Source organism: Paraburkholderia sprentiae WSM5005 (genome assembly GCF_001865575.2).
In the GTDB taxonomy this organism is placed as follows: Bacteria; Pseudomonadota; Gammaproteobacteria; order Burkholderiales; family Burkholderiaceae; genus Paraburkholderia; species Paraburkholderia sprentiae.
The window spans coordinates 3,397,564-3,453,524 of the sequence record NZ_CP017561.2; the positions used below are offsets into that span (position 1 = coordinate 3,397,564).

56 protein-coding genes and 1 riboswitch (1 of these 57 running past the window's edge) are annotated in these 55,961 nt (G+C 65.3%); of the genes, 23 read left to right on the forward strand and 33 right to left on the reverse strand.

Annotated elements, in window-relative coordinates:
* Positions 1-43: 43 nt before the first annotated feature.
* Positions 44-1,339: a cytochrome-c peroxidase gene (locus BJG93_RS15580; protein WP_272945796.1), complete on the reverse strand. Its 1,296-nt coding sequence runs from the start codon at positions 1,337-1,339 to the stop codon at positions 44-46.
* A gap of 8 nt (positions 1,340-1,347) precedes the next feature.
* On the reverse strand, positions 1,348-2,583 hold the full coding sequence (locus tag BJG93_RS15585) for an alkaline phosphatase family protein (protein ID WP_027199128.1): 1,236 nt from the start codon (positions 2,581-2,583) through the stop codon (positions 1,348-1,350).
* Positions 2,584-2,860: 277 nt separating this feature from the next.
* Between BJG93_RS15585 and BJG93_RS15590 the strand changes: the two genes are divergently transcribed.
* Positions 2,861-3,121, forward strand: a complete 261-nt coding sequence (locus BJG93_RS15590) for a DUF6723 family protein (protein WP_027199129.1) — start codon at positions 2,861-2,863, stop codon at positions 3,119-3,121.
* A 49-nt stretch (positions 3,122-3,170) separates the two neighbouring features.
* Here BJG93_RS15590 and BJG93_RS15595 read toward each other — a convergent pair whose 3' ends face one another.
* From BJG93_RS15595 to BJG93_RS15625, 7 genes are all read right to left on the reverse strand, one after another.
* Complete coding sequence (locus BJG93_RS15595) at positions 3,171-3,770, reverse strand: rhomboid family intramembrane serine protease (protein ID WP_027199130.1); 600 nt, start codon at positions 3,768-3,770, stop codon at positions 3,171-3,173.
* Positions 3,771-3,834: 64 nt separating this feature from the next.
* Positions 3,835-5,007: an AAA family ATPase gene (locus BJG93_RS15600; protein WP_027199131.1), complete on the reverse strand. Its 1,173-nt coding sequence runs from the start codon at positions 5,005-5,007 to the stop codon at positions 3,835-3,837.
* Between the two features lie 235 nt (positions 5,008-5,242).
* The gene (gene glmS, locus BJG93_RS15605) at positions 5,243-7,060 is read right to left on the reverse strand and encodes a glutamine--fructose-6-phosphate transaminase (isomerizing) (protein ID WP_027199132.1); all 1,818 of its coding nucleotides are present in this window, start codon (positions 7,058-7,060) and stop codon (positions 5,243-5,245) included.
* Between the two features lie 59 nt (positions 7,061-7,119).
* Entirely contained in the window at positions 7,120-8,481 is a 1,362-nt protein-coding gene (gene glmU / locus BJG93_RS15610) for a bifunctional UDP-N-acetylglucosamine diphosphorylase/glucosamine-1-phosphate N-acetyltransferase GlmU (RefSeq protein WP_027199133.1), read from the reverse strand.
* A gap of 142 nt (positions 8,482-8,623) precedes the next feature.
* The gene (ttcA, locus tag BJG93_RS15615) at positions 8,624-9,622 is read right to left on the reverse strand and encodes a tRNA 2-thiocytidine(32) synthetase TtcA (protein ID WP_027199134.1); all 999 of its coding nucleotides are present in this window, start codon (positions 9,620-9,622) and stop codon (positions 8,624-8,626) included.
* Between the two features lie 3 nt (positions 9,623-9,625).
* Positions 9,626-10,021, reverse strand: a complete 396-nt coding sequence (locus BJG93_RS15620; protein ID WP_027199135.1) for a dihydroneopterin aldolase — start codon at positions 10,019-10,021, stop codon at positions 9,626-9,628.
* A 92-nt stretch (positions 10,022-10,113) separates the two neighbouring features.
* The gene (locus tag BJG93_RS15625; RefSeq protein WP_027199136.1) at positions 10,114-10,941 is read right to left on the reverse strand and encodes an SDR family oxidoreductase; all 828 of its coding nucleotides are present in this window, start codon (positions 10,939-10,941) and stop codon (positions 10,114-10,116) included.
* A gap of 13 nt (positions 10,942-10,954) precedes the next feature.
* On the opposite strand from BJG93_RS15625, the gene BJG93_RS15630 reads away from it, so the two are divergent.
* Together BJG93_RS15630 and BJG93_RS15635 are read left to right on the forward strand one after the other, a co-directional pair.
* Positions 10,955-12,157 (forward strand): class I SAM-dependent methyltransferase, encoded by a 1,203-nt coding sequence (locus BJG93_RS15630; RefSeq protein WP_027199137.1) that lies wholly within the window; start codon positions 10,955-10,957, stop codon positions 12,155-12,157.
* A gap of 31 nt (positions 12,158-12,188) precedes the next feature.
* The gene (locus BJG93_RS15635; RefSeq protein ID WP_027199138.1) at positions 12,189-12,383 is read left to right on the forward strand and encodes a DUF2905 domain-containing protein; all 195 of its coding nucleotides are present in this window, start codon (positions 12,189-12,191) and stop codon (positions 12,381-12,383) included.
* Positions 12,384-12,414: 31 nt separating this feature from the next.
* Here BJG93_RS15635 and BJG93_RS15640 read toward each other — a convergent pair whose 3' ends face one another.
* The 4 genes from BJG93_RS15640 to BJG93_RS15655 form a co-directional block, all read right to left on the reverse strand.
* Positions 12,415-13,647 carry a multifunctional CCA addition/repair protein gene (locus BJG93_RS15640; protein WP_027199139.1) on the reverse strand — a complete coding sequence of 411 codons (1,233 nt, stop codon included), beginning with the start codon at positions 13,645-13,647 and terminating at the stop codon, positions 12,415-12,417.
* Positions 13,644-14,297, reverse strand: coding sequence for a glutathione S-transferase family protein (locus BJG93_RS15645; RefSeq protein WP_027199140.1), 654 nt, complete (start codon positions 14,295-14,297; stop codon positions 13,644-13,646). Before BJG93_RS15645 ends, BJG93_RS15640 begins: the two co-directional genes overlap by 4 nt.
* 28 nt (positions 14,298-14,325) lie before the next feature.
* On the reverse strand, positions 14,326-15,279 hold the full coding sequence (locus BJG93_RS15650) for a complex I NDUFA9 subunit family protein (RefSeq protein WP_027199141.1): 954 nt from the start codon (positions 15,277-15,279) through the stop codon (positions 14,326-14,328).
* 81 nt (positions 15,280-15,360) lie between these two features.
* Entirely contained in the window at positions 15,361-17,328 is a 1,968-nt protein-coding gene (locus tag BJG93_RS15655; RefSeq protein ID WP_027199142.1) for a lytic transglycosylase domain-containing protein, read from the reverse strand.
* Positions 17,329-17,405: 77 nt separating this feature from the next.
* On the opposite strand from BJG93_RS15655, the gene BJG93_RS15660 reads away from it, so the two are divergent.
* On the forward strand, positions 17,406-17,948 hold the full coding sequence (locus BJG93_RS15660; RefSeq protein ID WP_027199143.1) for a 5-formyltetrahydrofolate cyclo-ligase: 543 nt from the start codon (positions 17,406-17,408) through the stop codon (positions 17,946-17,948).
* 28 nt (positions 17,949-17,976) lie between these two features.
* Here BJG93_RS15660 and BJG93_RS15665 read toward each other — a convergent pair whose 3' ends face one another.
* Complete coding sequence (locus tag BJG93_RS15665) at positions 17,977-18,489, reverse strand: winged helix DNA-binding protein (RefSeq protein ID WP_027199144.1); 513 nt, start codon at positions 18,487-18,489, stop codon at positions 17,977-17,979.
* 211 nt (positions 18,490-18,700) lie between these two features.
* On the opposite strand from BJG93_RS15665, the gene pxpB reads away from it, so the two are divergent.
* From pxpB to pxpA, 3 genes are read left to right on the forward strand one after another with little or no spacing between them, the layout of a single operon-like run.
* On the forward strand, positions 18,701-19,354 hold the full coding sequence (gene pxpB, locus BJG93_RS15670) for a 5-oxoprolinase subunit PxpB (protein WP_027199145.1): 654 nt from the start codon (positions 18,701-18,703) through the stop codon (positions 19,352-19,354).
* Complete coding sequence (locus tag BJG93_RS15675) at positions 19,351-20,403, forward strand: 5-oxoprolinase subunit C family protein (RefSeq protein WP_027199146.1); 1,053 nt, start codon at positions 19,351-19,353, stop codon at positions 20,401-20,403. Before pxpB ends, BJG93_RS15675 begins: the two co-directional genes overlap by 4 nt.
* A gap of 19 nt (positions 20,404-20,422) precedes the next feature.
* A complete protein-coding gene (pxpA, locus tag BJG93_RS15680) occupies positions 20,423-21,175 on the forward strand; it encodes a 5-oxoprolinase subunit PxpA (RefSeq protein ID WP_027199147.1) in 753 nt (250 codons plus the stop codon).
* Between the two features lie 100 nt (positions 21,176-21,275).
* Here the strand turns inward: pxpA and BJG93_RS15685 are convergent, their stop codons facing one another.
* The 12 genes from BJG93_RS15685 to ahcY form a co-directional block, all read right to left on the reverse strand.
* A complete protein-coding gene (locus BJG93_RS15685; protein WP_027199148.1) occupies positions 21,276-21,554 on the reverse strand; it encodes a hypothetical protein in 279 nt (92 codons plus the stop codon).
* On the reverse strand, positions 21,551-21,859 hold the full coding sequence (locus BJG93_RS15690) for a tlde1 domain-containing protein (protein WP_051374445.1): 309 nt from the start codon (positions 21,857-21,859) through the stop codon (positions 21,551-21,553). The genes BJG93_RS15685 and BJG93_RS15690 overlap by 4 nt, the downstream gene beginning before the upstream one ends.
* 214 nt (positions 21,860-22,073) lie before the next feature.
* Positions 22,074-23,300 carry a TraB/GumN family protein gene (locus BJG93_RS15695; RefSeq protein WP_027199149.1) on the reverse strand — a complete coding sequence of 409 codons (1,227 nt, stop codon included), beginning with the start codon at positions 23,298-23,300 and terminating at the stop codon, positions 22,074-22,076.
* Positions 23,293-24,312 carry a peptide ABC transporter ATP-binding protein gene (locus BJG93_RS15700; RefSeq protein ID WP_027199150.1) on the reverse strand — a complete coding sequence of 340 codons (1,020 nt, stop codon included), beginning with the start codon at positions 24,310-24,312 and terminating at the stop codon, positions 23,293-23,295. The genes BJG93_RS15695 and BJG93_RS15700 overlap by 8 nt, the downstream gene beginning before the upstream one ends.
* Positions 24,309-25,313: an ABC transporter ATP-binding protein gene (locus BJG93_RS15705; RefSeq protein WP_027199151.1), complete on the reverse strand. Its 1,005-nt coding sequence runs from the start codon at positions 25,311-25,313 to the stop codon at positions 24,309-24,311. The genes BJG93_RS15700 and BJG93_RS15705 overlap by 4 nt, the downstream gene beginning before the upstream one ends.
* Before the next feature lie 2 nt (positions 25,314-25,315).
* Complete coding sequence (locus BJG93_RS15710; protein WP_027199152.1) at positions 25,316-26,233, reverse strand: ABC transporter permease subunit; 918 nt, start codon at positions 26,231-26,233, stop codon at positions 25,316-25,318.
* A 6-nt stretch (positions 26,234-26,239) separates the two neighbouring features.
* On the reverse strand, positions 26,240-27,250 hold the full coding sequence (locus tag BJG93_RS15715; RefSeq protein WP_027199153.1) for an ABC transporter permease subunit: 1,011 nt from the start codon (positions 27,248-27,250) through the stop codon (positions 26,240-26,242).
* A gap of 140 nt (positions 27,251-27,390) precedes the next feature.
* A complete protein-coding gene (locus tag BJG93_RS15720; RefSeq protein ID WP_027199154.1) occupies positions 27,391-29,022 on the reverse strand; it encodes an ABC transporter substrate-binding protein in 1,632 nt (543 codons plus the stop codon).
* 204 nt (positions 29,023-29,226) lie between these two features.
* Positions 29,227-30,885: an ABC transporter substrate-binding protein gene (locus BJG93_RS15725; RefSeq protein ID WP_027199155.1), complete on the reverse strand. Its 1,659-nt coding sequence runs from the start codon at positions 30,883-30,885 to the stop codon at positions 29,227-29,229.
* A 157-nt stretch (positions 30,886-31,042) separates the two neighbouring features.
* Entirely contained in the window at positions 31,043-31,873 is an 831-nt protein-coding gene (gene metF, locus BJG93_RS15730; protein WP_027199156.1) for a methylenetetrahydrofolate reductase [NAD(P)H], read from the reverse strand.
* Between the two features lie 11 nt (positions 31,874-31,884).
* Positions 31,885-32,238 carry a phage holin family protein gene (locus tag BJG93_RS15735; protein WP_027199157.1) on the reverse strand — a complete coding sequence of 118 codons (354 nt, stop codon included), beginning with the start codon at positions 32,236-32,238 and terminating at the stop codon, positions 31,885-31,887.
* Between the two features lie 173 nt (positions 32,239-32,411).
* On the reverse strand, positions 32,412-33,830 hold the full coding sequence (ahcY, locus tag BJG93_RS15740; protein ID WP_027199158.1) for an adenosylhomocysteinase: 1,419 nt from the start codon (positions 33,828-33,830) through the stop codon (positions 32,412-32,414).
* A gap of 33 nt (positions 33,831-33,863) precedes the next feature.
* Positions 33,864-33,996, reverse strand: a riboswitch (S-adenosyl-L-homocysteine riboswitch).
* 24 nt (positions 33,997-34,020) lie between these two features.
* Between ahcY and BJG93_RS15745 the strand changes: the two genes are divergently transcribed.
* From BJG93_RS15745 to BJG93_RS15755, 3 genes are all read left to right on the forward strand, one after another.
* Entirely contained in the window at positions 34,021-34,161 is a 141-nt protein-coding gene (locus BJG93_RS15745) for a hypothetical protein (RefSeq protein ID WP_231337408.1), read from the forward strand.
* A gap of 299 nt (positions 34,162-34,460) precedes the next feature.
* Positions 34,461-36,149 (forward strand): isovaleryl-CoA dehydrogenase, encoded by a 1,689-nt coding sequence (locus BJG93_RS15750; RefSeq protein WP_027199159.1) that lies wholly within the window; start codon positions 34,461-34,463, stop codon positions 36,147-36,149.
* Positions 36,150-36,255: 106 nt separating this feature from the next.
* Positions 36,256-37,674, forward strand: a complete 1,419-nt coding sequence (locus tag BJG93_RS15755) for a coniferyl aldehyde dehydrogenase (protein WP_027199160.1) — start codon at positions 36,256-36,258, stop codon at positions 37,672-37,674.
* 605 nt (positions 37,675-38,279) lie between these two features.
* On the opposite strand, the gene BJG93_RS15760 is transcribed toward BJG93_RS15755, so the two are convergent.
* From BJG93_RS15760 to fliE, 5 genes are all read right to left on the reverse strand, one after another.
* Complete coding sequence (locus BJG93_RS15760) at positions 38,280-38,639, reverse strand: EscU/YscU/HrcU family type III secretion system export apparatus switch protein (RefSeq protein WP_071336575.1); 360 nt, start codon at positions 38,637-38,639, stop codon at positions 38,280-38,282.
* Positions 38,639-40,054, reverse strand: coding sequence for a flagellar hook-length control protein FliK (gene fliK, locus BJG93_RS15765; protein WP_071336574.1), 1,416 nt, complete (start codon positions 40,052-40,054; stop codon positions 38,639-38,641). Before fliK ends, BJG93_RS15760 begins: the two co-directional genes overlap by 1 nt.
* Before the next feature lie 106 nt (positions 40,055-40,160).
* The gene (locus tag BJG93_RS15770; protein ID WP_027199162.1) at positions 40,161-40,487 is read right to left on the reverse strand and encodes a flagellar protein FliT; all 327 of its coding nucleotides are present in this window, start codon (positions 40,485-40,487) and stop codon (positions 40,161-40,163) included.
* Positions 40,484-40,918 carry a flagellar export chaperone FliS gene (gene fliS, locus BJG93_RS15775; protein ID WP_027199163.1) on the reverse strand — a complete coding sequence of 145 codons (435 nt, stop codon included), beginning with the start codon at positions 40,916-40,918 and terminating at the stop codon, positions 40,484-40,486. Before fliS ends, BJG93_RS15770 begins: the two co-directional genes overlap by 4 nt.
* 251 nt (positions 40,919-41,169) lie before the next feature.
* Positions 41,170-41,505 carry a flagellar hook-basal body complex protein FliE gene (fliE, locus tag BJG93_RS15780; protein ID WP_027199164.1) on the reverse strand — a complete coding sequence of 112 codons (336 nt, stop codon included), beginning with the start codon at positions 41,503-41,505 and terminating at the stop codon, positions 41,170-41,172.
* 236 nt (positions 41,506-41,741) lie between these two features.
* Between fliE and fliF the strand changes: the two genes are divergently transcribed.
* From fliF to fliR, 13 genes are all read left to right on the forward strand, one after another.
* Complete coding sequence (gene fliF, locus BJG93_RS15785; RefSeq protein ID WP_027199165.1) at positions 41,742-43,529, forward strand: flagellar basal-body MS-ring/collar protein FliF; 1,788 nt, start codon at positions 41,742-41,744, stop codon at positions 43,527-43,529.
* Entirely contained in the window at positions 43,519-44,514 is a 996-nt protein-coding gene (gene fliG / locus BJG93_RS15790; RefSeq protein WP_027199166.1) for a flagellar motor switch protein FliG, read from the forward strand. Before fliF ends, fliG begins: the two co-directional genes overlap by 11 nt.
* Complete coding sequence (gene fliH, locus BJG93_RS15795; protein WP_027199167.1) at positions 44,507-45,190, forward strand: flagellar assembly protein FliH; 684 nt, start codon at positions 44,507-44,509, stop codon at positions 45,188-45,190. The genes fliG and fliH overlap by 8 nt, the downstream gene beginning before the upstream one ends.
* On the forward strand, positions 45,184-46,827 hold the full coding sequence (gene fliI, locus BJG93_RS15800) for a flagellar protein export ATPase FliI (protein ID WP_027199168.1): 1,644 nt from the start codon (positions 45,184-45,186) through the stop codon (positions 46,825-46,827). The genes fliH and fliI overlap by 7 nt, the downstream gene beginning before the upstream one ends.
* A 23-nt stretch (positions 46,828-46,850) precedes the next feature.
* Positions 46,851-47,300, forward strand: a complete 450-nt coding sequence (fliJ, locus tag BJG93_RS15805) for a flagellar export protein FliJ (RefSeq protein ID WP_027199169.1) — start codon at positions 46,851-46,853, stop codon at positions 47,298-47,300.
* A 61-nt stretch (positions 47,301-47,361) separates the two neighbouring features.
* Complete coding sequence (locus BJG93_RS15810; RefSeq protein ID WP_027199170.1) at positions 47,362-48,879, forward strand: flagellar hook-length control protein FliK; 1,518 nt, start codon at positions 47,362-47,364, stop codon at positions 48,877-48,879.
* A 709-nt stretch (positions 48,880-49,588) separates the two neighbouring features.
* Positions 49,589-50,089, forward strand: coding sequence for a flagellar basal body-associated protein FliL (fliL, locus tag BJG93_RS15815; protein WP_027199171.1), 501 nt, complete (start codon positions 49,589-49,591; stop codon positions 50,087-50,089).
* Between the two features lie 58 nt (positions 50,090-50,147).
* A complete protein-coding gene (gene fliM / locus BJG93_RS15820; RefSeq protein WP_027199172.1) occupies positions 50,148-51,146 on the forward strand; it encodes a flagellar motor switch protein FliM in 999 nt (332 codons plus the stop codon).
* The gene (gene fliN, locus BJG93_RS15825) at positions 51,139-51,603 is read left to right on the forward strand and encodes a flagellar motor switch protein FliN (RefSeq protein ID WP_027199173.1); all 465 of its coding nucleotides are present in this window, start codon (positions 51,139-51,141) and stop codon (positions 51,601-51,603) included. The genes fliM and fliN overlap by 8 nt, the downstream gene beginning before the upstream one ends.
* Positions 51,600-52,169, forward strand: a complete 570-nt coding sequence (gene fliO, locus BJG93_RS15830; protein ID WP_027199174.1) for a flagellar biosynthetic protein FliO — start codon at positions 51,600-51,602, stop codon at positions 52,167-52,169. Before fliN ends, fliO begins: the two co-directional genes overlap by 4 nt.
* On the forward strand, positions 52,169-52,978 hold the full coding sequence (fliP, locus tag BJG93_RS15835; protein WP_027199175.1) for a flagellar type III secretion system pore protein FliP: 810 nt from the start codon (positions 52,169-52,171) through the stop codon (positions 52,976-52,978). Before fliO ends, fliP begins: the two co-directional genes overlap by 1 nt.
* Positions 52,979-53,013: 35 nt before the next feature.
* Positions 53,014-53,283, forward strand: a complete 270-nt coding sequence (fliQ, locus tag BJG93_RS15840) for a flagellar biosynthesis protein FliQ (RefSeq protein ID WP_027199176.1) — start codon at positions 53,014-53,016, stop codon at positions 53,281-53,283.
* Positions 53,284-53,327: 44 nt separating this feature from the next.
* Complete coding sequence (gene fliR, locus BJG93_RS15845) at positions 53,328-54,110, forward strand: flagellar biosynthetic protein FliR (RefSeq protein WP_027199177.1); 783 nt, start codon at positions 53,328-53,330, stop codon at positions 54,108-54,110.
* A 77-nt stretch (positions 54,111-54,187) separates the two neighbouring features.
* Here the strand turns inward: fliR and flgL are convergent, their stop codons facing one another.
* A complete protein-coding gene (gene flgL, locus BJG93_RS15850) occupies positions 54,188-55,414 on the reverse strand; it encodes a flagellar hook-associated protein FlgL (RefSeq protein ID WP_027199178.1) in 1,227 nt (408 codons plus the stop codon).
* Between the two features lie 11 nt (positions 55,415-55,425).
* A protein-coding gene (gene flgK / locus BJG93_RS15855; RefSeq protein WP_027199179.1) for a flagellar hook-associated protein FlgK crosses the window boundary here: on the reverse strand, positions 55,426-55,961 show its 3' end. It continues 1,459 nt past the right edge of the window; 536 of the gene's 1,995 nt are visible here — the last part of the coding sequence; its start codon lies off the right edge, out of view; its stop codon occupies positions 55,426-55,428.

A 55,961-nucleotide genomic window follows, 5' to 3' on the forward strand; every position in this document is an offset into this window, starting at 1 on the left:
CGGCTGGAGGAACCGGCGTTCCCTGCAATTTTTGTCTTTTAAATCAAGGGTGATCGGAACTTTTTCCCGTCTTCCTCTTAAGGTCATAACCGTCGGTCAGCGTCGCTAGGAACGCGGCGACATCGTCGATATCGCGCTCCGACCAGATCGGACGCTCGCCGGCTTTGCGCGTCAGCGGCTCATCGGTCGTGTCGACGTTCACGCGCAGTGCGACCGGCAGATCGTTAAATTTGTCGACTTTGCCCTGCGCATCTTTCGGATACCACTTGTCCGGGTTCGTATCGCGTTGCACGTAGAAACGCAGCGCATCCTTCAGCGTATGGAAGCGGCCGTTATGGAAAAACACCTGACGCGTGGCGGTGTTGCGCAGGGACACCGATTTGAACAGCCCGCAATTGAGCTTGTCGCTCTGATCCTTTCGCAAAGGTCCGCACAAACCCATGTCGAAATACTTCGGGTCGGCGTTGACCTTCAGCTCCGCGTTGCGCGGCACGCCTAGCGCCTGAAAGTTGAAGTCGGTAAAGAGCGGATGAGCGCCGTTCACACCCGGCTGGTCGATGTGACAGGATGCGCAATTGCCGCCAGCGGGGTCCTCGAACAGCTTCTTGCCGTGCAACTCTTGCGGAGTGAGTTGCACTTTGCCATCGAGGTAGTAATCGAACTTGCTCGTATACGGATGGAAGCTCGGGTCTTCGAGCTCGAAGCGCTCGATCGCGTACATCGCCTGCGCGAACGCTTTCGACGGATCGGCAAAGATGTTCTCGCCGAACACTTCCTTGAAGCGTGTCGCATACGGCGCGCGCTGCATCTTCGCGAGCAACGCGGCCGGATCCTTGTTGGCCATCTCATTCGGATCGAACAGCGGGAAGCTTGCCTGCTCGTGCAGATGGTTGAAGCGCCCGTCCCAGCCGAAGCCGCCGACGGGCGCGTTATCGGTTTCGCTGAGCCGCTCCGACAGGCTCGCCGCCTGCGCGTGCGTCCAGATCGGCGTGCGGTTCAGCACATAGCGCAGGCTCGGCACCGCGCGCGTGCCCTGCTGACGCAGATCCGCGCCGCCCAGTTGCGCGGCGAGACCGTTGGGTGGCCCGTAAGCGTGCTCGGGACTGTGACAGCTCGCGCACGACATCTTGCCCGAGCCTGACAGCGCCGGATCGAAGAACATCAGCTTGCCGAGCGCAGCGGCGTCGCTATAGATGGGCTTGGCATCGGTCGATGGCGGTGTCGGACCCGACGTCACAGCGGGCGCTCCGCCGGCGCCTCCCAGCAACGCGCCGCCCATCAGGGCGGCGAGCGCTATCCGACGCGCGCGCGCCGTGAATCGCATGACGGAAGACAGCATCGAGTCTTTTACAGGTTCGTGAAGATGTCGCTGCCGAACCCGACCAGACCTGCCTGTCCCGCGTAACCGAGGTGATCGAGCTGGAAGATGTCCTCGATGCTCTTCAACATCGAATAGTGGTTGTACGGCACCGTGGACACCGTACCCGGCTTGATGAACTTCGAGATCATCACCGCGCCGGTCTGGTCGCCGCCGAAGCTCGTCTTGGTCAGGTTGATGGTGATGCCCTTATACGCGAGCGACGAAGTCTCGGGAAACGACGGCAGATTCGGGCCCGGTTGCTGGCTACAGCAGGTCGTGCCGGCAAATATCAGATCCTCGCCCGACGCGGACTGAGTGACCGTCGCGTAGCTGCTTTCGTCGAAGTTGATGATCAGCAGACCATCCTTCTGGAACGCCGCCGATGCAGTGATGATCGGCACCCACTTCTGCAGGAACGCGTTCGCGCTCGTCAGGCCGCCCGGCTGGCCGTTCACGCAAGGCGCGTCGTGCCCGTCGTCGCACAGGTTCGGCGTAATCAGGTTGAAGTTCGCCGTGGTCGAGACCGATTGCAGGTCGTTCTGCAGGTTATTCAGATTGACGACGTGCGTCCCGCAGTCCGGCGAATCGATGATCGAGTGGAAGTACATGAACGGGTTGTGGCGCGTCGCGTACTGGTCGCCGAGCGGCACGGCCGCGCTCGGTGCTTCGGCCGACTGCGTGAGGTCCGTCGTATTCAGCGTCGGGTGGCCGCAGGTGGCGGCTTCGCGCGACGGGTCGTTGCCCATGTCGCCTTCATAGCCCTTCCACGTATAGCCCGCAGCCGTCAGTTGGTTCGGCAGCGTCTTCACGCTCGCCGGATACACGCAGCCCGAGCCGATCGCCTGGCCATCGGACGTCATGCCGGTGAGTTTGAAGTCCTGGTAGGTGATGCAGTCGTTGTCGGTCTCGTTGGTCGGCGACTGGCCGCTGATCATCGAGATGTAGTTGTCGAGACTGACGTGGCCCGTGCCGTAGTACTGCTGCACGAGCGCGCCTTGCGACACCAGCGTTTGCGCGAGATACGGCGCTTTGGTGTTGGCGCCGAATGTGGTCGAGTAGTTTTCGTTTTCGAGCGTGATGACGAAGACGTGGCGAATCTGCTGCTGTCCGGTCAGTTGCAGGCCGCCGGACGAAGAAGACGAGCCGCAGGCGGCCACGATCAAAGCGATTAAGGCCGCGCAAGCGGCCATGATGAATGCGCGTAACCCGATGCTGCGTGACATGTTGGCTGCCCTTTTGTTGTGACCTTTTTGTTGCCCGGTAGGCGTGCTGTTTTATTCGCGGGGCCGACTTTAGGTTGTGCCCATGACATCGCCGTGAAAGTTGACGTTTGTCACCAATGAGTCCATCGGCGAATCAGCGACCGTGCCGGCATCGCGCATTGCTCGAGGGGCGAAGGGTGGCCCACTGGCTTCGGGCTTCGCGCGGATTTGAGACAATGCACGTCGACCGCGGCGTATCGCTGCGCGTCACTTCGATGAACAACCGATGTTTTCAGCTATGAGCAAGACCGCGTTTATTCCCAGCGTCCCGGGCACCTCGGAGGACGACTTCGAAATTTCGGCGAGTGCGAAGATGGCCGGCTACCGACGCTTCTTCGGCGTATTGAAGGTGGTGCGCACGACCGACGGCCGCGTGCTGTTTCCATTCGATGGCGCGCCCGAACTGGGCCCCCATCCGAGCCGCCTCGAAGCGCTCGCGGCCGCGCAGGTGTATGGAGAACATATCGTTGCGAGCGATCTGTCGCGGCCGGAATGGTAGGCCAACGCAACCTCGAACCGCTTCGGTCCCGATGAGCGGGACGTGTCAATCAGCGCACACGCACCCGGCTCGGCGCACCGGCCCCCGCACGCGCGGCGAGCACACCGCCGAGCACGCCGCCGAGATGGCTCTGCCATGACACATCGGGATAGATCGGCAGCACACCGAACAGCAGGCTCAGACCGTAGCTGCTAACGACGACCAGGGCCACGAGGATCGACATGAGATTGCGCGTGTAGTAGCCGCGTGCGACCAGATAGCCCGCATAGCCGAACACCAGTCCACTCGCGCCGATATGCACTGAATCCGGCGCGCCGAATAGCCACGCGCAAAGACCCGCGCCGAGCATCGCGCCGATGGTTGCGCGCCAGAAGCCGGCGATGTGCGGCCACATACACAGCCACCCTAGTACGATGAGCCCGCCGGTGTTGGCGGCGATGTGCCCCACGCTCGCATGCAGCCACGGCGCGAACAGGATGCCCTGTAAACCGCCCAGCGAACGCGGTACGACGCCGTGTTCGTTCAGACGCAGAAACGGCAACGCGACCGACAGAAAGAACACCGCCCACATCGAACCGACGAACAGCGCGATCAGTACGAATCGCGACTCGAGCTTGGTGATGAGCGTGCTGGGAGATGAGGTCTTCATGGTCACCTTTCGCTAGATGCACCGATGCTTCGAACGCATTTGCATAGGCCGAGCATCGGACCAACTAATTCTTGCCGTCCACCCAAGACCATGCGGGCCGGTCAAGCAGACGTTGGCCCATGAGAGTCGTTTCAGAGAAAACTTTCTCCAGGACGATCGTATTGCAGTGCTCGTCCTCTTCAAGCGCCGCGGCGAGGCGCACCGAATGAGAGACGACCCAGACCTGCGAGCTGCGAGCTGCCCGCCGAATCAAACGGCCCAATGCAGCGGTGAGGTCCGGATGAAGGCTCGACTCCGGCTCGTTAATAACCATCAGCTCCGGTGGCCGCGGAGTCAGAAGCGCTGCGCATAAAAGCAAATATCGGAGCGTGCCGTCGGACAACTCTGCGGCGGCCAGTGGTCGCAGTAGTCCCTCTTGATGAAACCGAAGAGAGAAAAGTCCGCCAGATTGAGTTTCGATTTCGACTTGCGCGCCGGGAAAGGCATCAGCCACCGCCTGATCAAGCGCTTCACCGTCTCCTATCTCTCGAATCGTCTGCCATGCCGCAGCGAGGTCTGCGCCATCATGGTCGAGTACAAGCGTCCTCGTCCCGATTCGCGGTTGGCGAGCGGGCGAGTCGGCATCGACCCGAAAGTGATCGTAGAAACGCCATCTGCGCATCGCCTCGCGAACCGTGAAAACCTCAGGGCTGACCTTGTCGTTGCCGACTTGAGAGAACAGGCTTTCGTACCGAGGGAGGTGTTGCGTTAGCAGGTCCCATCCACTGTCGAGCCGGCGACGCACCACGCTGCCGTCACGGTCGACAAGAAGACTCGCCGGCCGCATGACCGGCCCCGCCCAGATCGACTCTCGTTTGAATTCAGGATCAAGCGCGAAGGACGTTGCCTTTTCTGCGACCAGACCCATACTGACGGCATAGCCGAAGTCCTCGCCTGCAAACCCAAGCTTGATACGCGGCGCTGGTGCCCCGGGTGCCCGGCCCTGCACGGGAATCTCTCCTCGACGCATCCGGCCGGACCGGTCATCCGGACCGGCCCACACCACCGAGCTCAGCCCGCCCTCACGAGCGAGCGGCGCAATGATGCCGTCCTTTGCCGTACTTGCCAGAAGCCGCAACGCTCGATATATGTTCGATTTTCCGCTGCCATTAGGTCCGGTGATGAGATTGAGCCGCGTCAGCGGAATCACAAGCTCTCTGATCGAGCGATAGTTGTTGATTGCAAGCGTTGTCAGCATCGGTGCTCCGGGCGAGGTACCACCACCATGGTAACCCGTCGGCACTTCGCGAACGACTCTGCTGGGCAAAGCATCTTGCCAGTTGGAGTCTTATTGCAGACCACTCGCGGCCTTTGCTCGAAGACCAGGCCGAGGCCCCGAGGGGGCCGCTCAGGCGTCATCCCGCGCGTTGTTCCGGCAGAACGACGACAAGTGAAACTATTAGAAATTGTTACAGCTTGCCGTTATGCCTGCGTCATTCCACCGTCACCGACTTCGCCAGGTTCCGCGGCTTATCCACATCCGTGCCACGCGCACAAGCGGTGTGATATGCGAGCAACTGCAGCGGCACGACGTGCAGAATCGGCGACAGCAAGCCATAGTGCTCCGGCATCCGGATCACATGCAGCCCTTCGTCGTTGACGATCTTCGTATCGGCATCGGCGAACACATAGAGCTCGCCGCCGCGCGCGCGCACTTCCTGGATGTTCGACTTCAGCTTTTCGAGCAGCGCGTCGTTCGGCGCGACCGTCACTACCGGCATCGCCTCGGTCACCAGCGCCAACGGCCCATGCTTGAGCTCTCCGGCCGGATAGGCCTCAGCGTGGATATATGAAATCTCCTTGAGCTTCAGCGCGCCTTCGAGCGCGATCGGATAGTGCATGCCGCGTCCGAGGAACAACGCATGTTCCTTGCGCGAAAACTCCTCCGACCACGCGATGATCTGCGGCTCCAGCGCAAGCACACTGTTGAGCGCGGCCGGCAGGTGGCGCAACTGCTTCAGGTAACCGGCTTCCTGCTCGTCGTTCAGACGTCCGCGCAGCTTCGCGAGCGTTGCCGCCAGCGTGAACAGCGCGACCAGCTGCGTCGTGAATGCCTTGGTCGACGCGACACCGATCTCGCGGCCCGCGTGCGTGAGGAACGACAACTCGGTCTGCCGCACCATCGCGCTCGTGCCGACGTTGCAGATCGCGAGCGTGTGCTGGTGGCCGAGCTCCTGCGCGTGCTTGAGCGCCGCGAGCGTGTCCGCGGTTTCACCCGACTGCGAAATCACCACCACGAGCGATTTCGGATTAGGCACCGACTCGCGATAGCGATACTCGCTCGCGATCTCGACCTGAGTCGGAATCTTCGCGAGCGATTCGAGCCAGTACTTCGCGGTGAGCCCCGAGTAGTAGCTCGTGCCGCACGCGAGAATCAGCAGGCTGTCGATGTCCGCGAACACCTGGCGCGCGCCTTCACCGAAGATCGACGCGTCGAACGCGTCGGCTTGCGGAATCGTGTCGGTGATCGCACGCGGCTGCTCGAAAATTTCCTTCTGCATGAAGTGGCGATACGGGCCGAGCTCGACCGCGCCGCCGTATGCCGCGACCTGACGCACCTCGCGCGGCGCGGCCTCGCCCTGGCGATCGACGATGCGCACGCCATCGAGCGACAGTTCGCAGACGTCGCCTTCCTCGAGGAAGATGAAACGCTCGGTGCTGCCCGCGAGCGCGAGCGCGTCCGACGCAAGGAAGTTCTCGCCGTCGCCGAGTCCGACCACGAGCGGCGAGCCTTGGCGCGCGCCGACCACCGTGTGCGGCTGGTCCCTATGCAGCACCGCGATCGCGTACGCGCCATGCAGTTGCGCGATGGCCTCGCGCACCGCCGCGAACAGGTCCCCGCGATACAGGCTATGGATCAGGTGCGCGATAACCTCCGTGTCGGTCTGCGAGACGAAGTCGTAGCCCTTGCCACGCAGCATTTCGCGCAACACCTCGTAATTCTCGATGATGCCGTTGTGTACCAACGCGAGCGCATCCCGCGAGAAGATCGGGTGAGCGTTGTCGGTGACCGGCGCGCCATGTGTGGCCCAGCGCGTATGCGCGATGCCCGTCACGCCTTCGAGCTGACCGTCGCGCACCTGGCCTTCGAGGTCGGCGACGCGCGCGACGCTGCGCGCGCGGCTCGGCCCGCGAGCGCCGAGCACGGCGACGCCGCACGAATCGTAGCCGCGATATTCGAGGCGTCGCAGTCCTTCGATCAGGACGGAAACGATATTACGTTGCGCAACCGCGCCGACAATGCCGCACATGGTGTATTCCTTTTCAGTGCCGGATTCAGTGAGCGCGCCTCGTGGGCACGCCGTATCGATCAGCTTTTCTTTTTGACCGGGCGCACGTAGCCCGTCTTGCTCGTTTGGGTCTTGTCGTTCAGCACCAGCGCGTCGGCGGCGACGTCTTTCCAGACGGTGGTGCCGGCCGCGATCGTCGCGCCGCGCTGCACGCGCACCGGCGCAACCAGTTGCGTGTCGGAGCCGACGAACACGTCGTCCTCGATCACGGTGCGGAATTTGTTGGCGCCGTCGTAGTTGCAGGTGATCGTGCCCGCGCCGATATTCACCCGGGCGCCGACATCCGCATCGCCGATGTAAGTGAGGTGGTTGGCTTTTGAGCCGTGACCGAGCACCGCGTTCTTGATCTCGACGAAGTTCCCTACATGAGACTCGTCTTGCAGCGCGGCGCCTGTGCGCAAGCGCGCATACGGGCCGAGAACGACCTTCGCGCCGACTTGTGCGCCTTCGATGTGCGTGAACGCGTCGACGCGCGTGCCAGCGCCGATGCTCGCGTTGCGGATCACGCAGTTCGGCCCGATGCTGACGTTATCGGCCAGCGTGACGCGGCCTTCGAACACGCAGTTCACGTCGATCGACACGTCGCGGCCGCATTCGACCGTGCCGCGTACGTCGACACGCGCCGGATCGGCGAGCGTCACGCCCGCGACCAGCAGTACGTCGGCGACATTGCGCTGGTGAATCCGCTCGAGTTCGGCGAGTTGCTGCTTGCTGTTGACGCCGAGCGTTTCCCACTCGTCGTCGGGCTGCGTGGTGACGACTTCGAGGCCGGCGTCGATCGCCATCTCGACCGCGTCGGTCAGATAGAACTCGCCTTGCACGTTGTCGTTTTTGAGCGCCGCCAGCCAGCCGGCGAGGCGCGCGGTCGGCGCGACGATGATGCCGGTGTTGATCTCGGCGATCTTCAGTTGCTCGGGGCTCGCGTCCTTCTGCTCGACGATGCGCTGCACGTTGCCTTGCTGATCGCGCACGATGCGGCCATAGCCGGTCGGGTCTTCGAGCGTGACGGTGAGCACGCCGTAGCCGTCCTGCCCCGCACGTTCGGTCAGCGCGCGCAGCGTTTGCGCGCGCGTGAGCGGCACATCGCCATACAGCACCAGCGTGGGCAACGAAGGGTCGAGCAGCGGCAGCGCCTGCTGCACCGCGTGGCCGGTGCCGAGCTGCTGCTCCTGTACCGCGAATTGGATATCGGGCGCCGCGACGGCTTCACGCACGGCTTCGGCGCCGTGGCCGATCACGACGATCAGGCGCGCGGGCTTCAGCGCGCGAGCGGTGTCGATGACATGAGCGAGGAGCGGCCGGCCGGCCAGAGGATGGAGCACCTTGGGAAGCGCGGACCGCATGCGCTTGCCGGTGCCTGCCGCCAAAATAACGATGTTCATGGCGTCGGCAAATAGACGAGTTTGGAGCGCACGATTCTATCATGCTGCACCTGCAAAAAAGGCCGCTGACGCGGCCTCGGCAGGGCTTGCAAGCCAGCGGAAAACCGCCGGAATGCCGGCCAAAACCGGCACTTTTCGCCAGTTACAGGTCGTCGAACTGGACCAGCGAGATCGTCTTCCCGCTGAGCGGCGCACCGTCGTCGCCGCTCGAGCACGGTTCTTCGTCGAACGCGATATCGCCTTGCGGATCGGCCTCGCCGGTCGCGCGCAGCCCCGCGAACGGAAACAGCTGGTGATCCATCAAATGCGACGGCACCACGTTCGACAACGCGTTGAACATGTTCTCGATGCGGCCCGGGAAGCGCTTCTCCCAGTCGCGGACCAGCGCCTTCATTTCCGCGCGCTTCAGGTTCGGTTGGCTACCGCACAGATTGCATGGAATGATCGGGAATTCGCGCAGCTCCGCGTACTTCTCCAGATCGGTTTCCTTCACGTAGGCGAGCGGCCGGATCACGATGTTTTTGCCGTCGTCCGATTGCAGCTTGGGCGGCATGCCTTTCAGCTTGCCGCCGTAGAACAGGTTCAGCAGCAGCGTCTGCAAGATATCGTCGCGATGATGGCCGAGCGCGATCTTGGTCGCGCCGAGCTCGCCCGCGACGCGGTACAGGATGCCGCGCCGCAGCCGCGAGCACAGCGAGCAGGTGGTCTTGCCCTCCGGCACGAGCCGCTTAACGATGCTGTAGGTGTCCTGGTTCTCGATGTGAAACGGGATGTCGAGCTGCGTCAGATACTCGGGCAGCACGTGCTCGGGAAAGCCCGGCTGCTTCTGATCGAGGTTCACCGCGACGAGGTCGAAATTGATCGGCGCGCGCTCGCGCAGTCGCATCAGGATGTCGAGCATCGCGTAACTGTCTTTGCCGCCCGACAGGCACACCATCACCTTGTCGCCGTCCTCGATCATGTTGTAGTCGCCGATCGCCTGGCCGACCTGGCGCGCGAGGCGCTTGAACAGCTTATTGTTCTCGTACGCTTCCTTCTGCTCGCGGCGCGTGAGCGGCGATTTCGGGGCGCGGGCGGCGCTGGCCGCCGCGCTGGCGTCGGCGGCCTGGTTGCCTGCGTTCAGGCTTTCCGGTGCGTTCATCGTTCAGTCCTCCTTGATGCGGAAGACTTCGACGCCGACCGCATCGCAGTCCGGATACACGTCCGGCTTCTCGGTCGAGACGCGCGCGCCGCGCACCTGCGGATGTTCGAGCATCGCGCGCACGAGGTCGTCGCACAGCGTTTCCTGCAGATGGATATGGCCTTGCGAGACGCGCTGCGCGATCGTCGAGCGCATGAAATCGTAGTCGACGACTTCGTTGAGCTTGTCCTGCACCGGCGTGGACATCGCGAGCGGCACGAACAGTTCGACGTTGATTACGACGCGCTGCTCGCCGCGCTTTTCGAAGTCGTGCACGCCGATATTGATGTGCACTTCGTAATTGCGCAGAAAAAGCCGGCGGCAATCGGCGAGCCGGGGGTGCGAAAGAGCGGCAAACATGTTCGTTCCAGTCAAAAAAGCGTGCGGGGCACGCAAGGGGGCGCTTTGCCACACGCCACGGCCGCCTCGGCGAGGCCAGCCGCACGCGCGTGTCAGGCGCCCGTCAAAAACATCACGTCGCGCGGCAGCGGCACCAGATGCTGCCCGCCGTCGACCACCAGCGTCGTTCCGGTGACGCCGGCTGCATCCGCGAGATACAGCGCGGCGGCGACGATATCCTCGGGCCGCGACGCACGGCCAAGAGGCGTCATGCGGTGAGCGGCCTCGAACCCGTCCTGGGTCTGGTCGCCCGATTGCATGGTCAGGCCGGGCGCGAGCCCGACCACCCGAAGCTTCGGCGCGAGCGCCTGAGCGAGCGCGACCGTCGCGGTCTGCAGCGCCGCCTTCGACAGCGTGTACGACAGATAGTCCGGATTCATGTTGTACAGCTTCTGGTCCAGCACATTGATGACGACACCGCGCTGGCTTTCGTCGCGCAACGCCGCATCGGGCGTCGCGTCGTAAAGCATGCGCGCGAGCACGAGCGGCGCGCCGACGTTCATCGCGGTCAGCTTCAGCAGCAGCTCATAGCCGACGTCGCGCGGCGTGTCTTCCTCGAAGCGCGATGCGTTATTGACGATGCACGAAGGGCGCCCGAGCGCAGCGGTACAGTCCGGCAGCAGCCGCGCGACCTGCGCCTCGTCGCCAAGCTCGGCATGCAGCGCCACCGCGCGGCGGCCCAGCGCGACGATCTGCGCGACCACTTCGTCAGCTTCCTCGCGCGAGGCGCCATAGTGCACGGCCACGTCCCAGCCGCGCGCGGCAAAGCCGAGCGCGAGCGCGCGCCCGATGCGGCGCCCGGCGCCGGTAATCAGCGCGACGCGAGGCGCTTCGGTCGGCGCTTCGGCCGGGCGGGCAGCGATGTCCGGAAAGACGGTCATTTACAATGCGGGGATGAATCCGAAAGCTCACGAACCCGATAGTTTACCTGCTCCCGGCCCGAGCGCGCTCGCGCAGTCCGACGCGCTCGTCGCCGAAATCCGCAAGCAGCTCGACGCAGCCGGCGGCTGGCTGCCGTTCGACCGCTACATGGAGCGCGCGTTGTACGCGCCTGGGCTCGGCTACTACAGCGGCGGTGCACGCAAATTTGGCCTGCGCGCCGACGACGGCAGCGACTTCGTGACCGCGCCCGAACTGTCGCCCCTGTTCGCCGCGACGCTCGCGCGCCCGGTCGCCGAAGCGTTGGAGGCGAGCGGCACGCGCAACGTGATGGAGTTCGGCGCCGGCACCGGCAAGCTCGCCGCCGGGCTGCTCAATGCGCTCGATACGCTCGGCGCCGAATTCGACAGCTATTCGATCGTCGATCTGTCGGGTGAGCTGCGCGAGCGGCAGCGCGAAACGATCGCGGCATCCGCGCCCGCGCTGGTCGGCAAAGTACGTTGGCTCGACGCATTGCCGGCGCGCTTCGAAGGTGTGGTGATCGGCAACGAAGTGCTCGATGCCATGCCGGTTCGGCTCTTCGCGCACAGCGGCGGCGTCTGGCACGAGCGCGGCGTGGTGTCTCGCGATGGCGCATTCGCGTTCGACGACCGACCGGTCGCGGCCGCCGCGGACCTCGCGCTGCTCACGGAAATCGATGCGACCCGAGACCACACGGGCGACGACTACGTGACCGAAACCCACGAGGCCGCGCGCGCTTTCACGCGCACGATCTGCACGATGCTCGCGCGCGGCGCGATCTTGCTGATCGACTACGGCTTTCCGCGCCACGAGTACTATCACGGCCAGCGCGCGCAGGGCACGCTGATGTGCCACTACCGGCATCGCGCGCACGGCGACCCGTTTCTGTATCCCGGTCTGCAGGACATCACCGCGCACGTCGACTTCACCGGCATCGCCGAAGCGGGCGTCGAGACCGGCGCGGACCTGCTCGGCTTCACGTCGCAAGCGCGCTTCCTGCTGAACGCGGGCGTCACCGAGGCGCTCGGCGAACTCGATCCCGCCGACACCGCGCGCTTTCTGCCCGCGGCCAACGCGGTACAGAAGCTGCTGTCCGAGGCGGAGATGGGCGAGCTTTTCAAGGTGATCGCGTTTTCGCGCGGACTCGACGACACGCTGCGCGCCTTTTCGAGCGGCGATCGCTCGCATACGCTGTGATTCCGAATTCGCCCAGGCTCGAGGACGCGCGATGATCCGCTGGCTTTTGACCACCTTCGTTGCCGTCGCGGTGCTTTCGTCGTGCTGGCCTTGGCTGAGGAAGCTCGGCATCGGCCGGATGCCCGGCGACGTGACCTTGCGGCTGTTCGGCCGCGAGTATCCGTTTCCGTTCATGTCGACGCTGGTGCTGTCGATGCTGTTGTCGCTGCTCGCGCGGGCGTTGTAGGCGCCGCGCGCTGCGTCAGGCCACCGCCCCCTCAGGCAAGCGCCGCTTCGACGGCGCGAACCCGCTCCTGATGGACGGCGTCCTTGATGCCGGCCGGCGCATCGGCGAGCCGCTTCGCGACCGCCCCCGCGTCCACGCCTCGCGCGGCTACCAGCGCAACCCTCAGACGCTCGGCCTGGCGGTACTCGCTCATCTCGAAGCCGAGCCGCCCACGCGCATCGGACTCGCAGGCCTGCAGCGCCTCGGCGAAGCGCGCCGGCTTCCTGATAGCGTCGCTGCGCTCGAGCAGCCGCACCAGAGCCGCCGCGCCCATCTCCATCACGCGATGAATATTGCCGTGCTCCCGCGCGACCAGCACCGCGAGATCGCGGCACTCGTTCGGCACGCGCAACCGCTCGCACAGCGGCTTCAGCAAATCGACGCTGCGGCCCTCGTGGCCGATGTGCCGCGGCAGTATGTCTTCGGGCGTGGTCGCCTTGCCGAGGTCGTGCGTCAGCGCTGCGAAGCGCACCGGCAGCGTATAGCCCTGCTGTGCGGCATGGTCGAGCACCATCATCACGTGCACACCGGTATCCACCTCGGGGTGATAGTCGGCGCGCTGCGGCACGCCGAACAGCGCGTCGATCTCCGGCAGAATCCGCGCGAGCGCGCCGCAGTCGCGCAGCACGTCGAACATCCGCGACGGCTTCTTCTCCATCAATCCGCGCGACACCTCCTGCCACACGCGCTCGGCCACCAGCGCATCGGCTTCGCCGTCGGCGACCATCTCGCGCATCAGTGCCGTCGTCTCGGGCGCGACCGTGAAATCGACGAAACGCGCCGCGAACCGCGCGATGCGCAGGATCCGCACCGGATCTTCGAGGAACGCGGCGCTGACATGGCGAAAAAGCCGTGCCTGTAGATCGGCCTGGCCATTGAACGGATCGATGACCGGGCCGGTCAGCTCGCCGTCCGGGCGCACCTCGCGCGCCATCGCGTTGATCGTCAGATCGCGGCGCGCGAGGTCCTCCTCGAGGGTCACGTCGGGTGCGTAGAAAAACTGGAAACCGTGATAGCCGGCCGCCGTCTTGCGCTCGGTGCGCGCGAGCGCGTACTCCTCGTGCGTCTGCGGATGCAGGAATACCGGAAAATCCTTGCCCACCGGCCGATAGCCCTGCGCGACCATCTGCTCGGGCGTCGCCCCCACCACCACGTAGTCGCGGTCCTGCACCGGCACGCCGAGCAGCTCGTCGCGGATCGCACCGCCCACTGCGTAAATATTCATGGGCATTCGTCTTGATAGGCAATCGCGTGCGTTTCGCGGCGCGCGGCGTCGATCCATGCATTGACCGCGGGCAGTGCGGTGAGCCGCGCGACATAGGCGGCTGCGGTGTCCGACAACGCTGGCTTCCACGTGTTAAAGCGCATCGCGACCGGCGCGTACATCGCGTCGGCAATGCAGAACTCACCGAACAGGAACGGGCCGCCGTAGGTTTCGAGGCAGTCGCGCCAGATCGCCTCGATCCGCGAGATATCGGCCAGTGCGCCCGGCGTCGCGTTCTTGCCCGCGAACGACGCGCGGATGTTCATCCACATCGTCGAGCGCAATTCGCCGAAGCCCGCATGCATCTCGGCACTGATGCTGCGCGCATGTGCGCGCGCCGCCGCATCGCGCGGCCACAGCGCATGTTGCGGGAAGCGTTCGGCCAGCGTTTCGGCGATTGCGAGCGACTCCCACACGGCCTGCCCCGTGTCGTCGATCAGGCACGGCACCTTGCCGGGTCCGCGCGGTGCCTGAGCGCGGATCTTCGCATTCGTGTCCGGCTCGTCGAGCCGGATCAGCTCCTCGTCGAACGGAATGCCGAAGTGCGTGAGCAGCAGCCATGGACGCATCGACCAGGACGAATAATTCTTGTCACCAATCAGCAGTTTCATGCTTTTGTCGGGAAGAGAGGAATGGGTTTCAGCGCCCGGCGCTGGCGCGGAACGTGTCGAGTCGGGAGCCCGTGGCCGCGCCGGTCAGATACGTCGGTACGATCGCTTCGATGCTGACCGGTTCGAGTCCGAGTTCGGGCGCGAGCGGGCCGCTCAGAATATTGGCGACCTTCATCGAATCGAGATTGTCGCGCGAAATCACCGGTTCGCCCGGTGCCATTTCGAAGCTCAGCGCCTGCAGGCGCGCGAGCGGCTCCGGCAGACGGATGATGCGAGCGTGCTTGCCGATCACGTCGCCGCAATACGAAACCAGATCTTCGAGGGTATAGACGGTCGGTCCGCCGAGCTCATAGGTGCGGCCGCTCGCGCCGTCGAAATCGAGCACGTTGACGATCGCTTTCGCGACGTCGCCGACATAGACCGGCTGGAACTGCGCGTCCGGCATCGCGAGCGGGATGGCCGGAAACACGCGCTGCAGGAACGCGAACTTGTTCAGAAACGCGTCCTCGGGCCCGAACACGACGGACGGCCGGAAGATCGTCCACGCGACGCTCGCCGCATGCACGGCTTTCTCGCCGTCGCCTTTCGAGCGGGAGTACATGCTCGGGCCGCTCGGGTTAGCGCCGAGCGCGCTCAGATGGATCAGCCGATGCACGCCCTTGCCTTCGCAGGCGGCGACGATGCGCGTCGGCAGCTCGACATGCGCATGCGCGAACTCCCGCCCATAGGGCTTGCCGCGTTTGCCGTTCAGGATGCCGACTAGGTTGATCACGCAATCCGCGCCTTCGACGAAGCGCGCGAGCTGCACCGGATCGAACACGTCGGTTTCGAGCACGTCGATCGGCAGCATGGTCAGATGACGCGCGTTGTAGCGTCGCCGCGTGGCGAGGCGCACGTCCTTGCCCATCTCGACGAGCGCGTTGACGAGATAGCTGCCGATAAACCCCGAGCCGCCGATGATCGCAATGGCTTGATGTCGCATTTTCGACTCCCTGATGGAAGCCGCGGCAACGGCTGGCGAAGCGCGCCGCAACCTCGAAGTGAGATTGCGGCGGCAAGGCGCTTACGGTGCGATGTAACCCAGGCGCGCCTTCAGCGATTGCGGACGGCCTTCAAACAATGCCGCGTAGTAGACCGTGTTGGACAGCACATTCTTCACGTAGTCGCGAGTTTCCTGGAACGGAATCGCCTCGGCGAAGATCGCGCCTTCGACCGGGCGCTGCAACGACTGCCGCCAGTTGCGCGGACGGCCCGGACCTGCGTTGTAGCCAGCGGTGGCCAGCACGGCGGACCCGTCGAACTGATTGTAGATCATCGCCAGGTAGTTCGTGCCGAGCAGGATGTTGGTGTTGATGTCGTTCATCTGCTCGCGCGACACCGGTCCGAGACCGATCTTCTTCGCGACCAGTTGCGCGGTGCCCGGCATCAACTGCATCAGTCCGCCCGCGCCGACTTCCGAGCGCGCGTTGATGATGAAGCGCGACTCCTGGCGGATCAGCCCGTACGCCCACTCGACGTCGAGCCCGCTCGACTGCGCGTCCTGCTCGACGATATCGCGGAACGGCGACAGATAGCGCAGCGAGAAATCGTGCTCGCTTTTCGTGCGGTCCGCGGTGTTGACGGTGCGGTCGTACAGCTGGATGCGGCGCGCGTACTCGGCGGCCGCGAGCAGTTGCCGGTCGGACATGGTGCGCAACGGCCAGTTCCACTCGCGATTGCCTTCGAGCCGCAGGTTCAGCGCATAGAAGCGCCGCGCGAGATCGAAGCCCGGCGTGGCACCGGCTTGCTGCACTTCAGCGTCGGTCACGGTGGTTTTCGGCGGCACGGTGATCTTCTGCCCGAGCTCTTCGAGCGCGAGCTGGCCGTAGAAGTTGAAGTTCGACGCGATCGACTGGAATTCCTGGCTGGCCGTGGCCGTATCGCCGGCCTGCTTCAGCGCGCGCGCGTGCCAGTACACCCACGACGGTTGCTTACGCAGCGACTCGGGCATCTGCTCGATCGACCAGCGCACCATGTTCCAGTCGCCGGCGAGCAGCGCGCTGCGCGTGCGCCATTCATACGCGGGATTGGACAGCGGCGCGTTCGCCGACAGCCGGAACCAGTCGACTGCGCCGGGCATCTGCTTGAGCGCGCCCTGGTAGCCGATCGTGCCCCAGCCGATCGCGCGTTCGGGCGAATTCAGCGACGGCGCGACCGACGCGAACGTGGCCGCGGCCATCGCCGGATCGTTGCGCGCCATACGAGTGATGGCGAGCAGCGCCAGCTGATGTGACTGCGCATCCGGCCCGACGCCGCGCGCGAGCAACAGCGGCGGCGTACTGGTCGCCTGGCCGAACAGCACCGGGTCGGGCGGCTGGTCGCCGAGGGCGTCGACGAGCTTGCTGCCGGTGCTCGTGTAGTTCTGCTCATACGCGAGACGGATCTGCTGCCAGATGTCGTCGGCGCTGAACTGGCGGTTCGAACCGAGCACCGTGATCAGGTCGACGCAGCCGTCGCCGTACCATTTCGGCTCGACGAGCAGCGCTCGCGCCGCGTCCGCGACGTTCTCGCCGCGCGAGGCGCGCGATTCGAGCGCGTAGCACTTCACCTGGGTGTCGTCGTCGAGCACGAACTTCGCGTACTGCTGGTCGAAATTGCGCCAGTCGTGGCGCGTGCCGAGCACGGTCAGGTAGTCGTTGCGCATGCGATCGGCGATCGCCTGGCCGTCGTACTTCTGCAGGAACGCGAGCACGGGCGCGTCCGGCGCGTCGATGCGCGCGTGGCCGCCTGAATCGAACAACTGCGGCTTGATCTGGAAGTACTCGAGATACGACGGCGCCGGATAATCCGGGATCATGCTCGCGAGCTGGGCAGCGCGCGGCGCGTCGTTATTGCGCGCGGCTTCGCGCAGCTGGACGAAAATCTGGTCGTCGTTCGTGAGTTGCGACAGCGGAAGCGGCTTGACGGCCGAGGCGGTGCTGCAGGCAACGAGTGCCGCTGCGGCGAGCGCAATACCGGCCGCGCGATATACTCGAAAAAGGCGTTTTGACATCGTTGTTTCTGGAGCGCGAATTGGACGCAAGCATAGCACGCCCCCCTATCCCGGCAGCGAAAAAGGCGCTGCGCCGAATGTTGCTGGAAAGCCGTCTGCAAGCGGCTTCCGAGCCGGCGAAGAATGCCGCGCTAGCGCGTCGAATGCTCGACGCGCTGAAGCACTACGCGGTGCCGAGCGTGGGATTCTACTGGCCCCTCGCCGGTGAATTCGACGCGCGCGGCGCGATCGCGATCTGGCTGGCGGCGAGCCCGCATCACGAAGCCAGTCTGCCAATCGTTAAAGAACGTGGCATGGCGCTCGAATTCCATGTGTGGACGCCCGCGACGCCGATGAAAATCGGCCATCACAAGATTGCCGAACCCACCTCGGGGCGCGTCGTGCTGCCCGAACTGCTGTTCGTGCCCTGCGTGGGTTTCGACTCGGACGGCTACCGCCTCGGCTATGGCGGCGGCTATTACGACCGCACGCTGGCCGGCTGGCCGGCCGCGCACAAGCCGATCACGGTAGGCATCGCCTATGAAGCCTGCCGCACCGACGCGCTGGAACGCGAGCCGCATGACATTCCTCTCGATCTGATCGTTACCGAAGCGGGGTTTCATCCGGCGCTGCCGGTCTGAACGCGCGAAGCGCGCGGCGCCCGGTGCGTTACAGCGAAGCGGCCGCGCGCGCCGCCGTGTCGTACAGGCCCGACGCATTGCGCATCAACTGCGCGGCTTCGCCAATCTGCTGGTTGGACAGGCCGCTTTCCTTGAGCGTCGAGATCAGGCAGTTTTCGCGCACCTCACGATATTTCAGGCATAGCTCGCGGCCCGCGTCGGTGGCGGAAAAGAACACTTCCTTGCCGGTCTTTTCGCTTTTTACGTACCCTCTAGCTACGAGCTTTTTCAACGCGTAGGTCGCCACGTGCGTGTCCTCGATGTTCAGCACGAAACAGATGTCCGCGAGCTTCTTGCGGCGTTCGCGATGGCTCACGTGGTGCAGCAGCGACACCTCGATCGCGGTCATGTCCTTGTCGCCGGCCGCCGACATGCAGCGCACCATCCAGCGGTTGAACGCATTGCCCGCCATGATCAGCGCGTATTCGAGCTCGGACAGCTCGGCACTGCTTTCGGAGACGAGATGTTCCGACGAAACGATCTTGGTGGGATGACGCGTCATACGGGGTTCCCGGGACGGAAATGGGCTGGAAAAGTGTCGCAAGTGTACGACGATGCCCCGCCGCCGACGAGCCCTGCACAAACGCTTATTGGTAAATCGTCGATATTTTATTGATAATGTACACTCCGAACGTCGCTGACTCCGCTCCGGGTATGCGCCAACGCGCCGCGCCGTCCGTCCCATGTTCCGACTCGTTGCGGGCCGCCCAGTCATGAACCAACCACGAATTTTTCCCTTGGGCGATGCCGCGCTCGTCTGCGAAGCGCCGCCACCCGCTACGCTGGAGTGCCAGCAGCGCGTCTGGGCCGCAGCCACGGCCGCGCGCGACTGGCCGCAGGTGCTCGAAGTCGTGCCTGGCATGAACAATCTGACGCTCGTGTTCGACCCGCTCGAGACCGACGCCGACGCGCTCGGCGAGCAGTTGCTCACGGCTTGGAACACGGTGGCCGAAGCCGCCGCGCCGGGGCGCGACGTCGAGATTCCGGTGCAATACGGCGGCGTATTTGGTCCGGATCTGCAGGCGGTCGCCGAACATACGGGCTTGCGCGCGCGCGAGGTCGTCGAGCGTCATGCGGGCGGCGCCTACGTGGTGTTCTTTCTCGGCTTTCAGCCCGGCTTCGCCTATATGGGCGGGCTCGACGCCGCGCTGCACACGCCGCGCCGCGCGTCGCCGCGGCTCGAGGTCCCGGCGGGCTCGGTCGGCATCGGCGGCGAGCAGACGGGGATTTATCCAGCGGTGTCGCCGGGCGGCTGGCAGCTGATCGGCCGCACCGAGGTGCCGCTGTTCGATCCGGCGCGCCGCCCGCCCACACTGCTGCAGCCCGGCGACCGGGTGCGCTTCACGATCGCGGGGCTCCACGCATGATCGACGTGATCCGCGCGGGTCTTCAGACCACGATCCAGGACCTCGGCCGCCACGGCTACCGGCATCTCGGCGTCGCGATGGGCGGTGCGCTCGACCGTCTGTCGCTCGAAGTCGGCAACCGGCTGGTGGGCAACCGCCCCGGCGCGGCCGGCCTCGAAATCACCTTCGGCCCGACCGTGCTGCGCTTTCTGCGCGCCACGCGCGTCGCGATCACCGGTACCGAGTTCGGCGCGACGCTCGACGGCAAACCCGTTTATTCGTGGTGGAGCCTGCCCGTGCAGGCCGGCCAGGAACTCGTGCTGCACGCGGCGAAGCGCGGCATGCGCGGCTATGTCTGCGTGGCGGGCGGCATCGACGTGCTGCCGATGCTCGGCTCGCGCAGCACCGATCTCGCCGGCCATTTCGGCGGACTCGGCGGCCGCGCGCTGAATGACGGCGACCGTCTTCCGGTCGGGGTCCCGCCGCAGCGCGGCCAACTCGGCGTCACGCCCGAGGCGCCCGAATTCGGCGTAAAGGCGCCCGCCTGGTGCAAGTTCGTGCTGGTCGACGAGCCATTGCGACGCGGCCGGCATCCGTCGGGCGTGCCGTGGGCCATCCCGATTCGCGTGCTGCGCGGCCCCGAATATGACAGCTTCACCCCGGACGCGCAGCAGTCGTTCTGGTCCGACGAGTGGCTCGTCACGCCGAACAGCAACCGCATGGGCTACCGCCTCGCCGGCACGGAACTCAAACGCACGCACAAGACCGATCTGCTGTCGCACGCGGTGCTGCCCGGCACGATCCAGGTCCCGCCGAACGGCCAGCCGATCGTGTTGATGAGCGACGCGCAGACCACCGGCGGCTATCCGAAGATCGGTGCAGTGATCCAGGCCGATCTGTGGAAGCTCGCGCAGGTGCGCCTGAACGCGGCTGTCCGTTTCATCCCCACGACGCTCTACGAGGCGCGCCAGGCCTTGCTCGAAGAACGCGCGTATCTGCGGCAAATCGATGCCGCGATCGCGATGCATGAAGAGCGTTGCGCGCGCCAGGCGGCGCTCGCGGCGCTATAACGCTGAAAAAGGAATTCCCATGGAAATCGATCTGAACGCCGATCTCGGCGAAGGCTGCGGCTCGGACGAGGCGCTGCTCGACCTCGTGAGTTCGGCCAACATCGCGTGCGGCTGGCATGCGGGTGGCCCCAACGCGATGCGCGACTGCGTGCGTTGGGCCGTGCAAAAAGGCGTGTCGATCGGCGCGCATCCGAGCTTCAACGATCCCGAGAATTTCGGCCGCAAGGAAATGGATTTGCCGGCGGGCGATATCTACGCGGGCGTGCTGTATCAGCTCGGCGCGCTGTCGGCGATCGCGCAGGCCGAGGGTGGGCGTATCGCGCATGTGAAGCCGCACGGCGCGCTGTACAACCAGGCCGCGCGCGACGCGAAAATCGCCGACGCGATCGTCTCCGCGGTGCACGATTTCGATCCGTCGGTCGCGGTGTTCGCGCTCGCCAACAGCGGGCTCGTGAGCGCGGCGCGCAACGCGGGCCTGACCGCGATCGAGGAAGTGTTCGCCGACCGCGGCTATCGAGCCGACGGCTCGCTCGTGCCGCGCAAGGAGCCGGGCGCGTTGCTCGACGACGAGGACGAAGTGCTCGCGCGCACGCTCACGATGATCCGCGAGCAACGCGTGAAGGCCGTCGACGGTCAATGGGTCGCGCTGAACGCGCAGACCATCTGCCTGCACGGCGACGGCCCGCATGCGCTCGCGTTCGCGCGACGCATTCGTGGTGCGCTTGCCGACGCCGGCATCGAAGTGCACCCGGCGGGCGCCGCGCGCGTTTGAGGGTTGGCATTATCGTCGGCCGCACCGCGCGCCGATCCGATCCAGCGCCCCGCTGCGATGCGGGGCGTTTGCCGGCCCGGAGCATCTATCGTGATGCCTTTCAACGGCGGTGCGTACGACGCAAATGACTAAATATCGCGAAAGAAACAACGACTAACATCAGCGAGACCAGAAAACTGACAACCAACAACGTTGCGACGATGATGTCCGTGTTGTTTTCTCCACCGACCGAACCCAGCGCGTTGAAAAGCGGGGCAAAAAACTCAGAGCCCGCGCCGCTAGCAAACCATTCATCAATACCCGGCATGCGGGCAATTCCCACTGCGATGGGAAGCGTCAGCGCCAGTGCGAGCACAATACCAATCAGCGCTTTTTTCATTTCACGTTGAGAGTGCCGTAGTATCGGGTCGTCGTTCCGGGAATGAACGCGGGCGGCTGCGCTTTCAGGTATGACCGCAGCGCCTTGAACTGCTCGCGGGACGAAAGCGTAATACAACCATCGCTTTCTCCAGATCGTCCTACCGGGTGCAATCGAAACCTGCCGCGTCGCACACCGTCTACGAACATCCAATCATCAATGCGTTGGTCGATGTGGTACAGAGCAAACCATTCCGCGCGGTGCGAGGCCGCGTCCTGCGATTCGCCATCGATACCATCGATCTTGATAAAGATGTCCTGTGCCATCCTTGGATCTCCTCCCTGTTAGTTGCTTGCGGAAAACTTTCGGCAAAGCTAACAGGCACCGGATGCGGTACGACTCGGACTCCTCCGAGAAATGCGCAAGAAGTTCACGACGCTGATCGCGATGGACTGCCTCAGCACGGCGATCGCGCTATACGGGGTGGTCCGCAGTTGCTACCGATCGACCCCACCGCCACACCGGCGACCTCGCCCCAACTCACCCCGCCTCGACCACAAACCCGTGCTGCCGCAATAGCTGCAGCACGCCCTTCGGTCCACCCAGATGCAGCGCGCCGATCGCGACGAACAGCGGCTTGTTCGGCGCGGCGAGTTGCAGCATCTTCGCGACGAAGCGGCGATTGCGCTCATAGACGATCCGGTTGTCGATCGAATTGGAGACGCGCGGATCGCGCGCGAGCTTCTCCGATTTGGCCGCCTGCCACGCGGCGATCGCATCGGCATCGCCGACCCGCCACAGCCGATGCAGCGTGCGCACGTCCTCGACGTTCTGCGCGGGCGTCTGCACCAGATCCTGCGCGAGCATCTCACGCTGCTGCGCAGCCGACAGTCCGGTGAACGCGCGCATCTGCTGCGCGAGCGTTTCGAGTCCGACGATCTTGCCGCGCGTCCTCAGATACACGTTCTGCAACTGCGCTTCGGTGCCGTATTCGGTTTGAAGACCCGCGGACAGCGAGTCGTAGGTCTCGACCACGAGCGACGCGAGCCACGGCCGCATCTTCTTGATCGCGTCGAGCGCGGCCGGGTTGCCGCGCAGCCGCAACGCGAGCTTGCGCCACAGCGGCTCAGGCAGCAGGCCCGGCAGGCAGTCGCGCTTGCACACGCCGTACTTCGAAACGTCGTCCTGCGACACCAGCAATTCGTCGGGCGACAGTTCCAGCGCAAGCGTCGGCGACGCCGCGAGCGCCGCGAGGATCGGCGCGCGGAACGGCTGTCCCGCCGGATAGTCGGCGGGGTCGCCCACGTGCAGCGTGCCGAGCACGTAGATGGTGGTATTGCCGCGCGTCGCGACATAGAACGGCATGCGCGCCGGTTGCTGGCGCACCGGGCCGCTCGCCGTGGTGCCGGGCGCCGCGGGCGGCGCAATGGAAGGCGGCGGCCTGGCTGGCACCGTGACCGCCGGACGAACCGCCGGGCCTGGCGCGTTGGCCGCCGCACCGGCGGCGTGAGCGATGCCGGCTTGGGCCGCACCCACCGCCAGCGCGCAGGCTACGCGAAAAAAAACCGGCAGAGACGCCGGAACAAGCAGAGATAAAACCGCACGCGCCAGCGTATGAAAAACGACACGGGCGAAGCGTCCAGCAAACGCGCTGCCAGGCGCGGCGCCTTCCAGCGCACGCGCCTCACGGCGCCGCGCGAAGGCGGCCACCCAGCCGCCTTCACACGAGCGGCGCGCAAGACGACGCGCCGCCACCGCATCAGGCATCCACGTCCCCCACCTCTTCGGCGCGGTGACACGAGACGAGGCGGCCGTCCACTTCACGCAGCTTCGGCTCCTCGCTGCGGCAACGGTCGATCACATAAGGACAGCGCTGATGGAACGTGCAGCCCGACGGCGGATTCAGCGGCGACGGCATTTCGCCTTGCAGCTTGATCTTGATCGTGCGGTCCGCCTCGAAGATCGACGGCGTCGCCGACATCAGCGCGCGCGTGTACGGATGGCGCGGCTTCGAGAAGATGCGCTGCTTGTCGCCCAGTTCGGCGACGCCGCCGAAGTACATGACCATCACGTCATCGGCGATATGCTCGACCACCGACAGATTGTGCGAAATGAACACATAGCTCGTCTTGAACTGATCCTGCAGATCCATGAACAGGTTCAGGATCTGCGCCTGGATCGACACGTCGAGCGCGGACACCGGTTCGTCGGCGACCACGATCTGCGGATCGAGGATCATCGCGCGAGCGATCGCGACCCGCTGACGCTGGCCGCCGGAGAACATGTGCGGATAGCGCTTCGCGTGCTCGGGCCGCAGGCCGACCGTGCGCATCATCTGCGCGATCCGATCGGCGCGTTCGGTCGCGCTCATCTGCGTGTTGATCGCGAGCGGTTCGCCGAGCGTCTGCTCGACGGTCTTGCGCGGATTGAGCGACGCAAACGGGTTCTGGAACACCATCTGCACGCGCCGCCTGAGCGCCGCGATCTTCTCGCGATTCGCGCCGGCCACGTCCTCGCCGTCGATCAGCAAGCGGCCCGCGCTCGGCGTTTCGATCATCGTCAGCTGACGCGCGAGCGTCGACTTGCCGCAGCCGGACTCGCCCACCACCGCAAGCGTCTTGCCGCGTTCGAGCGCGAACGACACGCCGTTCAGCGCCTTCACCGTGCCGTGCGCGAACATGCCGCGCTTGACCGTGTAGTAGCGCGCGAGCTGATCGGCGACGAGCACGTGGTCGCCAGTGCGACCCGACTGGCGACGGGTTTCGGGTACTGCGCTCATCGGGCGCCTCCTTGCGTGTGAACGTTGGCGTCCTTCTCGAGGTTCAGCGGCTTGATGCAGCGCACGCGCGTGAAATCGGCGTGAGCCGGCAGCGGCGCGAGCGCCGGGCGCGCCTTCGTGCAGTCGTCGACCACGTACTTGCAGCGCGGTGCGAACAGGCAACCCTTGGGCCGGTCGTCGCGGCCCGGCACCATGCCCGGCAGCGCCGCGAGCCGCACCGCGCCCACGTTGTGCTCGGGAATCGCGGCGAGCAGCGCTTCCGTATACGGATGATGAGGCGCGGCGAAGATGTCCGGCACCTTGTTCGTCTCGATCACCTCGCCGGCGTACATCACGGCGACGCGCTGCGCGACTTCGGAGACCACGGCGAGATCGTGCGAAATCAGCACGAGCGCCATGCCGCGTTCCTTCTGCAGGCGCATCAGCAGTTCCATGATCTGCGCCTGGATCGTCACGTCGAGCGCGGTGGTGGGCTCGTCGGCGATCAGCAGCTTCGGGTTGCAGGCGATCGCCATCGCGATCATCACGCGCTGGTTCATGCCGCCCGACATCTGATGCGGAAACGAGCCAATGCGGTTCTTCGCGTCGGGAATGCCGACCTGGTCGAGCAGTTCGAGCGCGCGTTTGTCCAGCGCCGCGCCGCGCAAGCCTTCGTGCAGCTTCAGCACTTCCTTGATCTGATAGCCGACCGTGTAGCTTGGGTTCAGGCTCGTCAGCGCGTCCTGAAACACCATCGCGATGTCCTTGCCGATGATCTTGCGGCGTTCCCTCGCGGAGGCCTTCAGCAGGTTCTTGCCGTCGAAGGTGATTTCGTCGGCGCTGACCTTGCCGGGCGCGTCGATCAGGCCCATCAGCGCCATCATCGTCACGCTCTTGCCCGAGCCCGATTCGCCGACCACGCCGACCACTTCGCCCGGCGCGACGTCGAGATTGATGCGGTCGACCGCGGGCAGGCCGCCGAAGCTGACCGCGAGATTGCGGATGGTCAATAGATTGCTCATGGTCACGCCATCCGTTTCAGTTTGGGATCGAGCGCGTCGCGCAGCCCGTCGCCGAGCAGGTTGATCGCCAGCACCGAGATCAGAATGGACAGGCCAGGCATCGTCACGATCCACCATGCGCTGTCGATGTAATCGCGCGCCGACGCGAGCATCGCGCCCCACTCCGCCGACGGCGGCTGCACGCCGAGGCCGAGGAAGCCGAGCGCGGCGGCATCGAGAATCGCCGACGAAAAGCCGAGCGTTGCCTGCACGATCAGCGGCGCAGTGCAGTTAGGCAGCACCTGCGAGAACATCAGCCGCAATGTGCTCGCACCCGCGACGCGCGACGCCGTCACATACTCCTTTTGCAACTCGCCCTGCGCCGACGCGCGTGTCAGACGCACGTAGCCCGGCAGCGCGACGATCGCGATCGCGAGCATCGTGTTGACCAGACCCGGACCGATGATCGCCACCACGGCGACCGCGAGCAACAGCGACGGCAGCGCGAGCAGCACGTCCATGATGCGCATGATCGGCGTGTCGGCCCATTTCTCGAAGAACGCGGCGACGAGGCCGAGCACGATGCCCGGAATCAACGCGAGCACCACCGACACGAAGCCGATCCAGAACGACAGCCGCGCGCCATACATCAGACGGGAGAGGATGTCGCGGCCCGCTTCGTCGGTGCCGAGAATGAACTTCCAGTTGCCGCCGTCGAGCCATGCGGGCGGGATCTTCACGAAGTCGCGGTACTGCTCGATCGGGCTGTGCGGCGCGATCAGCGGCGCGAAGATCGCGATGAAGACCAGCACCAGCACGATGACGCCCGCGCCGACCGCGCCGCGGTTGCGCGAGAAGTTCGCCCAGAATTCGCGTGCCGCGATGGCGCGGCCGCTCGGGGGGGTGACCGATTGCGGGACGGTGTTTTGAATGTCAGCCACGGTGATTTACCTCGTATGGCGAATGCGCGGGTTGAGCACGCCGTACAACAGATCGACGACGAGGTTCACGACGATCACCAGCGTCGCGATCAACAGGATACCGCCCTGCACGACCGGATAATCGCGCCGGCCGATCGCGTCGATCAGCCACTTGCCGATGCCGGGCCATGAAAACAGCGTTTCGGTCAGCACCGCGCCCGCAAGCAATGTGCCGACTTGCAGGCCGATCACGGTGACGACCGGAATCAGCGCATTGCGCAGCGCATGCACGACGATCACGCGTCCCGGCGACAAGCCCTTCGCGCGCGCGGTGCGGATGTAGTCCTCGCGCAGCACTTCGAGCATCGACGAGCGCGTCATGCGCGCGACGACCGCGAGTGGAATCGTGCCGAGCACGATCGCGGGCAGGATCAGATGGCTGAGCGCGGACCTGAACGCGCCTTCGTCGGTGGACATCAGCGAGTCGATCAGCATGAAGCCGGTCACGTGCGGAATGTCGTATTCGACCGCGATGCGGCCCGACACCGGCGTCAAGCCGAGCTTGACCGAAAACACCATGATCAGGATCAAGCCCCACCAGAAGATCGGCATCGAGTAGCCGGTCAGCGCGGTGCCCATCACGCCGTGATCGACCACCGTGCCGCGCCTCAGCGCGGCGAACACGCCCGCCGGCAGGCCGACGATCAGCGCGAACAGCATCGCGCAGAGCGACAGTTCGACGGTGGCGGGAAAGCGCGCGAGGAATTCGCTCATCACACTGGTGTTGGTGATGATCGACGTGCCGAGGTTGCCGTGCAGCGCGCGGCCGATGTAGTGGAAGTACTGCATTGGCAAGGGCTCGTCGAGCCCGAGGCGGTGCATCGCGGCCGCATGCATGGCCGGATCGACGCCGCGCTCGCCCATCATCACTTCGATGGGGTCGCCTGGGATCAGGTGAATCAGCGCGAACGCGAGGATCGTGATGCCGATGAACGTCGGGATCACCATGCCGATGCGGCGCAAAACGAAGCGGAACATGTTCGCTCCCATGGTACTGGTGATGAAAAAACGCAACCGGCGACGAGGGCTCGTGACCCCGGTCGCCGGACCATTTCGAGCAGTTTTCTAACCGTGCGAAAAGTGTACTGTGTTGCGGCGTACTTTTTGAACTTTACGGATTACTTGACGCTGACACCGTCGAAGCGCGCGTAGCCGAGCGGTTCGATGCGCATGTCGACCACCTTCTTGCTGACCGGCTGATACACGGTCGAGTGCGCGATCGGCGAGAACGGCAGTTGCTGCGCGAAAATATGCTGCGCGTCGCCGTAGATTTTCGTGCGCGCCGCCACGTCCGAGGTCGTGCGGCCCTTCTGGATCAGATCGTCGAACGGCTTATAGCACCACTTCGAGAAGTTGTTGCCGTTGATCGCCTCGCAGCCGAGCAGCGTGCCGAGCCAGTTGTCCGGATCGCCGTTGTCGCCGGTCCAGCCGATCAGCATCGAGTCGTCTTCGCCCGCGTGCGCGCGCTTGATGTACTCACCCCATTCGTACGTGACGATCTTCGCCTTCACGCCGATTTTCGCCCAGTCCGCCTGGATCATTTCCGCCATCAGACGCGCGTTCGGGTTGTACGCGCGCTGCACCGGCATCGCCCACAGCGTGAGCTCGAAGCCGTTCGGGTAGCCCGCCTTCGCGAGCAGATCCTTCGCTTTCGCCGGATCGTACGAGGCGGCCGGCAGGTTCTTGACGAACGACCATTGCGTCGGCGGCATCGGGTTCGTCGCGAGTTGCCCCGCGCCCTGGTAGACCGAGTCGATGATCGCCTTCTTGTTGATCGCCATGTCGAGCGCCTGACGCACTTCGAGCTTGTCGACCGGCTTGTGCGTCACGTTGTACGCGAGGTAGCCGAGGTTGAAGCCCGGCTGCGACGGCATATCGATGTTCGGCTCGGCCTTCAGCGGCGCGATGTCGGCCGGGCGCGGATAGCTCATGACCTGGCACTCGTCGCGCTTGATCTTCTGCACGCGCACGCCGGCGTCCGGCGTGATCGAGAAGATCAGCTTCGAGATCTTGACCGCGCCCGGCTTCCAGTAGTCCGGATTGCCGTCGAAGCGGATCGTCGCGTCCTTGGTGTAGCTGCGGAAGATGAACGGACCCGTGCCGACCGGGAACTGGTTGATGTCGGCGGCCTTGCCCGCCTTGAGCAGCTGATCCGCATATTCAGCCGACAGGATCGACGCGTATTCCATCGCCAGATTCTGGATGAACGGCGCGTTGACTTCCTTCAGCGTGAACTTGACCGTGTACGGGTCGACCTTCTCGACGCTCGTGATCAGCTTATCGAGGCCCATGTCGGTGAAGTACGGGAACTGCACCGGATACGCCTTGCGGAACGGCTGGTTCGGGTCGAGCATGCGCTCGAACGAAAAGATCACGTCGTCCGCATTGAATTCGCGCGTCGGCTTGAAGAACGAGGTGGTCTGGAACTTCACGCCGTGACGCAGATGGAACGTATAGGTCTTGCCATCGGGCGACACGTCCCACTTCTCGGCGAGGCCCGGCTCGACCTTGGTGCCGCCGCGCTCGAATTCGACGAGGCGGTTATAGACGGTGAACGTGTTGGCCGTGAAGTCGACGCCCGTCGTGTATTGGGCCGGATCGAAGCCCGCGGGACTGCCTTCGGAACAGTAAACGAGAGTCTTGTTCGGGATCCCAGCAGCCTGCGCGCTCGTCGCGCCCACCAGGGATGCCGCTGTGGCAGCGACGAGCGCAGCGACACGCGCGACGCGCAACAGATTGTTTTGCTTCATGTTTCCTCCAGGTTCAGGGCCGGCTTGCGCCAGCGTAGCGGGATATTACTTGAGCTTGGCCCGGCCACCAAGCGGAGCAAAATCCCTCGGTTGACGATAGGAAACACTTCGCGCAAACGTTTTGCCGCGGTTTTGCCACCAGCCGGGCCGGCCCGTTCGGGCCGCCCGGCGACGAAAGCGGGGCAATAAGGGCGCCGCGTCCGCTTACTTCAGTCCGACCTCCAGGAATTGTGTCGGCCCGAACGGATCGATCTTGAAGCCCGTCACGTTCTTGCTGATCGGCTGATAGACGGTCGAATGCGCGATCGGCGTGAACGGCACCTGGTCCTTGAAGATCTCCTGAGCCTGCGTATAGGCCTTGGTGCGATCGGCCATGTTGGTGGTGCTGCGGCCCTGCTTGATCAGATCGTCATAGGGCTTGTAGCACCACTTCGAGAAGTTGCTGCCGTTGACCGCGTCGCAGCCGAGCAACACGCCGAGCCAGTTGTCGGGGTCGCCGTAGTCACCCGTCCAGCCGATCAGCATCGCCTGATGCTCGCCGGCGTGCGCACGGCGAATGTACTCGCCCCACTCGTACGTGGCGATATTCACCTTGACGCCAATCTTGGCCCAGTCCGCCTGCAGCATTTCAGCCATCAGACGCGCGTTCGGGTTATACGGGCGCTGCACCGGCATTGCCCACAGCGTCAGTTCGAAGCCGTCCGGATAGCCCGCCTGCTTCAGCAGCGCTTTCGCCTTGTCGAGGTCGTACGGCGCGTCCTTCAGGTTCTTGTCGTAGCCCCATTGCGTCGGCGGCATCGGGTTGGTCGCGGCCTGGCCCGCGCCCTGGTAGACCGCGTCGATGATCGCCTTCTTGTTGACCGACATGTCGAGCGCGCGGCGCACGAGCACGTTGTCGAGCGGCTTTTTGGTCGTGTTGTACGCGATATAGCCAAGGTTGAAGCCCACTTCGCTCGGCATCGCAAGCGACGCATCGGCCTTCACGGTCGCGATGTCGGCCGGGCGCGGATAGCTCATCACCTGACATTCGCCGCGCTTCAGCTTTTGCAGGCGCACGGCCGGATCGACCGTGATCGCGAAGATCAGCTTGCTGACCTTTGCGACGCCCGGCTTCCAGTAATCGGGATTGCCGTCGAAGCGGATCGTGTCGTCCTTCGTGTAACTGCGGAAGATGAACGGACCGGTGCCGACCGGGTACTGATTGATGTCGGACGCCTTGCCCGCCTTCAATAGCTGATCCGTGTATTCGGCCGACAGGATCGACGCGAACGGCATCGCGATCTGCTGCAGGAACGGCGCGTCGACTTCCTTCAGCGTGAAGCGCACCGTGTACGGATCGACCTTCTCGATTTTGGCGATGTTCTTCGCGAGACCGAGGTCGTTGAAGTACGGGAAATTGACCGGATACGCCTTGCGGAACGGATTCTCGGGATCGAGCATGCGCTCGTAGGTGAACACGACGTCGTCCGCGTTGAATTCGCGGGTCGGCTTGAAGTACGAGGTGGTCTGGAATTTGACGCCGCGGCGCAGATGGAACGTATAGGTGAGGCCGTCGGGCGACACGTCCCATTTTTCGGCGAGGCCCGGCTCGATGTCCGTGCTGCCGTGCGCAAATTCGACGAGCCGGTTGTAGACCGTGTACGAGCCGGCGCTGAACTCGACGCTGGTCGTGTATTGCGCGGTATCGAAGCCCGCCGGGCTGCCTTCGGAGCAGAACACCAGCGTCTTGTCGGGCAGCGTGGCCGCGTGCGACGCGGTGGGCGCAAGGCCGCTCGTGGCGAGCGCGAGCGCGGCTAGAGCGGGCACGCAGAACTGGTGAAGCGCGAACAGTCCGTGTGCCGCAGTCTTTCTTGTCACTGTCATATCGTCCTCCGCACAGCAGCCGGGTTAGCTGCTTTTCGATGATAGACAGCCCAAAAATGAGCTTCAACAGGGACTTACCACGCTATTTGGGACAAATGTGACGCGCACGCCAGACTGGCGGAGACCGCGCGGCGGTTGGGGCCGCGCGGGAGCGGCTTTACACGCCAAGCCGATCGCAGATCGCCCTGGTCGACGCGGCGGCGTTCAGCGTATAGAAGTGCAGACCGGGCACCTTCGCGTCGACCAGCCGTCGACACAGATCCGTCACCACGTCGAGGCCGAACGCGCGGATCGACTCGCGGTCGTCGCCGAAGCTCTCGAGCCGGCGCGCGATCCAGCGCGGCACTTCGGCGCCGCACATTTCGGAGAAGCGCATCAACTGCGAGAAGTTCGTGATCGGCATGATGCCGGGCACGATCGGCACGTCGACGCCGAGCTGGCGCGCATCGTCGACGAAACGGAAGTACGCGTCCGCGTTGAAAAAGTACTGCGTGATGGCCGAGTTGGCGCCGGCTTTCACCTTGCGCGCGAAGTTTTCGAGATCGTGACGCGGCGAGCGCGCCTGCGGATGGTATTCCGGATAGCCCGCCACCTCGATCCAGAACCAGTCGCCGAACTCGGCACGGATGAAGCTGACCAGCTCCGACGCATAGCGCAGCTCGCCGAACGCGCCCATGCCCGAGGGCAGATCGCCGCGCAGCGCGACGATATGACGGATGCCATGCGCGCGGTACTCGCCCAGGATCGCGCGCAGGCTTTCCTTCGACGAGCCGATGCACGACAGATGCGGCGCCGCCTCGAGACCTTCCTTCGCCATATCGATGACGGTATCGAGCGTGCCTTGTTGGGTCGAGCCGCCGGCGCCGAACGTGACGGACACGAACTTGGGCTTGAGCGACACGAGTTCCGCGCGCGTCGCGCGCAGTTTGTCGATGCCTTCCTGCGTTTTCGGCGGGAAGAATTCGAATGAGAGTTCGATCGGATTCATAGTCGAAGAGGTCAACCTAGACTGCGGTTGCCGAAAATGAGCGCGGACAGCAGCCACGACACGATGCTGTACAGGATCGAGCCGAAGAACGCCGACCAGAAGCCCGACACCTCGAAACCCTTCAGCAGCGATGCGCACAGCCAGAAGCACAGCGCATTGACGACCAGAATGAAGAGTCCGAGCGTGAGGATCGTGACGGGCAGCGTCAGCAGGATCAGCACCGGCCGCAGAACCGCATTGATGAGACCGAGCACGATCGCGACGATCAGCGCGGTGCCGAAGCTACGGATATGGATCGACGGAACGATGTAGGTGATGATCAGCAGCGCGAGCGCGTTGATGAGCCAGGTCAGCAGCACGGTCATGTAGAACTCCTTTAAGCACCTGTGCGGAGAAGATATCCAGCAAACGGAAAGCGGCGCTGGCGAACAAAGCGGCGCATTGCGCGCCGCCCCGGGATCGGACCGTCAAGCTTGCACCGCCGCCCGTGCGGCCGGGCGCGCCGAAGCGCACCTCGGACCCGCGGGCGGGCGCATGCTTAGTAGCGGTAGTGGTTCGGCTTGAACGGACCGTTCTTGTCGACGCCGATGTAGCCGGCCTGCGCGTCGGACAGCACGGTCAGGTTCGCGCCGATGCGCGCCAGATGCAGACGCGCGACCTTCTCGTCGAGATGCTTCGGCAGCACGTACACCTTGTTTTCGTACTTCGCGCCCTGCGTGAACAGTTCGATCTGCGCGAGCGTCTGGTTCGTGAACGAGTTCGACATCACGAACGACGGGTGGCCCGTCGCGCAGCCGAGGTTCACGAGACGGCCTTCGGCCAGCAGGATCACGCGCTTGCCGTCCGGGAAAATGATGTGGTCGACTTGCGGCTTGATGTTTTCCCACTGGTACTGACGCGTCGACGCGACGTCGATTTCGGAGTCGAAGTGGCCGATGTTGCAGACGATCGCGTTGTGACGCATCGCCTTCATGTGATCGTGGTTGATCACGTGGTAGTTGCCGGTCGCGGTCACGAAGATGTCGGCCTTGTCGGCCGCGTATTCCATCGTCACGACGCGGTAGCCTTCCATGGCCGCTTGCAGCGCGCAGATCGGATCGATTTCGGTGACCCACACGGTCGCGCCCAGACCGCGCAGCGATTGCGCGCAGCCCTTGCCCACGTCGCCGTAACCGGCCACGACCGCGATCTTGCCCGCGATCATCACGTCGGTCGCGCGCTTGATGCCGTCGACGAGCGACTCACGGCAGCCATACAGGTTGTCGAACTTCGACTTCGTGACCGAGTCGTTGACGTTGATGGCCGGGAACGGCAGGCGGCCTTCCTTTTCCATCTGGTACAGACGGTGCACGCCCGTGGTGGTTTCTTCGGTGACGCCCTTGATTGCCGCGAGGCGCTTCGAGTACCACGTCGGGTCGATCTGGAGGTGCGCGGCGATCGACTTGTACAGCGCGATTTCTTCCTCGTTGGTCGGCTTGGCGATCACCGAGCGGTCTTTCTCGGCCTTCGAGCCGAGGATCAGCAGCAGCGTCGCGTCGCCGCCGTCGTCGAGAATCATGTTGGCGAACTCGCCGTTCGGCCATTCGAAGATGCGATGCGAGAACTCCCAGTATTCGTCGAGCGATTCGCCCTTGAACGCGAACACCGGCGTGCCGGCCTGCGCGATCGCGGCGGCGGCATGGTCCTGGGTCGAAAAAATGTTGCACGAGGCCCAGCGCACATCCGCGCCGAGCGCGGTCAGCGTTTCGATCAGCACGCCGGTCTGGATCGTCATGTGCAGCGAGCCGGCGATGCGCGCGCCCTTCAGCGGCTGCTGCGCCTGGTACTCTTCGCGCGTCTGCATGAGGCCGGGCATTTCCGTCTCGGCGATCGTGAGTTCCTTGCGGCCCCATGCGGCGAGCGACATGTCGGCGACAACGTAATCCTGGTTCTGGGAATCGATGACTGCGGCGTTCATCACGCCCTCCTTTCTAAGAAAATGACTAGAAATGTGACGTGAGCGCGGTTTGAGGCAGCGTTCGGAATCGCGCGGGGCGCTTCATGCTGCCGATTGAAGCCTTCGAGCCTGGCAGGCGGCCGGCGAATGCGGATTCGCGGTACCCGTCGCAACGCTCCTCGAAGACGAACGGCGATTGTAGCAAATCGAGATGACTTCGGCGCGCGCGTGGCTCGACGTCGCGCGCGAAACGCTGCGGACGCAAGCCAGCGCCGATTTCATGCCCGGCCCGGGGATCGGCTTCGATGCAATCGCAGCGCCGGATGGAACGCAGACGTCCGCAGGCGAGTGACGCGCGGTGGGCGGCTACGTCGCGCAGGCTGCATTTGCCGAGCTTCGCGCCAGCGACGGCGGCTTCCTGACAGAGCGATCCCTCTAAGCGCCGGCGGCATCGCGCCCCTTATGATGAAAGGCGTGCACGGCTCGCGCGGGCGGCCGTCCGCCGAGCGCGCCCGGCACTCAAACGTGGCGCGAACCGCGCCCTCTTCCCGCATGCGGCGTCACGTGCGGCGCTCGAACCGGCGCCTCGAAGCGCATCGTGGATCGCCGTCGGCAAAGCGGCGCACAATAGACAAAGCACGGAGACAGCAGATGGAACGGCACGGCTTCGGCCAAACGCACGACGTGACGAATCAGGCACCGCCACTCGCGAACTACAACCTGTTCGCGAGCGACGCCGCTTTGAGCGCGGCCGTCGATCGCGACGGCGCGAGCTGGCATCGCGACGCGCTGCTGCGGCACGGCGCGGCGCTGACGACGCCCGACACGCTCGCGCTCGCCGAACTCGCCAATCGGCATACGCCGGAGCTGGTCACGCATAGTCCGCGCGGCGAGCGCATCGACGCGCTCGAGTTTCATCCCGCGTGGCACCAGCTGCTCGCGCTGCTGCGCCGCGAAGGGCTGCACGCGCTGCCGTTTTCCGATCCGCGAAGCGGCGCGATGGCCGCGCGCTGCGCCGGCTACTTCATGCATGCGCAGATCGAATCGGGCTCACTGTGTCCGCTGACGATGACGTTCGCGAGCATCCCGGTGTTACAGCGCGAACCCGCGCTGTTCGACACGCTGCGCGAGCCGCTGTACACGCGCGAGCACGATCCGCGCGACGTGCCGCTCGCGCAGAAGCGCTCGGCGATGATCGGCATGGGCATGACCGAGAAACAGGGCGGCTCGGACGTGCGCAGCAACCAGACGCGCGCGTATGCGCTCGATGGTGCCGGCGGGCGCGGCGGCGCCTACCGGCTCGTCGGCCATAAGTGGTTTTTCTCGGCGCCGCAGTGCGACGCGCATCTGGTGCTCGCGCGCACCGACACGCAAGAGGGGCTGTCGTGCTTTTTCGTGCCACGTTTTGCGCCCGACGGCAGCAAGAACGCGGTGCACATCCAGCGTCTGAAGGACAAGCTCGGCAATCGCTCCAACGCAAGCAGCGAAGTCGAATTTCTCGACGCGTACGGCATGATGATCGGCGACGAAGGACGCGGCGTGCCAACCATCATCGAGATGGCGAGCTACACGCGGCTCGATTGCGTGATCGGCAGCGCCGCGCTGATGCGCGCCGCGCTCGTCCAGGCGATCCATCATGCACGGCATCGCAGCGCGTTCGGCCGGCATCTCGCCGAGCAGCCGCTGATGCGCAACGTGCTCGCCGATCTCGCGCTCGAATCCGAGGCGGCGACAGTGCTGTTCATGCGTCTTGCGCGGGCGTTCGAGCCATCCGCCGACGCGTCCTCCGCTTCGTCGGCCGAACGCGCGTGGCGGCGCATCGTTACGCCGGCCGCGAAGTACTGGGTCTGCAAGCGCGCGCTCGAATTCACCGGCGAGGCGATGGAAGTCTGGGGCGGCAACGGCTACGTCGAAACCGGACCGATGGCGCGCTTCTATCGCGAGGCGCCCGTCAATTCGATCTGGGAAGGCTCGGGCAACGTGATGTGCCTCGACGTGCTGCGCGCGATGGAGCGCGAGCCGCAAGCCGCGCAGGCGCTGTTCGCCGCATGGCAGGACGTCGCGCGCGTGCATCCGGCGTTGGGCACGGCACTCGGGCGTCTCGCCGCGACGCTGAACGGACCGGCGCAACAGCGCGAGGCGTCGGCACGACGCATCGCGCAGCAGATCGTGCTGATCGCGCAGGCGACCCTGCTCGTGCAACACGCGCCCGCCGCTGTCGCCGACGCGTTCATCGCGACGCGTCTCGCCGACGGCTGCGGCGAAAGCGGTCGCGTGTACGGCACGCTGCCGGCCACGTTCGATCACGCCGCGATCGTCGAGCGCGCGTTTCCCGCCTAAGCGCGACGGGCGCCCAAACCCCGAGCGCACGCTCGCAACACCGACGCAAGCTCAAACCAATAAGCGCGCTCGACGCGCATCGTCATGCATCAGGGAGTGGACGCATATGAAGAACGATCTGCCGGAGCTCGCCGCGCTGGAAGCGCTGTTGCGCGATCAACGTCATGCGTATCTGCGCGCGCCGTATCCGTCGTGGGACACGCGCGCGACGCATCTGCGCGCGCTGCGCAAGCTGATGCTCGACAATCGCGACGCGCTTGCCGACGCGATGCACGCGGACTTCGGCAATCGCGCGAAGCAAGAGGTGCTGCTCGCCGAATTCGTGCTCGTGAAGGAAGAGATCGACGCCGCGCTGCGCCGCGGCAAGCACTGGATGAAAGCGCAGCGCCGCAGCACCAACAAGTGGCTGCTGCCGGCGCGCGCCAAGGTCGTGCCGCAGCCGCTGGGCGTGGTCGGCATCATCGTGCCGTGGAATTATCCGGTGCTGCTCGCGGTCGGGCCGTTGATCAGCGCGCTGACGGCCGGCAATCGCGCGATCATCAAGATGTCCGAGTTGACGCCGCGCACCTCGGCGCTGTTCGAGCAGCTGATCGGCCAGACGTTCGCGCGCAATCACGTCGCGGTCGTCAACGGTGACGCGGCGCTCGCCGCCGCGTTCAGCGCACAGCCGTTCGATCATCTGCTGTTCACCGGCTCGACGAAGGTCGGTCACCAGGTGATGCGCGCGGCGGCCGAGCATCTGACGCCGGTCACGCTCGAACTCGGCGGCAAGTCGCCGGCGCTGATCGGCGCGCATGCCCGTTTCGACAACGCGGTCGACAACCTGGTCGCCGGCAAAACGCTGAACGCGGGGCAAACCTGTGTCGCGCCGGACTACGTGCTGGTGCCGCGCGGCAAGGAGCAGGCGTTCATCGAACGGGCGCGCGCGCGCATGGCGCGGATGTATCCGCAATTCGCGCAGAATCCGGACTACACGTCGATTATTTCGGCGCGGCACTTCGAGCGGCTCGAACGGCTCGCCGACGAAGTGCGGGCCGCCGGCGCGCAGTTGCATCCGCTGACCGACGCGACGCCCGATGCCGCGAGCCGGCGCTTTCCGCCGGTCGCCGTGACCGGCGCGCCGGACGATTGCGCGCTGATGCAGGAGGAGATTTTTGGGCCGCTGCTGCCGCTCGTGCCGTACGACACGCTCGACGACGCGATCGCGTGGATCAATGCGCGGCCGCGACCGCTGGCGCTCTATCTGTATGCCGACGATGCGCGGACGGTCGAGCGTGTCACGCATGAGACGATTGCCGGCGGCATGGCGGTCAACGAGACGCTGATGCATCTTGCGTGTGAGAGTTTGCCGTTCGGCGGGGTTGGGGCGAGTGGGATGGGGGCGTACCACGGGTACGAGGGGTTCGTCACGTTTTCGAAGATGAAACCGGTGCTGATGCAATCGCGGTGGAATGCGCGGGGGTTGATCGCGCCGCCGTATGGGTGGCGCGTGAACGCGGTGTTGAAGGTGATGATGAGGGTTTGATTTGCCCTTCGGGCGGGGGGGTTTTTCGTTCTGGCTTGGTTGCCTTTCCTTGCTTTGTTATCGGTCTATTGGTGTTGCCCCTGTGCGGGGCGGCACCTACTTTCTTTGCTGCTGCAAAGAAAGTAGGCAAAGAAGACAGCTTTACACCGCCAGCTCTTAAGCGGGTCCCCTGGCTTGGAGGGGGTAGTGGTGCATCTGGAATCCGTGCCCCCGCACATTCGACGGCAGTGACAAAGCCGTCATTCTTCCCACTTCGCACTGCGTGCGTCGTGGACGGGTCTGCCAGGGAAACCGACCGATGGTTTGGGAACGGGGTTTCGGCGCGCGCAGCGCCGCCGGAAGAATGACTGCCTTGTCACAAGCGCCGAATGGGCGGGAGCACGGATTCCAGATGCACCACTGCCGGAGGCGGACCGAGGGACCCGCTTAAGAATTTGCGGTGTGAGCTGTCTTCTTTGCCTACTTTCTTTGCAGCAGCAAAGAAAGTAGGTGCCGCCCCGCACAGGGGCAACGCCAATAGACCGACAAGAAATCAAGGAAAGGCCAACAAGGCCAGAACAACGAAAGACACAACCAGGCCAGAACAACGACAAAAAACCGCCGCCCTACCGAAGGGCACCACGTCCCTCTTCCCCCAAATCAGTAGCAACAACATCAACCACATCCCCCGCGCCAGCGCCATCCCCCGGCTCGGCGTCAGCGCCGCTCTCCAGCCGATGCAACCAGGCCAACAACTCAGCGACAGCCTGATAAAGCTGCGGTGGAATCCGCGCATCCAGATCGACCTGCATCAGCAACGACACCATCTCGGGCGCCTCGTGCACATACAGCCCCGCTTCCTTGGCGCGCTGCACGATCATCTCGGCGAGCAGCCCATATCCCTTCGCGACCACTCGCGGCGCCGGCTCACCGCCCTGCTTGTCGTACACGAGCGCAGCCGCGCTGCGGCGATGGGTGCGGCTCATCAAATGTCCCAATCGAAGTCGTCGCGCGACGCGGTGCTCGACCCCGCCGACGCAGTGACAGCCGCGGCCGCCGAACGCGCATAGGCGGATGCCGCCTGCGCCCCCGCCGCCGACGCGCCCGCCGCCGACGCGCCCGCCGCCGTGCCCGGTGCACCGCCGCCGATCTCGCGAATCGTCAACACCTGTAACTCGATTCCCGCCGCCGCGAGCCGCTGACGAAATCCGTCACCTTGCATCGCGAGCCGGGCAGCGCCCCGCGGGCTCGCCTGCACGCGCGCGGTGAGCCGCATGCCGGTCAGCGTGAGTTCGGCGTCGACGGTGCCCAGCGTCGGCAGCGACAGCGTCAGGCGTGTGCGCCACGGCTGGTCGTCCTCGCTCGCGACGCCGCCGCCGCTGCGGTCCCATTCGTCGCCGTCCTGCTCGATCGTCCAATCGAGACGCGCACCGGGCCACGCCTCGCCGGTCCAGCGAAACTGCCCGGTCGCGAGCAGATCGAGCTGCTGGCGCACGAGCGGCACGGTCGCCGGATGCACCGCGGCCGCCATCGCCTGCGCGTGTTGTGATGAACCGGCGTCGGCCGCTTGCGGCGTCCCGCCGTGCAGCCCCGTATGCGTGGACTGGCCGTTCAGGTCGGAGACCGAATTGGCCAGCAGTTCGCCGGCCACGAGGCGCGCGGCCTGCGCGTTCAGGATCGACGGCATCGCGTGTGCGGCGGGGCTGTTGTCAGCGGCGTTCGGTGCGCCGCGTGGCGTTGCCGCGGAGGCGCCGTTCGCCGAGGCGAACCACGCGTTCGCGTCGCCATCGTCGGCGCTCCAGTCGGAGGGCAATGGCGACTGCGCGACTAGTTGGTTCTGCGCCTCGTGCGACAGCTCGGCCGGCGAGCGCTGACCGATCAGCCATGCCGCGAGATGCGCCTCGTAGAACAGGCCGCTGTCGGCAATCGTTCGTTCCAGAGCGGCCGCTAGCGCCGCAACCGGCACCTCGCTCGCCGCCACGCTCGCCGTGGCAGCTGCCGTTGCGTTGGCAGCAGGGTCGGGATTGAGGGTGAAAGCAGCGGTGGAAGCAGCGGTGGAATTGGCGACAGCGGTGCTACCGGCCGCATCGCTCAGCGGCAAGCCCTCGAGGGCGACCTCGAGTGCCGGCGCCATCGCCCAGATCGGCGCGCGACCGAGCACGGCGGGTGTCGCCTCGCCGCCTGAATGCGCGATCGCGTTCAAGGTCAGCGCGACCGCCGACAGCGCGGTCTGCGCGGACGGCTGCGGCGCGGGCGTGGCGTTCACAGGCGCCGCGGCCGGTACGGTATCGACGCCGGCCGCGCCGGCTTGCGAGGTGGTCGCAGTGCCAGGCGCGATGCCGAGCAGACTGTCGATCCGGCTCGACAGCACTGAAGCGAGGGCCGAATCGATTCCGTTCATGCCGGTTCCTTGGTCGCATCCGCGGCAACCCGCGCGATGCTCTGATTGCTTCGATCCTGCAGACGCGCGCGGCGCGCCGCCAGCTCACCCGCGCACCTGTCCACACTCAGCGCGCCCCGTACAGCTCCTTCAGCACGCGCGTCGGCCGGCCGGCGAACAGCGCCGACAAATGCGCCATGCGCGGGTTCGCGAGGTCGCGGATCGCGGCGTCGTCGGCGAGAATCTGGCGGATCAGCGCGTACTTGCGCAGCCGCTCGGCCTCGTCGAGCTTGACGCCCACGTCGGCCTCCCGCAGCGCTTCGACCAGATGCCGATACTCGTCCTGCAAATGGACCAAGTCGTTCCACAACGCACGACGGGCCGCCGTCAGCATGCGGCAGGACAGCGCGGCGACCGCTTCATAGCGGGCAAAATATTCTGCGTTCGATGTCATCTCAGGCTTTCCGCAGCTGGCTGAGCTGCCATCCGCGCGACCTCCGGGGCTATCCCGATCCATGCCTCTTCGAGGGTCGCGAGCAGACCGTCCACTTCCACGAGCATCGCCTCGCTCTGATTGATATTGGCTTGCAGCAGCCGCCGCGTCATATAGCTGTACAACGCGTTCAGCCGTGCGGCGACCTCGCCGCCCACCTCGAGGTTGAGCGACTGTTGCAGCCCGCTTTCGATGATCCGGATCGCCTTGCTGATCGCCATGCCACGCTCGGCCACGTTGCCCTGCTGCAAATACATGCGGCTTTGCGCGATTGCCTGCCGTGCGCCCTGGTACAACAACACAGTCAGCCGATGCGGACTTGCGCCCATCACGGATGTCTCGATGCCGACGCGCGCATACGCGTTGGCTCCAGCGTGTCCCGGCGAAAACATCGGCGCTCCTCCTCTCATACTGGCTGCGGTTAAGTCGTGGCGTGACCGAGCGGCGCGGCGCGTCGCCGCGCCGCTCGCTGACATGTACTTTGGTTATCGGATGCGCGACGACAAAGCTTTAGGCCGGTGCAAGGAGGGATCGAAAGCGCCGCCGGGGGCGCACAGGAAACGCGGCGCGAGGCTGCCGGATGGTCGGACGGGACTTGCGCAAACCCTCGCGTAGCCGTCGAGGCCAAGCCGCGCAGCCCCGCTCAGATCGACATCTGCGCGATGTCGTTGTACGCGGCGACCAGCTTGTTACGCACCTGCAAGCCGAACTGGAAGCCGATGTTGGCCTTCTGCATGTCGACCATCACGTCGTTCAGCGACACGTTCGACGCACCAAGTTCGAACGCCTTCGACTCGCCGATCGCCGTCTGCTGGTCGCTGCTGATCTTGTCGAGCGACGCCTTAAGCGCCGCCGCGAAGTTGGTGGGCGTCGCCGCGCCGGACTGCTCGGCCGCCGGGGTCGCGTCGCCGGCCGCCTGCGCCGCCATCGCCTGCATCTGTTGCAGCGCCGACGAAAGCGCGTTCACGGGCATGCTCATGTTTTCTCCGTTGGATGTGCGATCGGACCGCCGGAAGGTGTACCGATCTGGACGAAAGCATAGCAGCGGCCCCTCGCGGAAAGTCCCGAAACTAGGGGGAAAACCCGGCTCTATTCAAGCAATCGGCTTGAGCGGCGCTGCGGATAATTTCAATGGTGAAAGTCTCTGTCCGTCCGCCCAGCCACGGCGCGGCATCCCGGCAGAACGCCAAGGCATCCCCCGGAGAAACCCGACGCATGGATTCGTCAGCCAATTCCTTGATCAACCCCGACGCCCGCATGGGGCTCGCCGGCGCGCAGCCCGCCGCCGGTCAGGCCGCCAGCGGTCAGGCCGGCGGTGCGGCCGACCTCGGCGGCCTCGGAGGTATCGGCGGCAACTTTGGCCAGCGTCTGTCAGGACTCGCGCAGATGCGCGGCAACCCGCGCGCGCCGCTCGTGTTCGCGGTGGCGTTGCTGATCGCGGTCATCGCCGGCCTGTTCCTGTGGTCGCGCGCGCCCGACTACAAGGTGCTCTACAGCAATCTGTCCGACCGTGACGGCGGCTCGATCATCGCCGCTTTGCAGCAGGCCAATATCCCGTACAAGCTGTCAGAAAGCGGCGGCGCGATTCTCGTGCCGGCCGAGCAGGTCCACGAGATGCGCCTGCGCCTCGCGTCGCAGGGGCTGCCGAAGAGCGGCTCGGTCGGCTTCGAGCTGATGGACAACCAGAAATTCGGCATCAGCCAGTTCGACGAGCAGATCAACTATCAGCGCGCGCTCGAGGGCGAACTCGAACGCACGATCGAATCGATCTCGAGCGTCAAATCCGCGCGCGTGCACCTCGCGATTCCGAAGCCGAGCGTGTTCGTGCGCGAGAAGGAAGCGCCGTCCGCGGCGGTGCTCGTGAACCTGTACCCGGGCCGCATGCTCGACGAAGGCCAGGTCGTCGCGATTACGCACATGGTGGCGTCGGCGGTGCCGCAAATGCCGGTGCGCGGCGTGACGATACTCGACCAGGACGGCAACCTGCTCACGCAGCCGACCAACGGCAGCGGCCTCGATGCCACCCAGCTGAAGTTCCGCCAGCAGATCGAGCGCAACACGCAGCAGCGCATCGACGCGATCCTCGCGCCGCTGTTCGGCGCCGGCAACGCGCGCTCGCAGGTCAGCGCCGACATCGACTTCTCGCACAGCGAGCAGACCTCCGAGAACTACGGTCCGAATGGCAATCCGCAGCAGGCCGCAATCCGCAGCCAGCAGTCGAGCAGCGCCACCGAAATGTCGCAGGGCGGCGCCTCGGGGGTGCCGGGCGCGCTGTCGAACCAGCCGCCGCAACCGGCCTCCGCGCCGATCGTGGCCGGCAACGGCGCGAGCTCGGTCACCACGACGCCGGTCAGCGACCGCAAGGATTCGACCACCAACTATGAGCTCGACAAGACGGTGCGCCACGTGGACCAGCCGATGGGCGGCATCCGCCGGCTGTCGGTCGCGGTGGTCGTCAATTATCTGCGGGTCGTCGACCCGAAGGGTCATGTGACGATGCAGCCGGTCAGCGCCGACAAGCTCGCGCAGATCACGCAGCTCGTGAAGGACGCGATGGGCTTCGACGCGTCGCGCGGCGACTCGGTCAACGTGGTCAACAGCGCGTTCACCACCGAGCTCGACCCGAACGCCGATCTGCCGTGGTGGCGCACGCCGGACATGCTCGCGCTCTACAAGCAGATCGCGACGTACCTCGGCATCGGCGCGGTCGCCCTGTTCCTGTACTTCGTGATGGTGAAGCCGGCGTTGCGCCGCGCGTTCCCGCCGCCGCCCGAGCCGGTTGCCGCGCTGATGTCGCCCGACGAACCGGTGCTGCTCGACGGCATCCCCGCCGAGGAGCGCGATGGCGCGGTCGTCGAAATCGAAGCGGACAGCGAGAAGCTCGCGCTCGAAAACGCGAAGCACAAATACGAGCGGAACCTGGAGTTCGCGCGCAGCATCGCGCGTCAGGATCCGAAGATCGTAGCAACCGTCGTCAAGAACTGGGTGTCCGATGAGCGCTGAAGGCGTAGTGAAGAGCGCGCTGCTGCTGATGTCGATCGGCGAGGAAGAGGCGGCGCAGGTGTTCAAGTTTCTGGGCCCCCGTGAGGTCCAGAAAATCGGCGTCGCGATGGCCGCGCTGAAGAGCGTGACGCGCGAACAGGTCGACGAAGTGCTGCAGGAATTCGTGCGCGAGGCCGAGCAGCACACCGGCATGTCGCTCGATTCGAACGACTACATCCGCTCGGTGCTGACCAAGGCGCTCGGCGACGACAAGGCCGGCGTGATCATCGACCGGATTCTGCAGGGCAGCGACACGAGCGGCATCGAAGGCCTGAAGTGGATGGACTCGGCGGCGGTCGCGGAACTCATCAAGAACGAGCATCCGCAGATCATCGCGACGATCCTCGTGCATCTGGACCGCGATCAGGCTTCGGAGATCGTCGCCTGCTTCACGGATCGCCTGCGCAACGACGTGCTGCTGCGCATCGCGACGCTGGACGGCATCCAGCCGGCCGCGCTGCGCGAGCTCGACGACGTGCTGACCGGCCTGCTCTCCGGCAGCGACAACCTGAAGCGCAGCCCGATGGGCGGCATCCGTACGGCGGCCGAGATTCTCAACTTCATGTCGAGCAACCACGAGGAAGGCGTGCTCGAAAACGTGCGCCAGTACGACGCGGAGCTCGCGCAGAAAATCGTCGACCAGATGTTCGTGTTCGAGAACCTGCTCGACCTCGAAGACCGCGCGATCCAGCTGCTGCTGAAGGAAGTCGAATCCGAGGCGCTGATCATCTCGCTGAAGGGTGCCCCGCCCGCGCTGCGCCAGAAGTTCCTGTCGAACATGTCGCAACGCGCGGCCGAGTTGCTCGCCGAAGATCTCGACGCACGCGGTCCGGTGCGCGTGTCCGAAGTCGAGACGCAGCAGCGCCGCATCCTGCAGATCGTGCGCAACCTGGCCGAGAGCGGACAGATCGTGCTAGGCGGCAAGGCGGAAGACGCCTATGTCTGATCCGCAAGCCCCGGCAAAGGAAAGCCTCTCGGCCTACCAGCGCTGGGAGATGGCGTCGTTCGACCCGGTCCCACCGGCACCGCCGCAGGCCGAACCCGAATTCGACGAGCGCGCGTTCGAAGCCGAACTCGAGCGGCGCCGCGAGGCCGCGCACGTGCAGGGCGTCGCGTCCGGTCATGTGGCCGGCCAGGCGCTCGGCTATCAGGCGGGCTACGACCAGGGGCACGCACAGGGTTTCGCGCAGGGCCAGACCGAGGCGCGCGAGGAAGCGATGCGGCTCGCCGCGCTCGCCGAAACCTTCAAGACCGCACTCGATGGCGCGCAGCACGCGATCTCCGAAACACTGATTGCACTCGCGCTCGACATCGCGCAGCAGGTCGTGCGCCAGCACGTGCAGCACGACCCGACCGCGCTGATCGCGGCCGCGCGCGAGGTGCTCGCGGCCGAGCCCGCGCTCGCCGGCGCCCCGGCGCTGATCGTGAGTCCCGCCGACCTGCCGGTCGTCGAGGCGTACCTGCTCGAAGAACTGCAAACGCGCGGCTGGACCGTGCGCACCGATGCGTCGGTGGAGCGTGGCGGTTGCCGCGCGCAGGCCGGCACCGGCGAAGTCGACGCGGGCATCGACACGCGCTGGCAGCGCGTCGCCGCCGCGCTCGGCAAAGTGAGTACGTGGTGAAGCCGACTGTCGACGAGATCCGCGCGAGCGATCTGACGCCGCTCGAGCGCGAGCTCGCGTTGGCGTCGTTCGGCCCGGAGGCGCTGGCCGACGTCGAGTCGGCCAGTACCGCCGAGCCCGCGGATTCCACACCGCAAGCGTCGACGGATGAGCATCCCACGCCAGGCGCGGCGGCGAGCCGCGAGTCCGCCGCGCTGGACCCGGCTGCGCGCGCCGCCGGCTCCGCTCATGCTGCGGGCGCGCCGTCCTATGATCCCGCGCTCGACATCAATCCCTACATGCAGGCTTGGCGCGGCCGGCTCGAGGGGCTGCGCGCACGCAACGCGATCGCGAAGCCGCTGCGCGCCTGCGGGCGCCTGACACGTGCGGCCGGGCTGGTGCTCGAAGCGGTCGGCCTGCGTCTGTCGGTCGGCGCGGAAGTGATGATCGAACTGCCGCCCGGCAGTTCGCTGCCGATGGCCGAAGCCGAAGTGGTCGGCTTCTCCGGCGACAAGCTGTTCCTTATGCCGACCACCGAAGCGATCGGCCTGTTGCCCGGCGCCCGCGTCTATCCGCTCGAAAGCGCGCCGATCGCGGACCCGCTTGCGGGCGCGAAGCGCCTGCCGGTCGGCTGGGAACTGCTCGGCCGCGTGCTCGACGCATCGGGCCGTCCGCTCGACGGACTCGGCCCGCTCGGCACGCAAACGGACGCGCCGCTGTCCGCGCCGGTCATCAATCCGCTCAATCGCGAGCCGATTCACAAGGTGCTCGACGTCGGCGTGCGCGCGATCAACGCGCTGCTGACCGTCGGCCGTGGTCAACGCATGGGGCTGTTCGCGGGTTCGGGCGTCGGTAAATCGGTGCTGCTCGGCACGATGGCGCGCTACACCAGCGCCGAGGTGATCGTGATCGGCCTGATCGGCGAACGCGGCCGCGAAGTGAAGGAGTTCATCGAACAGATTCTCGGCGAAGAAGGATTGGCGCGCTCCGTCGTGATCGCCGCGCCGGCCGACGTCTCGCCGCTCCTGCGGATGCAGGCCGCCGCGTACTCGACGTCGCTCGCCGAATACTTCCGCGACCAGGGCAAGCACGTGCTGCTTCTGATGGACTCGCTGACCCGCTACGCGATGGCGCAGCGCGAAATCGCGCTGGCCGTGGGCGAGCCGCCCGCAACCAAGGGCTATCCGCCGTCGGTGTTCGCGAAGCTGCCGGCGCTGGTCGAGCGCACCGGCAACGGGCCGGCGGGCGGCGGCTCGATTACCGCGTTCTACACCGTGCTCACCGAAGGCGACGATCAGCAGGACCCGATCGCCGACTCGGCGCGCGCGATTCTCGACGGCCACATCGTGCTGTCGCGCTCGCTCGCCGAGGCCGGCCACTACCCGGCGATCGATATCGAAGCGTCGATTAGCCGGGCAATGACCGCGCTAATCGACGAAAACCACCTGAATAAAACGCGTATGTTCAGGCAGATGCTGTCGCGCTATCAGCGCAACCGCGATCTGATCAACGTCGGTGCGTATTCGAGTGGGCGCGACGCGGTGCTCGATCGGGCGATCGCGCTGTATCCGCGGATGGAAGCGTTCCTGCAGCAAGGCTTTCGCGAGTGCGCGAACTTCCAGCCGAGCATCGACATGCTGAACACGCTGTTTGCCTAGGGTCAGGGCCGAGGAGGCTGACGATGTCGAAACACTTTCCGATCAAGACGCTGATCGGTCTCGCGCAGGACGACGTGGACGCCGCCGCGCAGCGGCTCGGCCGCGCGCAGCGCGAGCGCAACGATGTGCAGGCGCAACTCGATTCGCTCGTGCAGTACCGCGACGAGTACTACGCGCGTTTCACCGAGAGCGCGCAGTCGGGCATGCCGGCCGGCAACATGCGCAACTTCCAGGCGTTCATCGACACGCTCGACGCCGCGATCGAGCAGCAGCGCAACCTGTTTGCGGCGGCGAGCGCGCGCGTCGAGGCGGCGAAGCCCGACTGGCAGCGCCACAAGCAGAAACTCGGCTCGTACGAAGTGCTGCAGGCGCGCGGCGAGGCGGCCGAGGCGCAGGTTGCCGCGCGGCGCGAGCAGCGCGACGCCGACGAACACGCGGCGCGAATTCTGCGCATGCGCGCCGACGGCGCGTGAGGCGTTGCCTCGCGGCTAACGCCTGACGGCACACCCGTTTGACGGATTCACAGGATTCCTTATGTCGCTCCTTTCACAGATCGGCTCACAACTGAACGCGCTGCTCGACACGAGCGGCAATGCGTCGGGCAGCGCGGCCGCGAGCGCCGCGGTCAACGCGAGCGCGTTCGCGCAGACCTTGCAGCAAAGCATCGACCAGCAGAACAGCGCGAATCAACGGCAGAGCAGTTCCGCGACGGCATCGCAATCGACGGCGCCGGGCGCGCCCAGTGCGCCGCCGCCCGCGCCCGCTTCCGCGCAGCAGAGCGCGAGCAGTAGCCAGAACGGCAGCGCCGCGGCGAGCAACGGCGCGTCGTCCACGACATCGACGACACAGACGCAACAGCCATCCAACAGCCAGTCGAGCGCAACGCAAGCGAAGCAGAAGGACACCAAGGCGCAGACCGACGCCGGCGCGCTCGCCGCCGCGGCGGCTGCCGCCCAGGCTCAGGCGCAAGCGCAGGCACAGGCCACCGCCAACAATAACGCCGACGCGAGCGCGACCGCCACGACCGATGCCGCCAGCTCCGTCGCCGATGCGGTGAGCGCGCTGGCCGGCAGGGCCGCGAACGCGCTCACCGGCACCGTCGCAAGCAGGAAAGGCGCGGTCGATCCGAAGTCGCTGCAGGATGCGTTGCAGAGTGCGCTGTCCGCGCTATCGAGCGGCCAGGGTACGGTGCCCGCGCAGGCGCTCGCAAGCGGCGCGGCCGCGAAGGCGGCGAGCGTATCGAGCGCGGCGGGCGGTCTGGGCAGCACGAAGAGCGGTCTGAACGGCACGACCAGTGACAAGACACTCGCGAACGGCCTGTCCGTCGACGGCAAGAGCGCCTCGACGAGCCACACCACGGTGACGACGGCGACGGCCGCCGCAACTGCGCTGGCCGATCCATCGGCAGCGAAGTCGGCCGCCGATGCGGCGAGCGCCGCGGCCGCGACGGCCGGCCAGGCGGACAACCTCGCGTCGGCGCGCAGCGCGTCCGATGCGGCGAACGCCGCGCTGGCCGCGACCCAAGCGGCGGCCAACGCCGCCAGCACGACGGCGGCGGCGCAGAGCACCGGCAACGCGAGCGCGGCAGCCGCCGCGAACGCGCTGACGCCGCAGGTCGGCACGACCGACTGGGAAGACGCGTTGAGCCAGAAGGTGGTGTTCTTGTCGAATGCGCATTCGCAGAGTGCCGAGCTGACCCTCAATCCGAAGGATCTCGGGCCATTGCAGGTGGTGTTGCAAGTTGCGGATAGCCATGCGCATGCGCTGTTTGTTTCGCAGCATCAGTCGGTGCGGGAAGCGGTCGAGGCGGCGTTGCCGAAGCTTCGTGAGGCTATGGAGTCCAACGGGATTGGGCTGGGGAGTGCGAGTGTGAGTGATGGGTTTGCCCGGCAGAGCGGGCAGCAGCAGCAGAGCGCTGGCGCGGGTGGATCGGGCAGGGGCGCCGGCCGCGGTGGCGGCTCGCTCGGCGGTGATGGTTCGGTGGACTCCGGTGAGGCCGTTTCTAGTGTTGCCGTGCGGCAGCAGGTTGGGTTGGTCGATACGTTTGCCTGAAGAGGCGCCTGCTTTTTTCGTTGTTCTGGCTTTGTTGGCCTTTCCTTGATTGCTTGTCGGTCTATTGGCGTTGCCCCTGTGCGGGGCGGCACCTACTTTCTTTGCTGCTGCAAAGAAAGTAGGCAAAGAAGACAGCTCACACCGCAAATTCTTAAGCGGGTCCCTCGGTCCGCCTCCGGCAGTGGTGCATCTGGAATCCGTGCTCCCGCACATTCGGCCGTAGTGACAAGGCAGTCATTCTTCCGGCGGCGCTGCGCGCGCCGAAACCCCGTTCCCAAACCATCGGTCGGTTTCCCTGGCAGACCCGTCCACGACGCACGCAGTGCGGAGTGGGAAGCATGACGGCTTTGTCACTGCCGTCGAATGTGCGGGGGCACGGATTCCAGATGCACCACTACCTCCTCCAAGCCAGGGGACCCGCTTAAGAGCTGGCGGTGTAAAGCTGTCTTCTTTGCCTACTTTCTTTGCAGCAGCAAAGAAAGTAGGTGCCGCCCCGCACAGGGGCAACGCCAATAGACCGACAAGCAATCAAGGAAAGGCACCCAAGCCAGAACAAGGAAAGCCCAACCAGACCAGAACAAAGACAAAAAAAACACCCAAAAACCTGAGATAACCAGAAATAGCCCTTCTTTTCGACCCATAGCGCCGCAGGCAAATCAACAACAATCACCCTAACCCTTACTAGGCTGGCAAAAAGCCCGCAACCCACATGGCAACCACGACCGCCCCGCAACAAGCCGCGCCCGCCTCGCCGGGCCCCCTGAAGCGCATCATCCTGATCGTCCTCATTGCGCTGATCGCCGCGGGCGCTGCCGGTGCGGGCGTGTGGTTCTTCATGTCCAAGCGCGCACCCGTCGCCGCATCCGCCGAAGCCGCGCCGGCGCCGTCCGCCGTGCCGCTCTTCTTCCCGCTCGAATCGATGACCGTCAACCTGCAATCGGACGACGGCCAGCCGCACTTCCTGCGCATCGGCCTCACGCTCAAACTCGGCGACGCCGCCACCCAGCAGGCACTCACCGATCACATGCCGGAAGTGCGCAGCCGCATCCTGCTCGCGCTGTCGAACAAACACCCCGAAGAGCTCGCGCCGCTCGAAGGCAAACGCGCGCTCGCCGAAGAGCTGAAGAAGCTGATCACCGAGCCGACCGACAAGAGCGCCGCACCGATCCGCGTGCAGGACGTGCTGTTCACCGAGTTCGTCGTGCAGTGACGTGACGTTGTCTAGCGCTGCCATCATCAATCGCCAAGGGACTCACGAGGAATAAGCAATGGGCCACGAAGAGTTCATGTCCCAGGAGGAGGTCGATGCCCTTCTGAAGGGCGTCACCGGCGAATCCGACACGGAATCCGAGCAAAGCGACCGCACGGGCGTACGCCCGTACAACATCGCGACGCAGGAGCGCATCGTCCGTGGCCGGATGCCCGGCCTGGAAATCATCAACGACCGCTTCGCGCGCCTGTTGCGCGTCGGCATTTTCAACTTCATGCGGCGCTCGGCGGAAATCTCCGTCGGCCCGGTGAAGGTCCAGAAGTACAGCGAATTCACGCGCAATCTGCCGATCCCGACCAACCTGAACCTGGTCCACGTGAAGCCACTGCGCGGCACGTCGCTGTTCGTGTTCGATCCGAACCTCGTGTTTTTCGTGGTCGACAATCTGTTCGGCGGCGACGGCCGCTTCCACACGCGCGTCGAAGGACGCGATTTCACGCAGACCGAGCAGCGCATCATCACCAAGCTGCTCAACCTGACGTTCGAGCATTACGCGGCGTCGTGGAAGAGCGTGCGTCCGCTGCAGTTCGAATACGTGCGCTCCGAAATGCACACGCAGTTCGCCAACGTCGCGACACCGAACGAGATCGTCATCGTCACGCAGTTCTCGATCGAGTTCGGCTCGACGGGCGGCACGCTGCACATCTGCATGCCGTACTCGATGATCGAGCCGATCCGCGACGGGCTGTCCTCCCCGATCCAGGGCGAGGCGATCGACGTCGACCGCCGCTGGGTGCGCGTGCTGTCGCAGCAGGTGCAGGCTGCCGAAGTGAAATTGACGGCCGACCTCGCGCAGGTGCCGGTCACGTTCGAACAGATCCTGAACATGCGCAAAGGCGACGTTTTACCGATCAACATCCCCGAGCACATCACCGCGAAAGTCGACGGCGTGCCGGTGATGGAATGCGGCTACGGAATTTTCAATGGTCAGTACGCGTTGCGGGTCCAGAAGATGATCAGCGCAGCCGACACGATGAAGGATGGTGGATATGAGTGACCTGAACACACAGCCCGAGAGCGATCTCGCGGCAGCCGAGCAACTCGCCGCCGGCGCGGTGTCCGCCGCGGACGAAGACGCGGCGATGGCCGACTGGGCCAGCGCGCTCGCCGAGCAGAACGGCAACGACGAAATCAACCCGGCCGCGGGCGGTGTGTTCCAGCCGCTGTCGAAAGTCGCGCCGACCTCCACGCACAACGATATCGACATGATCCTGGACATTCCGGTCCAGATGACGGTCGAGCTCGGCCGCACCAAGATCGCGATCCGCAATCTGCTGCAGCTCGCGCAGGGATCGGTCGTCGAACTCGACGGTCTCGCCGGCGAGCCGATGGACGTGCTGGTCAACGGCTGCCTCATCGCGCAGGGCGAAGTGGTGGTCGTCAACGACAAGTTCGGCATCCGGCTGACCGACATCATCACGCCGTCCGAACGCATCCGGAAACTCAATCGATGAAACGTTTGGCCGGTCGCGGCGTCCTGTTTGCGTCGCGCGATGTTCTATTGCAGAACGTGTTCAAGGCGCTCGCGGCGAGCGCCACGGTGTTCGGCGCGTCCACCGTCGCGCACGCCGCCGACATGAACGCGGTCAACAACGCCGCGAAGATCGCCTCGGGGGTCGGTGCGGGTAGCGCGGTGCCGGCGCTCGGCGTCGGCGCGGTGCTGCAAACCTTCGTCGGGCTCGCGGTCGTGATCGGCCTCGTGTTCGGCTGCGCGTGGCTCGCGCGACGCTTCGGCCTGCAGCCGGGCCAGCGCGGCGGCCTCGTGAAGACGGTCGGCGGCGCTTCGCTCGGCGGCAAGGAGCGCGTCGCGGTCGTCGAGATCGGCGATACGTGGCTCGTGCTCGGCGCGGCGCCCGGCAACGTGCGGCTGCTGCATACGATGCCGGCGGGTTCCGCCGCGGCCGAGACGGTTGCCACTTCGCCCGCACCGCTTTCCGGCACCTTTGGTCAACGCTTTCGCGACGCCCTGAAAGGCGAAGTGGGCAAACGTTTCAACGCGCACGGCGGCGGGGATCGGTAATGCAGGTCAGTTTCAGGCGGTCAGGTTGGTTCTTCGCACTACCGCGCGGTGTAGCGCGGGCACTTCCCGCAGTGCTTCAAGTCGCGCTGCCGGCGCTGCTGTTCGCGCTGCCGGCGCTATCGTTCGCGCAAACCGCCGGCCTGCCGGCCTTCACCACGAGCCCCGGCCCGAACGGCGGCACGACCTACTCGCTGAGCGTGCAGACGATGCTGCTGCTCACGATGCTGTCGTTCCTGCCCGCGATGGTGCTGATGATGACGAGCTTCACGCGCATCGTGATCGTGTTGTCGCTGCTGCGCCAGGCGCTCGGCACGACCACGACGCCGCCGAACCAGGTGCTCGTGGGTCTCGCGCTGTTTCTCACGCTGTTCGTGATGTCGCCGGTGCTCGACAAGGCCTATAACGAAGGCTACAAGCCGTTCTCCGAAGGCACCCTTCCGATGGACCAGGCGGTGTCGCGCGGGGTCGCGCCGTTCAAGACCTTCATGCTGCGTCAGACCCGCGAAAGCGACCTTGCGCTGTTCGCGCGCATCTCGCATGCGGCGCCGATGCAGGGGCCCGAAGACGTGCCGCTGTCGCTGCTGGTGCCGTCGTTCGTGACGAGCGAGCTGAAGACCGGCTTCACGATCGGCTTTACGATTTTCATTCCGTTCCTGATCATCGACATGGTGGTCGCGAGCGTGCTGATGTCGATGGGGATGATGATGGTGTCGCCCGCGACGATTTCCCTGCCGTTCAAGCTGATGCTGTTCGTGCTCGTCGACGGCTGGCAGTTACTGCTCGGCTCGCTCGCGCAGAGCTTCGTCTGATCGTTTTCCGACTCCTCGTTCTTCAGGCACTTACGATGACACCCGAAGCAGTCATGACCCTGGCCCACCAGGCCATGTACGTCGGCCTGGTGCTGGCCTCTCCGCTGCTGCTGGTCGCGCTCGTCGTCGGTCTGCTCGTGAGCCTGTTCCAGGCCGCCACGCAGATCAACGAAGCCACGCTGTCGTTCATCCCGAAGCTGCTTGCGATCGCGCTCACGCTGGTGATCGCCGGGCCGTGGATGCTGACCACGATGCTCGACTATCTGCGCCACACGATCACCAGCATTCCGACGCTCGTCAACTGAGCGCCGCTGGCACGTCGACGCGCTGGCGCCCGCCCTCCTCGCCCATGTTTACGGTCACCTACTCTCAACTGAACGTCTGGCTGACCGCGTTCCTGTGGCCGTTCGCGCGCATCGCCGCGCTGATCGCGACCGCGCCGGTGTTCGGCAACATGTCGCTGCCCTCGCGCGTGAAGATCGGCCTTGCCGCATTCACGACCATCATCGTCGCACCGACGATCGGCGCGCTGCCGCACGTCACCGTCTTTTCCGCAGCCGGCGTGTGGATTCTGGTCAATCAGTTCCTGATCGGCATCGCGCTCGGCGTGACGATGCAGGTCGTGTTCCAGGCGGTCGATGCGACCGGCTACTTCATCGGCCTCGGCATGGGCCTCGGCTTCGCGACCTTCTTCGACCAACAGGCGACCGGCTCGGGCGTGGTGATCTCGCGCTACATGACGACGATCGCGACGCTGGTGTTTCTCGCCGTCGACGGTCATCTGCAGATGATCGCCGCGCTGGTGACGACCTTCCAGTCGGTGCCGGTGTCGGCGAACCTGCTTGCGCCGCACGGCTGGCAGACGCTCGCGAACTGGGGCGGCTCGATATTTTCCGCGGGGCTGTTGCTAGCGTTGCCGGTCGTCGTTGCGCTGCTGATCGCCAACATGGCGCTCGGCATTCTCAATCGCGCGGCGCCGCAGATCGGCGTGTTCCAGATCGGCTTCCCGCTGACCATGCTGGTCGGTCTGCTGCTCGTGCAGCTGATGCTGCCGAACATGATCCCGTTCTTCGTGCGGCTGTTCGATAGCGGCATCGATCAAATGGGACGGGTCGCGGCCGCGCTGACGTAACGACTGCGGAAATCCCCGACCGTGGACGAAAAAAAACCGGCTCGCGCCGGTTCTTTTACTGCTGCGCCGAAGCGGCATCAGTTGCCGATGTACTGGAACAGCGACATGCTCTGGATCTTCACGAACGCTTGCTGCGACGCCTGCAAGGCCGCTTGCTGCATCGTGTACTTGCTGATCGTCTTGACCATGTCGGTCGAGGTGAGGTCCGCGAGATCGCTTGCCGTTTGCGTGGTGTTGGTCTGAGTGACCGTCTGCAACGCCTGGACTTCCTGCTCGCGGCCGCCCACCGACGCCTGCACCGCGATGACGTTGTTCAACGTGTTGGCAAGCTGCGACAGACCCGTGTTCATCGCGTTCTGCAGCGTCGCCGAGGCCGCGTCGTTGCCGCTCACCGGCTGCTGAAGCGCGGCGATCATCGCGTTCAGGTTCGTGAACACGTTAGTGCCTGCCTGGTTGGCCGGCTGCACGGTGAAGGTGTCGGTGGCGGCCGGCGTGCCGGTGATGTCGACGGTCTGCCCGGCGATCGTGATGTTGGAACCCGACGTGTAGGGCTGCGCCGTACCCATGGTGTTGGTCGTCGTGTCGGTGACCGTGTAGGTCAATGAACTGCCGCTGCCGCTGAACTGGATCTTGTACGAGTCCGCGTTCGCCGCGTTGGTCGGATCGGTGACCGTCACCGCGCTGATCACGCCGGTGCCGGTGTTGGCCGAACTGCCCGAGGCGATCGGCTGCGCATTCGTCGCGCCGACGCTCATGAACACCGACAACCCGTTGTCGCCGGTCGCGACCGCATTGCTATCGGTGACCTGGACAGTGCGCGTGCCGGTGTCGCCCGTATAGACCACGGTGCCGGCCGCATCGGTCGTGAAGGCCTTGGTCGAGTTCTGGAAGCCGGCGAACAGCGCGTTGCCGGAGCCGTCGGTCGCGTTCGCATAGGTCAGCAGCTGGTCGCGCAGGGCCGTCAGCTGCGCGGCGATCGCCGAGCGGTTGGTGTCGTTCAGCACGCCGCTGCCGACGCTCAGACCCAGCGTGTTCACGCTTTGCAGCGTCGTGACGACGCTGGTGAGCGTCGAGTCCTCGGCCTGCAGCGACGACAGCGCGGTGTTCTGATTCGTCGTGTACTGCGACAGCGCGGCCGCGGTCGAACTGAGCTGCACTGCTTGCGCGGCGCCGAGCGGATTGTCGGCGGCCGTGGTGAGGCTTTGGCCGCTCGAGATTTCCTGATAGATCTGCGACAACTGAGCCTGCTGATTGCTCATCGTCGAGACGTTCATGCTGAAGTACTGCTGGGTCGAAATTCGCATGGTTCAACGCCTTACGAGAAGATGCCAAGCAAAGTCTGGAACAGCGTCTGCGCGGTCTGGATGACCTTGCTGTTGGCCTGATAGAGCTGCTGGTACTGAAGCAGGTTCGCCGCTTCCTCATTGATATTGACGCCCGACACCGACTGTTGCGCCGATGTGATCTGCGTGACGAGCGTGCTTTGCGCGGTCGCCGACGTCTGGATCTGCGTGGTCTGGTTGCCGATCGTGTTGACGTAGTTCGCGTATGCGCCCGTCAGCGTCGCGGTGCCGCCGTTGAGCACCTGCGCCGAAGTCAGATTCGACAGCAGTTGCGCGTTGCGGCCGTCGTTGGTCGCGCCGGTGTTCGGTCCGATCGTGAACGAGTCGCCGTTGGCGGGCGTGCCGCTGATCGTGACCGTTACATTGTTCATCACGCCCGCGCTCGTCGCGTTGGTCGGGTTGGTGATCGTCAGCGTCGCGCCCGCGCTCGCCGAATACGGCACCGGGGTCGTTGCCGCGCTGATCGTGTACGACGCGGGCGGTGAGCCGGCAACCGTCACCACCGAGC

Coding starts and splice junctions, on each gene's coding strand:
- BJG93_RS15580 (WP_272945796.1), bottom strand. CDS start 1,339: ATGCTGTCTTCCGTCATGCGATTCACGGCGCGCGCGCGTCGGATAGCG.
- BJG93_RS15585 (WP_027199128.1), bottom strand. CDS start 2,583: ATGTCACGCAGCATCGGGTTACGCGCATTCATCATGGCCGCTTGCGCG.
- BJG93_RS15590 (WP_027199129.1), top strand. CDS start 2,861: ATGAGCAAGACCGCGTTTATTCCCAGCGTCCCGGGCACCTCGGAGGAC.
- BJG93_RS15595 (WP_027199130.1), bottom strand. CDS start 3,770: ATGAAGACCTCATCTCCCAGCACGCTCATCACCAAGCTCGAGTCGCGA.
- BJG93_RS15600 (WP_027199131.1), bottom strand. CDS start 5,007: ATGCTGACAACGCTTGCAATCAACAACTATCGCTCGATCAGAGAGCTT.
- glmS (WP_027199132.1), bottom strand. CDS start 7,060: ATGTGCGGCATTGTCGGCGCGGTTGCGCAACGTAATATCGTTTCCGTC.
- glmU (WP_027199133.1), bottom strand. CDS start 8,481: ATGAACATCGTTATTTTGGCGGCAGGCACCGGCAAGCGCATGCGGTCC.
- ttcA (WP_027199134.1), bottom strand. CDS start 9,622: ATGAACGCACCGGAAAGCCTGAACGCAGGCAACCAGGCCGCCGACGCC.
- BJG93_RS15620 (WP_027199135.1), bottom strand. CDS start 10,021: ATGTTTGCCGCTCTTTCGCACCCCCGGCTCGCCGATTGCCGCCGGCTT.
- BJG93_RS15625 (WP_027199136.1), bottom strand. CDS start 10,941: ATGACCGTCTTTCCGGACATCGCTGCCCGCCCGGCCGAAGCGCCGACC.
- BJG93_RS15630 (WP_027199137.1), top strand. CDS start 10,955: ATGAATCCGAAAGCTCACGAACCCGATAGTTTACCTGCTCCCGGCCCG.
- BJG93_RS15635 (WP_027199138.1), top strand. CDS start 12,189: ATGATCCGCTGGCTTTTGACCACCTTCGTTGCCGTCGCGGTGCTTTCG.
- BJG93_RS15640 (WP_027199139.1), bottom strand. CDS start 13,647: ATGAATATTTACGCAGTGGGCGGTGCGATCCGCGACGAGCTGCTCGGC.
- BJG93_RS15645 (WP_027199140.1), bottom strand. CDS start 14,297: ATGAAACTGCTGATTGGTGACAAGAATTATTCGTCCTGGTCGATGCGT.
- BJG93_RS15650 (WP_027199141.1), bottom strand. CDS start 15,279: ATGCGACATCAAGCCATTGCGATCATCGGCGGCTCGGGGTTTATCGGC.
- BJG93_RS15655 (WP_027199142.1), bottom strand. CDS start 17,328: ATGTCAAAACGCCTTTTTCGAGTATATCGCGCGGCCGGTATTGCGCTC.
- BJG93_RS15660 (WP_027199143.1), top strand. CDS start 17,406: ATGTTGCTGGAAAGCCGTCTGCAAGCGGCTTCCGAGCCGGCGAAGAAT.
- BJG93_RS15665 (WP_027199144.1), bottom strand. CDS start 18,489: ATGACGCGTCATCCCACCAAGATCGTTTCGTCGGAACATCTCGTCTCC.
- pxpB (WP_027199145.1), top strand. CDS start 18,701: ATGAACCAACCACGAATTTTTCCCTTGGGCGATGCCGCGCTCGTCTGC.
- BJG93_RS15675 (WP_027199146.1), top strand. CDS start 19,351: ATGATCGACGTGATCCGCGCGGGTCTTCAGACCACGATCCAGGACCTC.
- pxpA (WP_027199147.1), top strand. CDS start 20,423: ATGGAAATCGATCTGAACGCCGATCTCGGCGAAGGCTGCGGCTCGGAC.
- BJG93_RS15685 (WP_027199148.1), bottom strand. CDS start 21,554: ATGAAAAAAGCGCTGATTGGTATTGTGCTCGCACTGGCGCTGACGCTT.
- BJG93_RS15690 (WP_051374445.1), bottom strand. CDS start 21,859: ATGGCACAGGACATCTTTATCAAGATCGATGGTATCGATGGCGAATCG.
- BJG93_RS15695 (WP_027199149.1), bottom strand. CDS start 23,300: ATGCCTGATGCGGTGGCGGCGCGTCGTCTTGCGCGCCGCTCGTGTGAA.
- BJG93_RS15700 (WP_027199150.1), bottom strand. CDS start 24,312: ATGAGCGCAGTACCCGAAACCCGTCGCCAGTCGGGTCGCACTGGCGAC.
- BJG93_RS15705 (WP_027199151.1), bottom strand. CDS start 25,313: ATGAGCAATCTATTGACCATCCGCAATCTCGCGGTCAGCTTCGGCGGC.
- BJG93_RS15715 (WP_027199153.1), bottom strand. CDS start 27,250: ATGTTCCGCTTCGTTTTGCGCCGCATCGGCATGGTGATCCCGACGTTC.
- BJG93_RS15720 (WP_027199154.1), bottom strand. CDS start 29,022: ATGAAGCAAAACAATCTGTTGCGCGTCGCGCGTGTCGCTGCGCTCGTC.
- BJG93_RS15725 (WP_027199155.1), bottom strand. CDS start 30,885: ATGACAGTGACAAGAAAGACTGCGGCACACGGACTGTTCGCGCTTCAC.
- metF (WP_027199156.1), bottom strand. CDS start 31,873: ATGAATCCGATCGAACTCTCATTCGAATTCTTCCCGCCGAAAACGCAG.
- BJG93_RS15735 (WP_027199157.1), bottom strand. CDS start 32,238: ATGACCGTGCTGCTGACCTGGCTCATCAACGCGCTCGCGCTGCTGATC.
- ahcY (WP_027199158.1), bottom strand. CDS start 33,830: ATGAACGCCGCAGTCATCGATTCCCAGAACCAGGATTACGTTGTCGCC.
- BJG93_RS15745 (WP_231337408.1), top strand. CDS start 34,021: ATGACTTCGGCGCGCGCGTGGCTCGACGTCGCGCGCGAAACGCTGCGG.
- BJG93_RS15750 (WP_027199159.1), top strand. CDS start 34,461: ATGGAACGGCACGGCTTCGGCCAAACGCACGACGTGACGAATCAGGCA.
- BJG93_RS15755 (WP_027199160.1), top strand. CDS start 36,256: ATGAAGAACGATCTGCCGGAGCTCGCCGCGCTGGAAGCGCTGTTGCGC.
- BJG93_RS15760 (WP_071336575.1), bottom strand. CDS start 38,639: ATGAGCCGCACCCATCGCCGCAGCGCGGCTGCGCTCGTGTACGACAAG.
- fliK (WP_071336574.1), bottom strand. CDS start 40,054: ATGAACGGAATCGATTCGGCCCTCGCTTCAGTGCTGTCGAGCCGGATC.
- BJG93_RS15770 (WP_027199162.1), bottom strand. CDS start 40,487: ATGACATCGAACGCAGAATATTTTGCCCGCTATGAAGCGGTCGCCGCG.
- fliS (WP_027199163.1), bottom strand. CDS start 40,918: ATGTTTTCGCCGGGACACGCTGGAGCCAACGCGTATGCGCGCGTCGGC.
- fliE (WP_027199164.1), bottom strand. CDS start 41,505: ATGAGCATGCCCGTGAACGCGCTTTCGTCGGCGCTGCAACAGATGCAG.
- fliF (WP_027199165.1), top strand. CDS start 41,742: ATGGATTCGTCAGCCAATTCCTTGATCAACCCCGACGCCCGCATGGGG.
- fliG (WP_027199166.1), top strand. CDS start 43,519: ATGAGCGCTGAAGGCGTAGTGAAGAGCGCGCTGCTGCTGATGTCGATC.
- fliH (WP_027199167.1), top strand. CDS start 44,507: ATGTCTGATCCGCAAGCCCCGGCAAAGGAAAGCCTCTCGGCCTACCAG.
- fliJ (WP_027199169.1), top strand. CDS start 46,851: ATGTCGAAACACTTTCCGATCAAGACGCTGATCGGTCTCGCGCAGGAC.
- BJG93_RS15810 (WP_027199170.1), top strand. CDS start 47,362: ATGTCGCTCCTTTCACAGATCGGCTCACAACTGAACGCGCTGCTCGAC.
- fliL (WP_027199171.1), top strand. CDS start 49,589: ATGGCAACCACGACCGCCCCGCAACAAGCCGCGCCCGCCTCGCCGGGC.
- fliM (WP_027199172.1), top strand. CDS start 50,148: ATGGGCCACGAAGAGTTCATGTCCCAGGAGGAGGTCGATGCCCTTCTG.
- fliN (WP_027199173.1), top strand. CDS start 51,139: ATGAGTGACCTGAACACACAGCCCGAGAGCGATCTCGCGGCAGCCGAG.
- fliO (WP_027199174.1), top strand. CDS start 51,600: ATGAAACGTTTGGCCGGTCGCGGCGTCCTGTTTGCGTCGCGCGATGTT.
- fliP (WP_027199175.1), top strand. CDS start 52,169: ATGCAGGTCAGTTTCAGGCGGTCAGGTTGGTTCTTCGCACTACCGCGC.
- fliQ (WP_027199176.1), top strand. CDS start 53,014: ATGACACCCGAAGCAGTCATGACCCTGGCCCACCAGGCCATGTACGTC.
- fliR (WP_027199177.1), top strand. CDS start 53,328: ATGTTTACGGTCACCTACTCTCAACTGAACGTCTGGCTGACCGCGTTC.
- flgL (WP_027199178.1), bottom strand. CDS start 55,414: ATGCGAATTTCGACCCAGCAGTACTTCAGCATGAACGTCTCGACGATG.